The sequence below is a fragment of the Leisingera sp. ABM4_060 genome (assembly GCF_056158765.1).
On record NZ_JBSWTX010000004.1, the window covers coordinates 1 to 50,377 of the forward strand.

41 protein-coding genes are annotated in these 50,377 nt (G+C 67.7%); 15 read left to right on the top strand and 26 right to left on the bottom strand.

Annotation, left to right across the window (positions count from 1 at the left end):
* Nucleotides 1-249 precede the first annotated feature (249 nt).
* On the top strand, nucleotides 250-1,836 hold the full coding sequence (locus tag ACXAEH_RS22530) for a stealth conserved region 3 domain-containing protein (RefSeq protein ID WP_475036303.1): 1,587 nt from the start codon (nucleotides 250-252) through the stop codon (nucleotides 1,834-1,836).
* A gap of 59 nt (nucleotides 1,837-1,895) precedes the next feature.
* Here the strand turns inward: ACXAEH_RS22530 and ACXAEH_RS22535 are convergent, their stop codons facing one another.
* Together ACXAEH_RS22535 and ACXAEH_RS22540 are read right to left on the bottom strand one after the other, a co-directional pair.
* Complete coding sequence (locus ACXAEH_RS22535) at nucleotides 1,896-2,555, bottom strand: ABC transporter ATP-binding protein (protein ID WP_475036304.1); 660 nt, start codon at nucleotides 2,553-2,555, stop codon at nucleotides 1,896-1,898.
* Between the two features lie 16 nt (nucleotides 2,556-2,571).
* Entirely contained in the window at nucleotides 2,572-4,047 is a 1,476-nt protein-coding gene (locus ACXAEH_RS22540) for a KpsE/RkpR family capsule polysaccharide export protein (protein WP_475036305.1), read from the bottom strand.
* Between the two features lie 212 nt (nucleotides 4,048-4,259).
* Between ACXAEH_RS22540 and ACXAEH_RS22545 the strand changes: the two genes are divergently transcribed.
* Both ACXAEH_RS22545 and ACXAEH_RS22550 read left to right on the top strand, forming a co-directional pair.
* The gene (locus tag ACXAEH_RS22545) at nucleotides 4,260-4,988 is read left to right on the top strand and encodes an ABC transporter permease (protein ID WP_475036307.1); all 729 of its coding nucleotides are present in this window, start codon (nucleotides 4,260-4,262) and stop codon (nucleotides 4,986-4,988) included.
* 306 nt (nucleotides 4,989-5,294) lie between these two features.
* Nucleotides 5,295-6,611 carry a UDP-glucose dehydrogenase family protein gene (locus ACXAEH_RS22550; protein WP_475036309.1) on the top strand — a complete coding sequence of 439 codons (1,317 nt, stop codon included), beginning with the start codon at nucleotides 5,295-5,297 and terminating at the stop codon, nucleotides 6,609-6,611.
* Between the two features lie 172 nt (nucleotides 6,612-6,783).
* Here the strand turns inward: ACXAEH_RS22550 and ACXAEH_RS22555 are convergent, their stop codons facing one another.
* The gene (locus ACXAEH_RS22555; RefSeq protein ID WP_475036311.1) at nucleotides 6,784-7,908 is read right to left on the bottom strand and encodes a ParB/RepB/Spo0J family partition protein; all 1,125 of its coding nucleotides are present in this window, start codon (nucleotides 7,906-7,908) and stop codon (nucleotides 6,784-6,786) included.
* Between the two features lie 53 nt (nucleotides 7,909-7,961).
* The gene (locus tag ACXAEH_RS22560; RefSeq protein WP_475036313.1) at nucleotides 7,962-9,386 is read right to left on the bottom strand and encodes an AAA family ATPase; all 1,425 of its coding nucleotides are present in this window, start codon (nucleotides 9,384-9,386) and stop codon (nucleotides 7,962-7,964) included.
* Between the two features lie 472 nt (nucleotides 9,387-9,858).
* Between ACXAEH_RS22560 and ACXAEH_RS22565 the strand changes: the two genes are divergently transcribed.
* On the top strand, nucleotides 9,859-10,866 hold the full coding sequence (locus ACXAEH_RS22565; protein WP_475036314.1) for a replication initiator protein A: 1,008 nt from the start codon (nucleotides 9,859-9,861) through the stop codon (nucleotides 10,864-10,866).
* 354 nt (nucleotides 10,867-11,220) lie between these two features.
* Here ACXAEH_RS22565 and ACXAEH_RS22570 read toward each other — a convergent pair whose 3' ends face one another.
* The 6 genes from ACXAEH_RS22570 to ACXAEH_RS22595 form a co-directional block, all read right to left on the bottom strand.
* A complete protein-coding gene (locus ACXAEH_RS22570) occupies nucleotides 11,221-11,442 on the bottom strand; it encodes a hypothetical protein (RefSeq protein WP_475036315.1) in 222 nt (73 codons plus the stop codon).
* 417 nt (nucleotides 11,443-11,859) lie between these two features.
* Entirely contained in the window at nucleotides 11,860-13,281 is a 1,422-nt protein-coding gene (locus ACXAEH_RS22575) for an HlyD family type I secretion periplasmic adaptor subunit (RefSeq protein WP_475036317.1), read from the bottom strand.
* Nucleotides 13,278-15,113 (bottom strand): type I secretion system permease/ATPase, encoded by a 1,836-nt coding sequence (locus ACXAEH_RS22580; protein ID WP_475036318.1) that lies wholly within the window; start codon nucleotides 15,111-15,113, stop codon nucleotides 13,278-13,280. The genes ACXAEH_RS22575 and ACXAEH_RS22580 overlap by 4 nt, the downstream gene beginning before the upstream one ends.
* 155 nt (nucleotides 15,114-15,268) lie before the next feature.
* Nucleotides 15,269-17,617, bottom strand: coding sequence for a calcium-binding protein (locus tag ACXAEH_RS22585; protein ID WP_475036319.1), 2,349 nt, complete (start codon nucleotides 17,615-17,617; stop codon nucleotides 15,269-15,271).
* A 182-nt stretch (nucleotides 17,618-17,799) separates the two neighbouring features.
* Nucleotides 17,800-18,465: a hypothetical protein gene (locus tag ACXAEH_RS22590; protein ID WP_475036321.1), complete on the bottom strand. Its 666-nt coding sequence runs from the start codon at nucleotides 18,463-18,465 to the stop codon at nucleotides 17,800-17,802.
* Nucleotides 18,462-19,448, bottom strand: coding sequence for a helix-turn-helix transcriptional regulator (locus tag ACXAEH_RS22595; protein WP_475036358.1), 987 nt, complete (start codon nucleotides 19,446-19,448; stop codon nucleotides 18,462-18,464). Before ACXAEH_RS22595 ends, ACXAEH_RS22590 begins: the two co-directional genes overlap by 4 nt.
* 244 nt (nucleotides 19,449-19,692) lie before the next feature.
* On the opposite strand from ACXAEH_RS22595, the gene ACXAEH_RS22600 reads away from it, so the two are divergent.
* Nucleotides 19,693-20,223 carry a hypothetical protein gene (locus ACXAEH_RS22600; RefSeq protein ID WP_475036322.1) on the top strand — a complete coding sequence of 177 codons (531 nt, stop codon included), beginning with the start codon at nucleotides 19,693-19,695 and terminating at the stop codon, nucleotides 20,221-20,223.
* A gap of 54 nt (nucleotides 20,224-20,277) precedes the next feature.
* Nucleotides 20,278-20,907 carry a response regulator transcription factor gene (locus ACXAEH_RS22605; RefSeq protein ID WP_475036324.1) on the top strand — a complete coding sequence of 210 codons (630 nt, stop codon included), beginning with the start codon at nucleotides 20,278-20,280 and terminating at the stop codon, nucleotides 20,905-20,907.
* A 304-nt stretch (nucleotides 20,908-21,211) separates the two neighbouring features.
* Here ACXAEH_RS22605 and ACXAEH_RS22610 read toward each other — a convergent pair whose 3' ends face one another.
* Complete coding sequence (locus tag ACXAEH_RS22610; protein ID WP_475036325.1) at nucleotides 21,212-22,129, bottom strand: sulfotransferase domain-containing protein; 918 nt, start codon at nucleotides 22,127-22,129, stop codon at nucleotides 21,212-21,214.
* A gap of 137 nt (nucleotides 22,130-22,266) precedes the next feature.
* Nucleotides 22,267-23,508: a glycosyltransferase family 4 protein gene (locus ACXAEH_RS22615; RefSeq protein WP_475036326.1), complete on the bottom strand. Its 1,242-nt coding sequence runs from the start codon at nucleotides 23,506-23,508 to the stop codon at nucleotides 22,267-22,269.
* A 187-nt stretch (nucleotides 23,509-23,695) separates the two neighbouring features.
* Between ACXAEH_RS22615 and rfbC the strand changes: the two genes are divergently transcribed.
* The 6 genes from rfbC (at nucleotide 23,696) to ACXAEH_RS22645 (ending at nucleotide 28,995) form a co-directional block, all read left to right on the top strand.
* A complete protein-coding gene (rfbC, locus tag ACXAEH_RS22620; protein ID WP_475036328.1) occupies nucleotides 23,696-24,250 on the top strand; it encodes a dTDP-4-dehydrorhamnose 3,5-epimerase in 555 nt (184 codons plus the stop codon).
* Between the two features lie 3 nt (nucleotides 24,251-24,253).
* Nucleotides 24,254-25,306 (top strand): dTDP-glucose 4,6-dehydratase, encoded by a 1,053-nt coding sequence (gene rfbB, locus ACXAEH_RS22625; protein ID WP_475036329.1) that lies wholly within the window; start codon nucleotides 24,254-24,256, stop codon nucleotides 25,304-25,306.
* Nucleotides 25,307-25,325: 19 nt separating this feature from the next.
* A complete protein-coding gene (locus ACXAEH_RS22630) occupies nucleotides 25,326-25,814 on the top strand; it encodes a metal-dependent hydrolase (protein WP_475036330.1) in 489 nt (162 codons plus the stop codon).
* 87 nt (nucleotides 25,815-25,901) lie between these two features.
* On the top strand, nucleotides 25,902-26,750 hold the full coding sequence (rfbD, locus tag ACXAEH_RS22635; RefSeq protein ID WP_475036332.1) for a dTDP-4-dehydrorhamnose reductase: 849 nt from the start codon (nucleotides 25,902-25,904) through the stop codon (nucleotides 26,748-26,750).
* On the top strand, nucleotides 26,747-27,637 hold the full coding sequence (rfbA, locus tag ACXAEH_RS22640; protein WP_475036333.1) for a glucose-1-phosphate thymidylyltransferase RfbA: 891 nt from the start codon (nucleotides 26,747-26,749) through the stop codon (nucleotides 27,635-27,637). Before rfbD ends, rfbA begins: the two co-directional genes overlap by 4 nt.
* Before the next feature lie 458 nt (nucleotides 27,638-28,095).
* Nucleotides 28,096-28,995, top strand: a complete 900-nt coding sequence (locus ACXAEH_RS22645) for a sulfotransferase (RefSeq protein ID WP_475036334.1) — start codon at nucleotides 28,096-28,098, stop codon at nucleotides 28,993-28,995.
* Here ACXAEH_RS22645 and ACXAEH_RS22650 read toward each other — a convergent pair.
* Together ACXAEH_RS22650 and ACXAEH_RS22655 are read right to left on the bottom strand one after the other, a co-directional pair.
* Nucleotides 28,983-31,796 carry an amino acid adenylation domain-containing protein gene (locus ACXAEH_RS22650; RefSeq protein WP_475036336.1) on the bottom strand — a complete coding sequence of 938 codons (2,814 nt, stop codon included), beginning with the start codon at nucleotides 31,794-31,796 and terminating at the stop codon, nucleotides 28,983-28,985. The genes ACXAEH_RS22645 and ACXAEH_RS22650 overlap by 13 nt on opposite strands.
* A 179-nt stretch (nucleotides 31,797-31,975) precedes the next feature.
* Entirely contained in the window at nucleotides 31,976-33,091 is a 1,116-nt protein-coding gene (locus ACXAEH_RS22655) for a polysaccharide biosynthesis/export family protein (RefSeq protein ID WP_475036337.1), read from the bottom strand.
* Between the two features lie 126 nt (nucleotides 33,092-33,217).
* On the opposite strand from ACXAEH_RS22655, the gene ACXAEH_RS22660 reads away from it, so the two are divergent.
* Together ACXAEH_RS22660 and ACXAEH_RS22665 are read left to right on the top strand one after the other, a co-directional pair.
* Nucleotides 33,218-34,087 (top strand): NAD-dependent epimerase/dehydratase family protein, encoded by an 870-nt coding sequence (locus ACXAEH_RS22660; RefSeq protein WP_475036338.1) that lies wholly within the window; start codon nucleotides 33,218-33,220, stop codon nucleotides 34,085-34,087.
* Nucleotides 34,084-34,698 (top strand): sugar transferase, encoded by a 615-nt coding sequence (locus ACXAEH_RS22665; protein ID WP_475036340.1) that lies wholly within the window; start codon nucleotides 34,084-34,086, stop codon nucleotides 34,696-34,698. Before ACXAEH_RS22660 ends, ACXAEH_RS22665 begins: the two co-directional genes overlap by 4 nt.
* A gap of 20 nt (nucleotides 34,699-34,718) precedes the next feature.
* Here ACXAEH_RS22665 and ACXAEH_RS22670 read toward each other — a convergent pair whose 3' ends face one another.
* On the bottom strand, nucleotides 34,719-37,382 hold the full coding sequence (locus ACXAEH_RS22670) for a calcium-binding protein (protein WP_475036341.1): 2,664 nt from the start codon (nucleotides 37,380-37,382) through the stop codon (nucleotides 34,719-34,721).
* A 301-nt stretch (nucleotides 37,383-37,683) separates the two neighbouring features.
* On the opposite strand from ACXAEH_RS22670, the gene ACXAEH_RS22675 reads away from it, so the two are divergent.
* Nucleotides 37,684-38,877 carry a peptidase G2 autoproteolytic cleavage domain-containing protein gene (locus ACXAEH_RS22675; protein ID WP_475036342.1) on the top strand — a complete coding sequence of 398 codons (1,194 nt, stop codon included), beginning with the start codon at nucleotides 37,684-37,686 and terminating at the stop codon, nucleotides 38,875-38,877.
* A 96-nt stretch (nucleotides 38,878-38,973) separates the two neighbouring features.
* Here the strand turns inward: ACXAEH_RS22675 and ACXAEH_RS22680 are convergent, their stop codons facing one another.
* From ACXAEH_RS22680 to ACXAEH_RS22730, 11 genes are all read right to left on the bottom strand, one after another.
* A complete protein-coding gene (locus tag ACXAEH_RS22680) occupies nucleotides 38,974-39,210 on the bottom strand; it encodes a hypothetical protein (RefSeq protein ID WP_475036344.1) in 237 nt (78 codons plus the stop codon).
* A gap of 174 nt (nucleotides 39,211-39,384) precedes the next feature.
* Nucleotides 39,385-40,089, bottom strand: a complete 705-nt coding sequence (locus ACXAEH_RS22685; protein WP_475036345.1) for a YjbF family lipoprotein — start codon at nucleotides 40,087-40,089, stop codon at nucleotides 39,385-39,387.
* The gene (locus ACXAEH_RS22690; protein WP_475036346.1) at nucleotides 40,086-42,308 is read right to left on the bottom strand and encodes a YjbH domain-containing protein; all 2,223 of its coding nucleotides are present in this window, start codon (nucleotides 42,306-42,308) and stop codon (nucleotides 40,086-40,088) included. Before ACXAEH_RS22690 ends, ACXAEH_RS22685 begins: the two co-directional genes overlap by 4 nt.
* 79 nt (nucleotides 42,309-42,387) lie before the next feature.
* Nucleotides 42,388-44,262, bottom strand: a complete 1,875-nt coding sequence (locus tag ACXAEH_RS22695) for a polysaccharide biosynthesis protein (RefSeq protein ID WP_475036348.1) — start codon at nucleotides 44,260-44,262, stop codon at nucleotides 42,388-42,390.
* Entirely contained in the window at nucleotides 44,250-44,429 is a 180-nt protein-coding gene (locus ACXAEH_RS22700) for a hypothetical protein (RefSeq protein ID WP_475036349.1), read from the bottom strand. The genes ACXAEH_RS22695 and ACXAEH_RS22700 overlap by 13 nt, the downstream gene beginning before the upstream one ends.
* Nucleotides 44,430-44,584: 155 nt before the next feature.
* Nucleotides 44,585-45,403: a glycosyltransferase gene (locus ACXAEH_RS22705; protein ID WP_475036350.1), complete on the bottom strand. Its 819-nt coding sequence runs from the start codon at nucleotides 45,401-45,403 to the stop codon at nucleotides 44,585-44,587.
* Entirely contained in the window at nucleotides 45,400-46,881 is a 1,482-nt protein-coding gene (locus tag ACXAEH_RS22710; protein ID WP_475036352.1) for a stealth conserved region 3 domain-containing protein, read from the bottom strand. Before ACXAEH_RS22710 ends, ACXAEH_RS22705 begins: the two co-directional genes overlap by 4 nt.
* Nucleotides 46,878-47,747, bottom strand: a complete 870-nt coding sequence (locus ACXAEH_RS22715; RefSeq protein ID WP_475036353.1) for a glycosyltransferase family 2 protein — start codon at nucleotides 47,745-47,747, stop codon at nucleotides 46,878-46,880. The genes ACXAEH_RS22710 and ACXAEH_RS22715 overlap by 4 nt, the downstream gene beginning before the upstream one ends.
* Nucleotides 47,731-48,633: a hypothetical protein gene (locus tag ACXAEH_RS22720; RefSeq protein ID WP_475036354.1), complete on the bottom strand. Its 903-nt coding sequence runs from the start codon at nucleotides 48,631-48,633 to the stop codon at nucleotides 47,731-47,733. Before ACXAEH_RS22720 ends, ACXAEH_RS22715 begins: the two co-directional genes overlap by 17 nt.
* Before the next feature lie 54 nt (nucleotides 48,634-48,687).
* Entirely contained in the window at nucleotides 48,688-49,578 is an 891-nt protein-coding gene (locus ACXAEH_RS22725) for a sulfotransferase (protein WP_475036356.1), read from the bottom strand.
* A gap of 88 nt (nucleotides 49,579-49,666) precedes the next feature.
* Nucleotides 49,667-50,377, bottom strand: a 711-nt coding sequence (locus ACXAEH_RS22730) for a hypothetical protein (RefSeq protein WP_475036357.1), incomplete at its 5' end; no start/stop codon positions are given.

Below are 50,377 nucleotides of genomic sequence, written 5' to 3' on the forward strand. Positions count from 1 at the left end.
GACCGGCTGCAGCGTCTGAACCTTGGAATGGGTAATGATCAAACCGGCGGTGTCCTCTTTTCTTGCATCCCTGCCTTATAGCCAAAACATCACAACGAGACGACGCCCCGCCCGCAGGCTTTTGACAAAGCGCCTGCAGCATGGCATTTGGGCGTCAGCCTGCCGTTCCGGCCGCATGTGCACGGTCCTGAAGAGAGCAGGACAGGCCAAAGAAAATCACATGTAAAGAGCACACGGGTTGTCATTTTAATGCCAAAGTTCAAGCGCCGCCTCCGGGCCCTGATCCTGCCGGTTCCGCTGATTGGCCCAATGGCCCGCCGTCTCTATCACAGGCTCGCTCCTTCCCGGGCGGCCGGCTCCCGCAGGCCCGGCCATGCCGCGCCCGCCAACCCGGTGGAAGCCGCCACCGCAGTGTTCAAACGGACCCCGGCCTTTGGCGGCGATGCCGCGTTCTCCTGCCCGGATGTGGCCGCCCGGCTGACCGCCGCGGTGGACGCCGCAGCGCAGCAGATGGCGGTGATCGTGTTTCCAGCCTCCCGCGGCAACGATCTGCACCTGGGGCTGCGGACCGAGGATCTGCCCGCCTTCCAGGCGGCGCTGGAGACCTGCCTCGGCACCAGCCTGCAATGGGCCCGCTCCTCCGGCCAGCAGCGGCGGCAGGTAACCCTGCACTGGCCCGCCGGGCTGACCACCCGGATCCAGGTCAGCCTCTATTTCCAGCACCCGGAAGAACAGCGGGCCGACAGCCACAACAGCAGCAACCGTTACCTGCGCCATGTGCACGCTTCGCACAAAGCGCTCCTGCAGCGCCCCGGGCTGCACCGCTGCAGCGATATCCTCGGCGGCCGACCGGATGAGGCGCCGGGCGCGCCGGTGGATCTGGTTTACACCTGGGTGAACAACGACGATCCCGGCTGGCAGGCGATGCACGCAAAGGCCAAGGGCATTGCCCATGAGCCTGCCGAGCATGAGGCCGACGCCCGCAGCCTGGCCCGGTTCACCAACCGCGACGAACTGCGTTACTCGCTGCGCTCGGTGGAGCGCTACCTGCCCTGGATCAACCGCATTTTCGTGTTTTCCAACTGCCCGCCGCCGGAGTGGCTGAAGCCCTCGGAGCGGCTGGTCTGGGTCGACCACACGGAGGTGATCCCGGCCCATTGCCTGCCCACCTTCAACTCGCATGCGATCGAAAGCTTCCTGCACCGGATTCCCGGGCTGGAGGAGAACTTCCTGTACCTGAACGACGATTTCTTCATCAACGAGCCGCTGCCGCAGTCCTATTTCTTTGCCGCCAACGGCCAGTGCAACGCCAACCTTGAGGATTACGGCGTGGTCAACGGGGCGTTGCGCGCGGGCGACAAGGATTACCTCAACGCGGCCCGCAACGGCGCCGAACTGATGCGCCGCCGCTTCGGCCTGGTGCCCGCCCGGCTGCACAAGCACGCGCCTTATGCGCTGAAGAAATCGGTGCTGGAGGAGATGGAAGCCGCGTTCCCGGAGGCCTTCGAGCGCACCCGGCAGGCGCAGTTCCGCTCGGCCAGCGATGTCTCCACCGTCTCTTTCCTGTTCCACCATTATGCCTTTGCCACCGGCGCCGGCACCCGGACCGCCTACCGCAGCCGGCTGCTCAAGAACACCGCGCCGGACATTCAGCGCGACCTGCAGACGCTGGTGGAAGGCCGCAAGATCCGCACCTTCTGCCTCAATGACGGCGGCGACAGCCATAACGACGAAGCCTGGAACCGGGAGATCCCGCGGTTCCTGGCCAAGCGCTTTCCCACCCCGATTGCCGAGGAACGGGGCGCCGCTGCCGCAGACTGCCTGGCGGCCGAGTAGCCGCCGCCCGGCACTCCCCGTCCGGCAGCCCCGCCCGGCAGCTCGGTCCGGGGCCGGGGCTAGGTCAGCATCGCCTCATGCACGGCGATGGCCTCCTCAAGGTCCTCGAAATAGCGCATCTGGCCTTTCTCCAGCACCAGCCCGGCATCGCAGAACTCACGCACCTGCTTCATCGAGTGGGTCACCATGATGGCGCTGGAGAGCTTCATCCGGTCGGCAAAGACCTCCCGGCTCTTGCGCCGGAAGGACTTGTCGCCGACGGCCGTCACCTCGTCGATCAGATAGGTATCAAAGCGGATTCCCATCGAGGCCCCGAAGGTGAGCCGCGAGCGCATGCCGGAGGAATAACTGCGCATCGGCATGTGGAACGACTTCCCGAGCTCGGCAAAATCCTCAACAAAAGCCACCAGGTCGTCACAGTCCACCCCGTAGATGCGGGCGATGAAACGGACGTTTTCCGCCCCCGTCAGATCCTTGTGGAAGGAGGCCGACAGCCCCACCGGCCAGGACATGGTGCCGGTTGAGACCACCCGCCCCGAATCCGCGTGCAGGGTGCCCGCGATGATCTGCAGGAGCGTCGATTTCCCGGCCCCGTTGCGGCCCAGCAGGGCCAGGGATTTGCCCTCCGGCAAGGTGAGGCTCAGGTTGTCGACGACCACCTTGCGCTCCCCCTTGATCCGGAAGCTCTTGGTCAGGTTCTCGAACCGGATCTGTGCCATCGCCTGCCCCTGCCCGTCAGTTGCGGTCGCGGATCGAATAATAGATCAGCACCAGCACCGACCAGACCAGCATCAGGAACAGCCCGGTCAGCCCCGACAGCACAAAGCGGCGCGGATATTCCGAAGCCTCGGCCAGGGTCGGTTTGATGTAGGTGGCCAGATAGCGGCTCTGGCGGGCCGCATCGTCACGCGCCACCTCCAGCGCCGTCAGCGCCACCCGGTAGGCCTCCTCGGCATATTCCCGGTCCACCGTCAGCCGCTCGAATTCGGAGATCAGCGACGGGTAGTCCTCCCCCACCCCGCCGGTATCGGTATTGCTGGAGGCAAAGGTCTGCCGCTCGATGCGGATGCGGTCGCGGATCACGTCGATCTGCTGCTGCGCCTTCTTCAGCCGCACATCGCCCTCGCTGACGGTGCCCGCCAGCAGGTCGTACTGGATCAGCGCCTCGGCCAATTGCTGCTGCAGGTTGTTCATCACCCCCATGCGGCCCTGGATGTCGGCCTCCGGGTCGACGATGCGGGTGCGGGTGCGGAAGCTGGTCAGCGCCTCGCGCGCCGCCTTCAGCCGCTCCAGCGCCTCGTCGAGATCGGCCTGGGCATAGCGCATGGCATCGGCGCGGGCCTGCTCGTTGAGCGCATTGATGCGGATCTGGCTTTCCTCGACGATGGCGCGGGTCACCGCCTGCGCCATTTGCGCGTCAAAGGCCACCGCCTGCACTTCAATCAGCCCGGAGCCGCTGTCATAGGCGATCCCGACCACCCGCTGCCAGTACCAGACCAGCTCTTCCAAAGTGGCATCCGGCCAGACCGAGAAGGCCCAGTCCGCCGGCCAGTGCTGGCTGTAATGGGCGCGCAGGTTCAGCCGCGCCTCCACCGCCGCCGCCATTTCCTGGCTTTGGATGAACTCATAAAGAATATCGCTGTCGGAGGCGGCGGTATTGCCGGCAAAACTGGCGAGGCCGCCCAGCAGATCATTGGCGCCAGAGCTGTCCTGGCTGCGCACCGTAAAGCCGGCGGTGGAGGCATATTGATTCTCGGCCACCGCAAACAGGTAGAAGGCCGCCGCCGCCAGCGGCGCCAGCACAAACAGCACGAAGCTGGCCACCAGTCCCCAGTGCCGCTCCTTCATATGGGCGGAACGGGCCACCGGGAAAGCCGGGTGCTGATCCCGCACCGCCTCCAGTTCGGCCAGGGCGGCCTTGGCCTGATTGCGCCATTTGCGCAGCTTCTTCCTCTGGCGGCGGCTGCGGGCGGCGGGCGGAGACGGCGCCGCCTCTGCCCCGTCAGCCCCGTCAGTCCCGTCCTCTGCTGCCCCGTCATCGTCTGCCGCGCCGGCCCCGGTGGCCTGCGCAGGCGGCTGCGTGCCAGGATTCTCCGCCGCCTCTGCGGCCCGGCGGCGCTTGCCGCTGCCCCGCAGTTTGCGCCCGCCGCTGCGGCCTGTCTCCTCCGGTTCCTGCGGCTCTGCCGCAGGCGCCTGGCTATCCTGTGTCATTTTTTGCCTGCCCCGCATTTCTGCGGTTTGTAATTACCTGTGATTTCTTCCATAGTATCGCCTGCAGCGCAGCCGTTCACAACCACACAATCACAACCGGCCCTCATGAGCAGCTCTTCTTCCGCCGCCGCCGCGGCGCCCCCCCATCTCCGGCCCAGCCGCCCAAGGCCGCCCGCCGCCGCCTGGCAACACTGCGCACGATTTCCGCGCTGATGCTGCGCGAGATGTCGACCCGCTACGGGCGCACCCCGGGCGGCTACCTCTGGGCGGTGCTGGAACCGCTGGCGGCGATTATGTTTCTCTCCGTCGGCTTCTCGCTGGTGATCCGCAACCCGTCTCTGGGCACCAGCTTCCTGCTGTTTTATGCCACCGGCTACCTGCCCTTCAGCCTGTACCGGGAACTGGCGAATTCCATCACCCGCGCCCTCAGCTATTCCCGGCCGCTGCTGCGCTATCCTGCTGTCACCTGGACCGATGCGGTGCTGGCGCGGTTTTTCCTCAACAGCCTGACCGGCATCCTGATCACCATCCTCTTGACCAGCGGCATCCTGCTGGTGGTGGACAGCCGCACCGTGCTGGATCTGCCCGCTGCCGTCTGTGCCCTCGGGCTCGCCATGGCGATGGGCCTGGGCGTGGGCACCCTGAACTGCGTGCTGTCAGGGCTGTTCCCGTTGTGGGACGTGGCCTGGACGGTTTTCAACCGGCCGCTGCTCATTGCGTCCGCCGTGCTCTACATCTTCGAAGAGCTGCCTGCAAATGCCCAGGCGATCCTCTGGTACAACCCGCTGATCCATATCACCGGGCTGATGCGCACCGCCTTTTACCCAACCTACAATGCGGCCTATGCGAACTGGGTTTATGTCGTGATGATCAGCCTGATTCTGATGGCTTTGGGCCTGCTGCTGCTGAGCCGCTTCCACCGCAACATCCTGAACCGCTGAGCGCGCCGCGGCGGCGGGGCCGGAACGCCCCTGCCCGGCCGGACGGCCGCCTGGGCCCGCGCCGCAATTAAGGTCAGCATGGCTGACCAAATGTTTCGCGCGCGAAACATTTGGTCCGGACCGGACCTATTTCCCAGCCCTCTCTGCCTGCCCTGCCCAACCCTGCCCTGCCCACCCCTGCCCCTGCGGTAAAATTCCGGCGCCCGCCCTGTCCGGCGCGGCAGATCCTTCTACCTTCAGGTCAAACATTCGGGCCAGCGGCTGCCGCCAAGGCGGCCGGACCGGGATTGGGGAAAGGGCATTCTGATGCGCATTGCGATGATTGGCACCGGCTATGTCGGACTGGTGTCCGGCGTCTGTTTTTCGGACTTCGGCCATGACGTGGTCTGCGTCGACAAGGACAAAGGCAAGATCGCCCGGCTGCAGCAAGGCGCGGTGCCGATCTACGAGCCCGGCCTGGACCGGCTGATGGAGAAGAACGTCAAGGCGGGCCGGCTCAGCTTCACCGCGGATCTGGCGCAGGCGGTGGACGGGGCGGAGGCGGTGTTCATCGCAGTCGGCACCCCGGCCCGGCGCGGCGACGGCCATGCGGATCTGACTTACGTGATGGCGGCCGCCGATGAGATTGCCCGGGCGCTGACCGGCTACGCGGTGGTGGTGACCAAATCCACTGTCCCCGTCGGCACCAACCGGCAGGTGAAACAGGCCATTGCCAAGGCCAGCCCAAAGGCGGAATTCGACGTTGCCTCCAACCCTGAGTTCCTGCGCGAGGGCGCCGCGATCGAGGATTTCATGAAGCCCGACCGGGTGGTGGTCGGCGTCCAGAACGCGCGCGCCGCAGAGGTGATGGCGGAGATCTACCGCCCCCTCTATCTGCGCGACTTCCCGATCCTGACCACCGACCTGGAATTGGCCGAGCTGATCAAATACGCGGCCAATGCCTTTCTGGCCGCCAAGATCACCTTCATCAATGAAATCGCGGGCCTGTGCGAGCGGGTCGGCGCCGACATCAAGGAAGTGTCCCGCGGCATCGGCTTTGACGGCCGCATCGGCAACAAGTTCCTGCATGCAGGCCCCGGCTACGGCGGCTCCTGCTTTCCCAAGGACACCGAAGCCCTGGCGCGGATCGGCCAGGACCATGCCTTCCCGCTGCGCATCACCGAGACCGTGATGCGGGTGAACAGCGAGGTGAAGGCGCGCATGGTCGAAAAGCTGCGCGACGCCTGCGGCGGGTCGTTCAACGGCCAGACCATCGCGGTGCTGGGCGTCACCTTCAAACCCAACACCGACGACATGCGCGAGGCGCCCAGCCTCACCATCGTGCCCGCGCTGGTCGGCGGCGGCGCCCGGGTGCGGGTGGTGGACCCGCAGGGGCGCGCCGAGGGCGAGGCGCTGCTGCCCGGCGTCAAATGGGAAGACGACCCCTACAAGGCGGCGCAGAACGCCGGTCTGGTGGTGCTGCTGACCGAATGGAATGAATTCCGCGCCCTGGACCTGAAGAAGCTGGCCCGCAAGATGGCGGTGCCGCGGATGGCGGACCTGCGCAATATCTACTCCGCCAAAGCCGCCAAACGGGCCGGTTTCGAGAGCTATACCCCGGTCGGCCGCGGCGGCTTGAAATAGGTCCGGTCCGGACCAAATGTTTCGCGCGCGAAACATTTGGTCAATCATGCTGACCTAATTGCCAGGCCGGCTTTTGCAGATATCAGAGACTAAAAAGGGCTTTTCCAAGGAAAAGCCCTTTGCCTGCGGCGCGAGTATTTTTGGAAAGATGAAAGAGCGGCGGAGGCTCTGCTCAGAGCTTTTTCAGCCAGGCCTGCAGGGCTTCGACCAGGGCGGTGTTGACGCCGGGGCCGCTGATCTCGATCTTCTGTTCGCTGGGGGTATAGCCCAGTGCCACCCCCTTGGGCGCTGGCAGGGAGATCCGCTCGCCCGGCTGGGCAGCGTCCCGATCATAGACATCCCGCACCTGCGGGCGGCTCACCAGCGGCCCCGGCGGTGCCTTGGGCGGGGCTGTGGGGACAGGCGGGGCAGGGGGCACTTCAGGCTCTAACTTGGGCTTTTCCGCCGTTTCACCCTCAACCAGCCGGGTCAGAACCGCCAGCTCCGCCTCCGGGCTGGAACGGTCTGCCGCCTGCAGCGCTTCGATGGCGCGGGCGGCAAAGCCTGCGTCCGCCTCGATCTCGCGCACCAGCGCCAGGCCCAGTTTCTCGCTGATCGCAGTGGGGTAGAACAGCACCGCATCCAAGGCTTCCACCAGGGTGACAAAGCTGCCGATCTTGGAGCGCTTGGCGCGGGCCGCATTGCCGAACAGCGCCTGCAGCGCGTATTTGCGGCGGGTGAAGACGCCTTCCTTACAGGCGCGCACCGCAATCCGGGCGCGCTCGTAATGCGACAGGTTCACCCGGATCTCGTTTTCCTCGACCATCGCCACATAGGCCTCTTCGGCGCTGTCGGGCTTGATCACCAGCGCCTTCAAGGTGGCGAATTGCGGGTCAGACGTCTCTTCATAGAGCCTGCGAAGGGCGGTCAGACGGCGCCAGCCGGAGATCAGGCCATGGGTGCGCCCCCCGAATGTATCCTCCAGCGGCACCACCTCTGCCGGGGTCTGCTGGCCGCGGGCGCGGATTGAGTCCATGAGCGATTGCAGCTCTTCCTCATCCTGCTCGATGCGGTCGCGCACCAGGTGGTTCTCGTCGATCGCCGCCAGCGGCAGCTCTTCGATCATCAGCCCTTTGGCGCGGGCGGTTTCCAGCACCCCCGACAGCTCCTGCAGCGCCGCCTGGGCGGAGGCGTCGGAGGCCACCTGGGCAATCGGCGCCGCTCCCACGGAAGACGCGCTGCCAAGCGCGGGCCTGCCGGCGGGGGCGGCTGTCAGGTAATCCGTCTGCGCCGGAGAGAGCCGTTTGCGTTTTGCCATTGTCTGTCCTCATCACTCCGGGCGGATCATGCCGGAAAGTCCTTGTCAGGGCCTTAGCCCGCCGCGCGCTGCTCCGCCGCGTCCTGCAACGCCTCGCGGTGCCAGACCCCGATCAGGAGCTTCTTGAAGGCGGCATAGGTCTCGTCAAAGGTTTCGCGGCCGCGCGCATAGGTCTCGCGGTTGAAGTCGCGGTAATCGGCCTCGTAGATGCCGCTCACCTGCTCGCCGGCCTGGCCGATGAGCGCGGTGAAATCCTGTTTATGCGGGGAGAGCACCCGGCCCATATAGGCCTGCATCAGCGCGGCCAGCTCGCCCTGCTGGGCGCTGTCATAGCGGGTGATGACGGTGCGCACCGCATCCCATTCAAAGGCGAGGCCGGGCCGGCCAAGCGCCCGCGCCGCCAGGTTCTCGCCCTCCTCGATCGAGGCAAAGGTGGAATGCAGCATGTCAAAGAAACGCCCGGTGGAATCAAATTCCAGGAAAGACGCGCCCATCGGCACCAACAGGATGTCGGCGGCGCTGAGCCCGTTGATGGTCAGGTAGCCAAGCGCCGGGGGCGTGTCGATGAAGATCACGTCATACTGGTCCAGCACCCCGTCAGCCTCCAGCCGCTCGGTCAGCGCATCCCACAGCTTCCAGCTGCGCGCCGCCATCCGCCAGACCGGGATCTGGAATTCTGCCCAATAGAGGTTCAGCTGGGCGCCAATGAGGTCGATATTGGGCCAGTGCGTGGTCTGAATGACGTCCCCAGCCGTCATCTCCATCGCCGCATCCAGCGCCTCATCCAGCGGCTGCGGGGCATCGCCGCGGTCGAGCCGGCGCTGGTTTTCAGTGCGCAGATGCTCGCCGTAGTGGCGCGCCAGCAGCGGGAAGGCGGTCTGCCATTCATCCTCGACCCTTCCGCCGAAGATCGAGGTCATTGAGCCTTGGGAATCCAGATCAATCACCAGCACCTTGTAGCCGTCGAGTGCTGCCGACATCGCCAGATGCGCCGCGGTTGAAGTCTTGCCCACCCCGCCCTTGAAGTTCGCCACCGCCACCATCTTGGCGGGCAGCCCTTCGGGGCGGTAGGGGATGTATTCCTTGGCTTTCGATCCTTGCGCGCCGAAATGCGCCCGGAGCCGCAGCACCTCATCCAGGGTGAACCACTTGGCGCCGCCTTCGGTTTCGGAACGGCCCTGGGGCAGATCGGGATTGGCCTTCAGCACCCGGCGGAAATGGGCCTGGGCGACGGGGATCAGATAGCGGGTGATTTCCCAGGTGGAGAACAGGCGCAGCTCCTTGCGCCCCTCCTCGTTCATGCCGCGGCTGGCGAGGTCGGCGCGGCCTTGCGCGCAGGCGGCGGCGATCTCGGCAAAGCCTGCGGTGCTGGTTGGCGTGTCCAGCTCTGCCAAAGCCGCCTCCGGATCGATGCTGAAATAGGGGGGAAGGCTTGCGTTTGCCCTAGGGGTTTCTTTCCTGTGGATATCTTTGGCCATGAGGATCTGCCTGCTGTCCTTGGACCGGTTGGGTCCTGCCTGCTGTTATCTGCTTTGCAGCCCCGATGTGCCGCCTTTTTGCCAGAATACCCAAAAACAGCGCACATGAAAGGAAAATGCGCATGCCGCTTGGTTTTTCTAAGCAATCCGGACGGTTGCAGCAGGGGACAGCGGGGGGATCTCAGGGCGGTGAAAAAATTCTGCCCTGTTAATTATGAGTTATTTATTAGTTACAGGAGAGCCTCGAGTCGCGCAAAGCCCTTTTTTTATTGACGATGGGGGCGGATTTCCGGGCAGGGGCGATTCTGAAACCCCGTTCAAACAACTCCGAAACCCCGGCAAAGCGATTCCGATCCCCCGTTGCGGGGCCATGTGGATAACCCTAGGGTGAGCGTAATCAAAACCACGATAAAACGAGTCGCCAAAAGGGCCATCAGATCCCGGCGGCGCGGTGCAGACTACGGGCAGGCAGATGGCGGCAGAGCTGACAGCGGATGGGATTCCGCCGGAAGGGCAGGGGGATTTCTTCCTTTGCGATATCTTCGGGGCGATCCCCAAGAACGACCTGGCGTCGATGGAGCACCCGTTGTTTTCGCTCGGCACACGGCCGGACCGGCGCATTCTGAATTACCAGCACAATGGCGCCGAGATCACTGTGACGCCCTCGGTCAAAGGGCTGGCGACGATCCATGACAAGGACATCCTGATCTTCTGCATCAGCCAGCTGATGGCGGCGCTGAATGCCGGCCGCCAGGTCAGCCGCACCCTGCACCTGAAGGCGCATGACCTTTTGGCCGCCACCAACCGCGAGACCAGCGGTGACGCCTACCGGCGCCTGCGCGAGGCGTTTGAGCGGCTGGCGGGCACCCGCATCACCACCAATATCGTCACCGGCGGGCAAGAGGTCACCACCGGGTTCGGCCTGATCGAGAAATGGGAGATCGTGCGCAAAGCACGCGGCGGCAAGATGGTCAGCGTCGCGGTGACGCTGTCCGACTGGCTCTACCGCGCGGTGCTGTCGAAATCGGTGCTGACGCTCAGCCGCGATTACTTCCGGCTCAGGAAACCGCTGGAGCGGCGGATCTACGAGCTGGCGCGCAAGCATTGCGGGCGGCAGAACAGCTGGCAGGTCTCGGTGGAGACGCTGCTGAAGAAATCCGGCTCCGCGAGCCCGCGCCGGGTGTTCCGCAAGATGATCCGCGACATGATTCAAAGCCAGCCCTTGCCCGATTACGCGCTGGAGGAGCTGGAGGGCGACGTGATCCGCTTCAGCCAGAAGGCGGCGGTCACGGAAGCGGTGCTGAATGCGCCCTCTCTGAAACCGGACACGCTGGAGGAGGCCCGCGCGCTGATCCCGGGCTCGGACGCCTATGCACTGGAGGCGGAATGGCGCGCCATGTGGCTGCGCTCCGGCAGCCCGCGCCTCAGGGCGCCGGATGCGGCCTTCCTCGGCTGGGTCCGGAAACGCGCCGCGCAGTAGCGGGCGGCGGCGCCCCGGGCCAGCCGGGGATTTTGAGTATTTGCAACCAGAAAGACGCAGCCGGGCGGAAGGCGCCGCCCGGCTTCTTTCTGGTCTTAAATACGCCCGCCGGAGGCTCCGGCGGGAGCCGGAATAAAGGTCAGCATGATTGACCAAATGTTTCGCGCGCGAAACATTTGGTCCGGACCGGACCTATCTGCGGGATGGGGAGATCAGGCTTCCGGGAGAGAGCGGCCCCGGTCTCAGATGCCGGCGGGGAGGGGGGATGCGCGGTCTGAGGCCGGGGCGGAACCGGGCGGGGGAGGGCCGGCCGGGAATGCAGGGCGCCTGGGGGCAAGGGGGGCAGGGGCGGGATCAGCCGAAGTAGGGTTTGGGGCTGTAGTAGGGCAGGCCGGGGCGGCGGATCCTCTGGTCCTGGCGGTCGAAGAAATACTCAATGGCGCGGCTGACGGCGGCGGTGGCCAGCGGGTAGAGCAGGATCAGGGCCAGCAGCGGCGCCAGGGTGAGGACGAAGCTGCCGGCGGCAATGGCGGTCAGGGCGGTTGCGGTTGCGGTGAGGGTGCTGATCAGGGCCATGTCCTGTGTCCTTCCGGTGAGAGCTGTTGTTGTCCTCTTTCTAGCATGGGGTGCGGGGCGGCGCTGCTGCACCAAAGGATAGACGGGGGGTGCTGAGGGCTATCCCCGGCCTGCCAAGGAACAGGCCGCCTGCCCCGCGGGAGGGGCAGGCTGCGGAAAAAGAGCAGGCTGCGGAAAAAGAGCAGGCGGCGGAAAAAGGGCAGGCTGCGGCAGGGGCGGCAGAGCGGCCGGAGGGCGGGCGGGGCAAACTAACAGGCCCGCCTCAGCCCTGCGGCTGAAGCGGGCCCGGACAGGCTGCTGCCCTCCCCCCCGGGCTGCGGCCTTCCAGAGCGGCGGCTCCCCCTCAGCCGCTGCCTTTCTGCGATACCTTTCCTGGCGGCCGTCCTTCAGGGGGCGGCCCCCGTCAGGCGCCTGCCGTCAGGTGCCTTCCTTCAGGGCCTGCGACATGCTGGCCATCACCGGGCTGATCAGATAGTCGGCCAGAGTCTGGCGGCCGGTTTCGATCATCGCCTGGGCCGGCATGCCGGGCAGCGCCTTCACGTTGGGCAGGGCGGCCAGATCCCCCTCCTTGATGCGGATATGCACCGGGTAATAGGATTGGCCGGTGGCCTGGTCGAGGCTGCTGCCGGCCGCCACCATCACCACTTCGCCCTGCACCGGCGGGGTGGAGCGGAAGCTGTAGGCCGTGAGCTGCACCCGCGCCTGGCTGCCCATCGCAACCTCGTCGATATCGCCGATGGCCACCCGGGTTTCCACCAACAGGCCGGCATCCTCGGGCACCAGCTCCAGGAGCGTCTGGCCCGGCTCCACCACCTGGCCCAGGGTGTTGATCATCAGCCCCACCACCCGGCCGCCGCGCGGGGCGCGGATGGTCTGGCGCTCGGCCACGTCCAGGGTGGCATCGATGCGCTGGCGCAGGTCCAGCAGCAGCTCCTGCACCTCCTGGCTTTCGGCGGCGATCCGCGCCGCCCGGTCGCGCCCGGCCTGCAGGCGGCGCTCCTGCATCTCGCCGATCCGCTCCAGCACATTGCCGCGGTCGCTTTCCAGCGCGCCGAGGCTGCCCAGGAGGCCGCTTTGCTGCATCTGCCGCTGGCTGATGCGGGTTTTCGGCACCAGGCCCTTTTCGAACAATCCGGTCAGATCCGCCAGCTCCGCCTGCACCAGCGCCAGCTGCTCCTCGGCGGCCCGGATGCGGGCATCGCGGCCCTTGAGCTGATCGTTCAGCTGGCTGATGCGGCCCTGGATGATGTCCATCTGGCCCTGGTAGAGCGCCCGGTTGGAGGCCAGCAGGTCGCGCTGCACCGCCACCAGCTGCGCCAGTTCCGGCGCCTGGGCGGTGAGCCGCTCCAGCTCTGCCCCCGGCTGCAGCTGCGCCGCGCCGGTCAGTTCCGCGTCAAGCCGGGCCTGCTGCGCCAGGAGGCTGGCCATCTGGCCGTTCAGGATCGCCATCTGGGCCTGGATCCGGCGGCCGTCGAGCCGGGCGATGACATCGCCTTCGGCCACCCGCGCGCCCTCGGCGACATTCAGCTCGCGCAGGATTCCGCCTTCGAGGTGCTGCACCGCCAGCCGGTCGCCGGCCACGTTGAAGGCGCCGGGCGCCACCACCGCGCTGGTCAGTTCGGCGCGGCTGGCCCAGAACACCAGGCCGCCGAACAACCCGAAGCCGCAGACCAGCAGCCACAGCACCAGCCGCCGCACCCGGGTCGGCGGGCGCTGGGGCAGCGGCACATCCAAAGTGCCGCCGGCCGGCATCAGGTCGCGGAAACCGCCCTGGGCCGGGGTCCGGGCTGTGCCCTGTTCCGGTGCCGGGCTGCGGCTGTCATGTTCCACCAGGCTCATGCGCTTGCTCCTTCATTCCGGTTCGCGGGCCGGTTCGCGGGCCGGTTCGCGGGGTCGCCGCCCTCCGCGTCCTTTCCCGTGCTGCCGCCTTCCGTGCTGCCGTCCGTGCTGCGGTGGCGGAAGGGGGCGATCTTGGGATCATCCCGGGTCTGGGCCTGCGCCTGGGCCTGGGACAGCGGCTGCACCGCCGCGTCGATCACCTGGCGGGCCTCGCCAAAGCGGATGAGGCGGCCCTCCTGCAGCAGGGCTGCATGGCTGACCCGGCGCAACAGGCTGAGCCTATGGGTCACCGCCACCACCGCGGCGCCGCGGGCGCAGGCGGCTTCGATCGCGGCGGCCAGCGCCTCCTCGCCCTCGGGGTCGAGATTGGCGTTGGGCTCATCCAGCACGATCAGCTTGCGGTTGCCGAAGAAGGCGCGCGCCAGGCCAATGCGCTGGCGCTGGCCTGCGGAGAGGAACTCGCCGCGCGGGCCCGCTTCGGCATTGTAGCCGCCGGGCAGTGCCAGGATCATCTCATGCACCTGCGCCAGTTTCGCCGCCGCCACCACATCCGAGGGTTTGGCCTCCGGGTCCATCAGCGCGATGTTTTCCGCCACCGTGCCCTGGAACAGCTCGACCCGCTGCGGCAGGAAGCCGATATGCTGGCCGATCTGCGCCGGGTCCCAGTCGGTGAGCGCGGCATCGTCGATGCGGATATGGCCGCGCACCAGGGGCTGCAGCCCGGCCAGCGCATGCGCCAATGTGGTCTTGCCGGCACCGGACGGGCCGATCAGCCCCAGCGACTGGCCCGGCTTCAGCTCCAGGCTGATGTCCAGGAGCAGCGGATCGGGGCGGCCCGGCAGCGCCACGGTGGCGCCTTCCACCGACAGCCGGCCGTCGGGTGCCGGCAGCTCCAGCCGCTCCGGTTCGGCGCCGAGATGGGCCAGGAAGAGGTTCAGCCGCGCATGGGCGCCGCGCGCCTTCAGGAAGCCGCGCCAGCCGGCGATCGACTGCTCCACCGGCGCCGCCGCGCGGCCCAGGAGGATCGAGGCGGCAATCATCAGCCCCGGGGTCAGCTGGTTGTTGATCACCAGCACCACGCCGACGCCCAGCACCGCGATCTGCAGCCCCATGCGCACCGCCTTGGCCAGCGAGGTGACCAGCGCCACCCGGTCGGTGGCCAGCGTGTTGAACATCAGGGCGGAAAACGCCTTGAGCTGCCAGCGGGCAATCATCGGCCCGGTCTTGCCCATGGCGTGGATCAGCCCTGCGTTCTGCATCATTTCGCCGACCTGGGCATTGGTGGCATTGGCCTGTTTGGCGGCCTCATCCATCGGCGCGCGGGCCAGCATCTCGTTGAGCAGCGCCAGGGTGAACAGCAGCGCCAGGCCGGCCAGCGCCACCGCGCCCAGCACCGGGCTGAACAGGAAGATCAGCACCAGGAAGATCAGCGACCAGGGCGCATCCAAGAGCGCCAGGAACAGCGGGCTGGTGACAAAGCCCCTGAGCTCCTCGATGTCGCGCACCGGCTCGGCGCCGGCCAGGGAGGCCGGGCGGCGGCCGCTGATCATGCCTTCCAGCACCGCCGGGCTGAGCCGCGCCTCGAGCCGGGCGCCCAGCCGCGCCACCAGCCGCTGGCGGATCATGTCGAACAGAAAAAAGAACACCAGCGCGATGGACGCGCCGGCGGTCAAAGCAATCAGAGTGGGAATGCTGCCCGAGGCCATGACCCGGGCAAACAGTTGCAGCATGTAGAGCGGCGCTGTCAGGACAAGGAGATTTACAAAGATGCTGGCCGTGAAAATGGCGGCGAGCACGCCTCGTTGACCGTCAAATACCCGTCTTACCTTCATTGTCGTAGCCCCCCGGCTGCACGAATTGAAGTTATATAATCTGGAGAACAGCGCCCTGGTCCAAGGATGCAATCCTTGGCCGGGGACCAAATCGCTGTCCTGAACCAGGGCTGGGCGGGCCCGGGGTCAAACCCCGGGCCCGCCGTTCCTATGGCTCAGATAGCGTGACCCCAGATGTCACTGTAGCTGTCATCAAAGCCATCGTCGGATGCCAGCACCCGGATCGCCTCATAAGAGCCTGCATCGCCGGTGGTCACCGCGTTGATGCCGACACCGCCGATCGGGATCGCGTCCTGGCCCAGCGAGCTGTAGTAGCTCTCGTTGTTGGTCAGGCCGAGGATCTTCACCGTGGCGCCGCCCACTTCGATGGTGGTGTCGGTGCCGTCATCGGTGACGGTGGCATGGCCGTTCTCGTTCAGTTCCTCAAAGGCATCCTGAGCCGAGGTGCCGGTGCCGTCGCCGGTGTTGGTGACGCGGAACAGCAGCACATCGTGGTCCTGGTCAATGTCGAAATCCTTGATTTCGTCAGTGCCGTCGGCCGAGGTGAACTCGGTGCCGTCCCAGACCAGGTCGATGATGAAGACATCCTTGCCGTCGCCGCCTTTCAGGCAGTCGTCGCCTTCGCCGCCCTTCAGCCAGTCGTTGCCGTTGCCGCGGCCGCCGTTGAGCGTGTCATTGCCGCTGCCGCCGTCCAGGAAGTCATTGCCCTTGCCGCCGTCGAGGTAGTCATTGTCCTCTTCGCCGTAGAGGCAGTCCCGGCCGTTGTTGCCGTAAAGCGTGTCTTCGCCTTCGCCGCCTTCCAGAACGTCATCGCCGCCGTTGCCTTTCAGCTTGTCGTTGTCGTCATTGCCGTCCAGGAAGTCATCGCCGCTGTTGCCGTAGAGCGTGTCTTCGCCGTCATTGCCTTTGAGGACGTCGTTGTCCTCGCCGCCTTTCAGCTTGTCATCGCCGTCGTTGCCATGCAGCGTGTCTTCGCCCTTGCCGCCATACAGCCAGTCGTCATCCTCGCCGCCGTACAGCCGGTCGTCCTGATCGCCCCCTTTCAGGGTGTCGTCGCCGGTGCCGCCCTTGAGGAGGTCATCGCCGCCCTGGCCGTGCAGGCAGTCGTCATCGCCGTCGCCGTGCAGGGTGTCGTCACCGTGGCCGCCTTTGAGGATGTCGTCGCCGTCGCCGCCATGGGCCAGGTCGTTGCCGCGCTCGCCGTGGATGACGTCATTGCCGCCTTCCCCGAAGATGGTGTCGGCGCCGGAGCCGCCGCGGATGACGTCATTGCCGTCCGGGCCATCGTCATACGGCGTGTAGCAGTCCGGGCAGTCGACCTCGCGCAGGCCGTCTTCCATGGCATGCGCCGCAACAGTATCGCCATTCGGCTCTTCGTCGTCGCAGCAATCCCAGTCGATCTTGTAGAGATACTCGCCGTGCTCGGTGCCCAGGTTGTTGCCATGGTCGCCGAAGATCAGGTCGCCCTGGGCGCCGCCTTCCAGCACGTCGTTGTTGGAGCCGCCGCGCATGGTGTCCTTGCCGGCGCCGCCGTTGACGTCGTCGTCGCCGGAGCCGCCGTCCATCAGGTCGTTGCCGCGGCCGCCCTGCATCAGGTCGTTGTCGGCTTCACCGAACATGGTGTCGTCGCCGCCCTGGCCGTCCATGGTGTCATTGCCGTCGCCGCCCAGCATGCAGTCGTTGCCGTCGACCTGCTCGTCCTTGTTGCCGGTGCCGCTGTCGGCGCCGAAGTCGAGGTCGTCATTCTGCGACTGGCGTTCGTCGCCGAACATCTCGTCGTCGCCGGAGCCGCCGATCACCAGGTCGTCGCCGAGGCCGCCGGCCATCCGGTCATTGCCGCCCTGGCCGTTCATGCGGTCGTCGCCGTCGCGGCCGTACATGGTGTCGTCGCCGTCGTATTCGGTTTCGCCGGACTGGCCTTCGTCGCCCCACATCCAGTCGTCGCCGCCTTCGCCGTCCATGCAGTCGTCGCCGAGGTCGCCGTACATGTAGTCGCCGGCATCGCCGTCTTCGTAGCTGTAGTCGCCGTCAGCGTCGTCGCCGAACAGGACATCATCGCCGTTGCCGCCGAACACGCTGTCCTGATGCTCGCCGCCGAGGATGGTATCGTTGCCGTTTTCGCCTTCGATGTAATCGCAGCCTTTTTCGCCGTCCATCCAGTCGTCGCCGTCGTCGGTCTGGTTGCTGGCATCGCCGCCGAACATGGTGTCGTTGCCGGAGCCGCCTTCCATCAGGTCGTCGCCGCCCTGGCCTTCCATGTAGTCCTGGCCTTCTTCGCCATCGAGGCGGTTGTTGCGCTGGTTGCCGTAGATGGCATCATTGCCGGCTCCGGCCGAGGCGTTGTCGGCGGCGTTATGATCGTTCAGATTGATCACATTGCCGTCGGTGCCGCCCCATTCGGTGACGTCATTATTGTAATCCGGGTCGAATTTATTGTCGCTGAACCGGATGTCGCATGTCGGATCGCAGACATCCCAGTCTGGATTTCTGTCTTCAATACCCATGGTGAATTTCCTCCTCGTTAACTGTCCGGGGCTGAGCAGCGGGCTGCTGCCCGGGTCCGTGCCCCCGCCAGCGCCAATGCCGCTGGATGCGGCGGGCGCAAAAGGCGTCGCGGTGCCTTCTGGGGGTATTGCAGCGCATCCGCGCCGCTGCCGATGCCCCCAAATGGGGACAAAATGGCGCTTTACAGGGGCGGCATCTGCCAGCCGGTGCGGCTTTCAAGCGCCGCGGCGGCGGCCTGGGCGGCCGCCTGCAGCGGCCCGTGCCAATAGCTGCCCGCGGCCAGGGCCGCAGCGGCCAGCAAAAGCGCGGCCGCCGGGCCGCGCCAGCTGCGGCGCGGCGGCGGCGCGGCCCGGGCCAAAGCCTCGGAGACCGCCGCCTTGAGCACCGGTTCAAATTCGATCCTGAGCGCCCCCTCCATCCGGTTCACCGCCGCCTCCAGCTCGTCGATGCGGGCGCTGAGCGCGGCGCGGTCCTCTGCCGCCTTTTTCTCGGCGCGGGCGCCGAGCCCCTCGTTCAGGGTGGTGAACATGGCGGCGATGCGCTGGTGCAGCGCCACCAGATCCTCCTGCGCCGCCAGCGGGGTGGCCCCCTTGCGCAGCGCGGTGGCGATCTGCTCCAGCACCGCGGCGCTGAGCCGCGGCGGCGTGCCCGGCGCCTCCGGCGCCGTCTGTTCCGGCCGGGTCTGCGCGGGCCGGTTCTGGTCCGGGGTCTGGTCCGGGGCAGCGGCCTGCGCCGCGGCGGCCGGTTCTGCCTGCACGGGGTCCGCCTGCGCGGGCTCTGCCTGGGGCGGGCGGCCGGCCGGGGCGGGCGGGCCCTGCACCGGCGCGTCGAGCGTCAGCTTGTTCATGACGCCCTCCCCAGCGAGGCCTGCCAGGTCAGCCGCTGCGCCATCTCGGCGCGGCCCGCAGCCTGCAGCTTGGCCAGCACCCGCTTGGCGTAGGTGTTGAAGGTCTGCTCCTTGAGGCCGGCGATATGCGCCGCCTCGCGGTTGGAGAGGCCGAGCTGAATGAGCGCCGCCACCCGCGCCTCCGACGGCGACAGCCCCATTTTCTGGGCCAGCATCTCGATGCGGGTGCGGTCGGGCTGGCGCGGCAGGATCGCCACCACCAGCGGCGCCTCGGCGCCGGCGCAGCGGTAGCGGGTCAGCGACACCGGCAGCCGCATGCCGCTGGCGCGGTCCTCCAGGAACAGGATCAGCTCGCGGGCGCGGGTGGCATGGCCGCCGCCGCCGCCGCGGCGCGAGCGGGCGCATTCGGCCACCGCCGCATAGAAGCCCGCGGTGTCGCCCGGGCGGGCGCAGCGGAGGCGGCCGCCGCGGTCGCTGAGCAGGTCGCCGCTTTCCAGCATGTCGCGGCCCGATTCATTGCAATGCAGCAGCCGGCCCTCGCCGTCGAGCACCAGCACCGCCGAGTCGGTCTTCTTGGAGATGGTCCACAACAGCGCGCTGGTCACCGCCGCCTGGGTCTCGCCGGCCAGCTCGCGCAGCGCATCCTCGCGCAGCACCGGCCAGATCGCCTGCAGGATGTCGCCGCAATGGGCATCATGCGGGCCGTCCTCGAGCCTGAGCGCGATCAGGTCCTCGCTGCAGTCCTCGAAGCTGAAGGAAAACAGCGCCCAGCCGCGGCCCGCGGCCAGGTCGGCGGCCAGGCCGGCCGGCAGCCGGGCCGCCAGCGCCTGCGCCGCCGCCCCCCCCGGGCGGCGCGGCCGCAGGCCCTTGGCCCGGCCGGGCTGCAGCTGGCGCCGCAGCGCCGCCGCGGCGGTGTCCGGGCAGGTGTCGCCCAGGGCGCCGGCGCTGGTCAGAACCGGCGCGCTGCGCTGTCCCGGCTGCACCAGAGCCAATGATGTGAGAGAGGATATTTGCCTTTGCAGAGACTTCGAAAACAATAACTTGCCCGCTTGCGCAACGGACGCACTCAACATAACCATGTTGCCCCCCGGCATGACATTATGAATGCCCAGAAGGTAGCACGCCGGCCGCGGCGGCAAACCGGGCAGAGGGGGTACGCCAAAGGCCGGGGCAGGGCGGTGCGGCGCCGGGGCGGGGCGCGGAAAATACCACCATGGGGGTAGCCGCTTGGGGCAGGATGCGCCGAATCAAAAAACCCAGGGTTGTTTAACGGGAAAAGTAAAATATCTTAAAATTGTAAGATTGCCTTTGGAAACACTGCGTTTCCCCATTGGAGACAATGCCAAGGGGGTAAGGGAATTCCGGCAGATCGCGTGGAAAAACAGCCGCCTAGTGCCCGGGCCCCGGCGGCGGGCGGCGCGGCCCTGCCAAAAAGCACTGCTCCAGGAGGGGAAGTTTCTTAACAAAATCGGCTGGATTCGCTACGGTTTATCCACAGCAATGCGCATCAGAAGTGTTTGGACGCCCGTTTGCGCTGCCCGGTCCAGAGTGTTTTTTCCGGGTCTGTTCTGTTTTTATCACGATCCGGAAACGGCGGCGCAGAAGCGCGGCCGGGGCCACATCGGCAGCAGGCGGGTGAGTTTTGTTCCAGGGAGTGGCGGCGCATTGCCACAAGGGCAGCCTGCGGGGGTGGGCATGCCGCAAAAGCGCGCTCCCGAGGGACGGGCCGGAGCAGGATCCGGCCGTGGTTACGAGTAAAGGAGTTATTGGATGCCTGTTCACATTGTGGGGGAAAGCAGGCTTCTCAGGGACATGTTTCTGACTATCTGTGAAGCACATGATTATGAAACCGGGCACTGCTGCGGCAGCCTGGCGGATTTGCCGCCGCTGCCGGGAGAGGACCTGGTGCTGTTCTACAGCCATGACACCGGCGACGCGCTGGAGGCGGAGCTGCGCGGCTTCCGCGCCCGCAAGGGCGGCGCCCATCTGATCCTGGTCACCGGCGATGATTGCCCGCCCGCGGTGCAGGCGGCGCTGAGCGCCTATGCCGAGGCGGTGATCCCGGAGCGCAAATCGGCCGATGCGCTGATTGCGGCGCTGCAGGTGGTGCAGGACGGCTACCGCATCGTGCTGCCGGAGGCGGCGGCGGAAGGGATGGCGGTGCAGCCTTACCCGGCGCCGCGCGCGGCGCCGGTGAACGGCGCCCGCAACGGTGCGGGGGCGCAGGCGCATGGGCTGTCGGAGCGCGAGCAGCTCATCCTGGCCAAGCTGACCGAAGGCGCCACCAACAAGAGCATCGCCAATGAGCTGGGCATCTGCGAGGCCACGGTGAAAGTGCATCTGCGCACCTGCTTCCGCAAGATCGGCGCCAAGAACCGCACCCAGGCGGCGCTCTGGGCTTCCGAGCAGCTGCCGCCGGCGGCGGAGCCGCCGCGCCAGTGAGACAGCCGGCCCCGCCCGGGGCCGCAGCGCCATTAATAGAGCCGGCCCCGCCCGGGGCCGGCAGGGGCAAGAGCAAGGACGCAACAGGCGCGCCCGGCCGCAAGGGCCGGGACGCCGCTTGCCGGATGCGGGCGGGGCCGGGGCCCGCCGCATCCGGCCGGTGGCCAAAACAGCGCCCGGAAGCCTTTGGGGGCTGCCGGGGCGGTTCCAGCATCCTGACCGCTGCCGTGCAGCGGCTGCCAAAGACCGTATTTCAGGCCCGTATTTCAGGCCCGTATTCCAGGCTGGGATTTAGGCCGGGGTTTCAGGTCTGCATGCGCCCCTGATCCATCATGCCGGGCGCCGGGACAGCGCCAGGCGGCGGCGCCGGGCGGCTGGCCTGTTCAGCATAATCCGGATCAAGCCAGGCCGTTAAATCCAAACCTGCTATGGCGGCGGTTTCCTCAATGTCGGCCCGGTACAGGCCGTGCAGATACTCCAGCTCTTCCTGGGCATCACAGGAGATATGGGAATTATCCATGGACCTGATGATTTTATCCAGCGCCGGCGTGTAATCCGGAACCGCGCCCAGAAAGATGCAGAGCCTGTTGATCAGGGCTGTTTCATCCGCAAACAGCTCATCGGTGGTGCAAATGAAGACATTCTCCCTGCCAAAGCTGCTGAGCACTCTGTTGAGCTGGCCGCTGTAAAAACCTCTTTCCACATAGGACCATCTTCTATGGTGGCCTTCGGTCTTTTGCAGCCTGCGCCTGCCGGCGTCTGAAACCGCGGCGGCAAAGCTGAGCCTGTCGGCCCCGCGCGCCACTTCCATCTTCCAGTGGGACAGAGCCCGGAATGAAGGATGCCGCAGAATCACGATGATCTTTGCGCCGGGATTGTAACGCGCAATCCGTTCCATTGAATTCGGCCAGTACATGTAGACCGGCGTTGCGTCCCCGATGATGTGAGAGGCTTCGGCCTCTGCAAAGTGGCGGTGCAAAAGCCGGTAGTCCGGATTGCGCCAGTCGAGCATGTCCTGGTCGAAAAAGTGGATCTCTTTCCGGGCCTGCCTGAAAAACTGAGCGTTCGAGGTCATTTTCTCGAAAAGGGAGGTGGTGCCGCTCTTTTGAACGCCGGCTATGAAGTAGTCCAGTTTTCTGAATTGATCCGGCATCCTTGCGCCCCGCGGCACGGTCCAGGCCCGGTCCCGCAACCGGGCCTGGGCATTCAAGCACGGGAGCATAAGAGGCTGTTCTGAATTTTTTACAAACTTTGCAAACCGGGCGCCCCCGCCTGCGGCCGGATCGTTATGCGCCGTGCTTCCGGCTGGATCTTTATTCTCCGTGCCTCCGGCTAGACCTTGATCCTCCGTGCCTCCGGCTAAATCTTTATTCTCCGTGCCTCCGGCACGAGGGCATTGATCTGGGCGATATGCTCCGGCAGGCAGCGGCTCAGGAAATCGTATTTCTCCAGCACATGGGCGCGGGCGGCGGGGCCGATATGGGCGTAATCGCCGGGATTGGCCAGCACCTCCGCCACCTGGTCCGCCAGTTTTTCCGGGCTGAAGAAATCCACCAGAAGGCCGGTCTCGCCATGGCTGATCGCCTCGCGCACCGGCGCCACATCCGCCGCCACCACGGTGGCCTGCATCGCCATCGATTCCAGCAAGGACCAGCTCAGCACAAAGGGCATGGTCAGATAGATATGGCAGCGGCTCAGCTGGATGATCCGGGTGAGGTCGCCGTAAGGCACCTTGCCGAGGAAATGCACCCGGCTCCAGTCGACGCTGCCGCCCAGTTCCGCCTCCATCTCGCCGCGCAATCCGCCGGGGTGCTTGCTTTCGGCGCCGTAAGAGGTCTCGTTGCCGCCGATCATCAGGATCCGCGCCTTGGGGCGCTGCGCCTGGATCCGGGGCAGGGCGCGCATCATGATGTGGAAGCCGCGGGCGCGCTCCATGTTGCGGGCGATATAGGTGACCACCTCATCCTCGCGGCTGAGCGGTTTTTCCAGCCGCCCCAGGCCGATCGAGGCGCGCGGATCGGGGCCCAGCTTGTCGGCGCGGATGCCGTCATGGCAGAGATACATCCGGTCGTGGAAACTGGCCGGAAACCGGTCGCGCTGCCAGGCGGTGGGCACATGGCCCTGATCCACCAGCTCGATGCTGGCGTAAGGCACGGTGTTGCGCGCCTCGGCAAAGAAATAGGCCTGGTCGTTGGGCGGGTTTTCCGGGTCGAACCCCACCAGCCCGCCTTCGGTGCGGTAGAAATACTCGAAAAAGCCGATGATCGGGACGTCCGGGTAGGGGTCCTTCATATAGAGCAGCTCGCCCCAGCCGGTGTGGCCGATGATGATGTCGGGGGTAAAGCCCGCGTCGCGAAGCTGCCGCGCCGCCAGCGCCGCGCCAAGGCCGGTGCCTGCCGCCGCCTCCCAGTCCTTGGAGAGGCCGAAGGCGTCCTGTTCCGGGGTCCGGAACGGTTTGTAGGTGACCGTCTTGATGCCCTGCAGCTGCACGTCGCCGCGCTGGGTCAGGAACACGATCTCATGGCCGCCCTGGGCCGCCAGCCAGGGCGCAAGCTCGCGGTACTGGCCGGGCATATTCTGATGCACAAACAAAATCTTCATGGGCTCATGCTTGCCGCGCCGGCGCCCGGGATGCAAGCGCAGGCTGTGCCCCGCCCGCCGCCTGTTGCGGCAGGGCGGCGGTGGCGGCGCCTGGGCGGCAGCCGGGCGGCGGTGGGCTCTGGCGCCGCCGCCGCCCAGCCGCTAGGTGTGGAGGGCAAGGAAACACCCGCCAAACGGGGAGGGCAGGATGCAGATAGACGAGACGGGATTGCCGGGGCTGAAGGTGCTGACGCCGGCCCGCTTTGGCGATGCGCGCGGCTTTTTCAGCGAGAGCTGGAACAAGCGGCGGCTGGCAGAGCAGGGGATCGCTCTGGAGTTCGTGCAGGACAATCATTCGGTCTCGGCGGAGGCGGGCACGCTGCGCGGCCTGCATTTCCAGGCGCCGCCGCATGCCCAGGACAAGCTGGTGCGCTGCGGCCGCGGCGTGCTGTTTGATGTGGCGGTGGACATCCGCAGGGGCTCGCCCTCTTACGGGGCTTGGTTCGGCATTGAGCTGAGCGCCGAGAACGGCAGGCAGCTTCTGGTGCCCAAGGGCTTTCTGCACGGCTTCATCACCCGGGTGCCGGACACCGAGGTGATCTATAAATGCAGTGATTATTATGCGCCGGACTGCGACGGCGCCGTGGCCTGGGACAGCTGCGGCATCGATTGGGATTTCGAGGGCACCCCGGTGCTGTCGGAGAAGGACGCGGCAGCGGTGCGGCTGGCGGATTTCGACAGCCCCTTTGGCTGGGAAGGATAAGCGATGAAGATACTCATCACGGGCGGTGCCGGTTTCATTGGCTCGGCAGTGGTGCGGCTGGCGGTCTCCCGCGGCCATCAGGTGGTGAATCTGGATGCGCTGACCTATGCCGCCTGCCTGGACAATGTGGCGGAGGCTGCGGACAGCCCGCTGTATGCGTTTGAGCAGGCCGACATCCGCGACCGCGCCGCATTAGACACTGTTTTTGAGCGCCATGCCCCGGATGCGGTGATGCATCTGGCGGCGGAAAGCCATGTCGACCGTTCGATCGACGGGCCGGGCGATTTCATCGAGACCAATATCACCGGCACCTTCAACATGCTGGAAGCGGCGCGCAAATACTGGGTGCAGGCGGGCAGGCCGGTGGGTTTCCGGTTCCATCACATCTCGACGGATGAGGTCTACGGCTCGCTGCCTGCCGACCCTTCGGTGATGTTCACCGAAGACACCTCTTATGATCCGCGCTCGCCCTATTCCGCGAGCAAGGCGGCCAGCGACCATCTGGTGCGCGCCTGGGCGGAGACCTATGGCTTGCCGGTGGTGCTGACCAATTGCTCCAACAACTACGGGCCTTATCATTTCCCGGAAAAGCTGATCCCGGTGGTGATCCTCAATGCGCTGGCGGGCAAAGAACTGCCGATCTACGGCGACGGCTCCAATGTGCGCGACTGGCTTTATGTGGAAGACCACGCCGATGCACTCCTCCTGGTGGTGCAAAAGGGCGCGCTGGGGCGGTCCTATAATATCGGCGGCGAAAACGAGCGCAGCAACCTGGAGCTGGTGCAGACGCTCTGTGAAATCCTGGACCGCAAACGCCCGCGTGCAGACGGCAAGCCCTACAAGGACCAGATCACTTTTGTGAGTGACCGGCCGGGCCATGACGCGCGCTATGCGATCGATCCCTCCCGCATCCGGCAAGAGCTGGGCTGGCGGCCGTCGGTCACGGTCGAGGAAGGGCTGGAGAAGACCGTGCAGTGGTATCTCGACAACGAGCCCTGGTGGCGGGCGCTGCAGGGCCGCGACGGGGTTGGTGAGCGGCTGGGGACGGGCGAGTGAGCCGGCCGGGCCGGCTGCCATGCTGACTGCGCATCTGCCGTCTGGCTATGTGCTGGCGCGGCTGGCGCCTGAGGGGCAGGGCAGGTGGGGGCTGATGCCCGCCGCGCTGATTGGCGCGGTGCTGCCGGATTTTGACATGCTGTGGTTTCATTTTGTGGATCAGGGCCAGATCCACCATCACCGCTACTGGGTGCATGTACCCGCCTTCTGGGCCGCCATTGCGGCTCTGACATTGCCGGTTCTGGCGGTTTTTCACCGCCGCTGGCTGGCGCCGGCGGCGATGGTCTTTGCCGCGCTTCTGCTGCATCTGGTGCTGGACAGCATTGGCGGCGGCATCCTGTGGGGCGCCCCCTTCAGCGATCATCTTTTTACGCTGGTGGAGGTGCCCGCCAGCCAGCCCCATTGGGTGCTGTCGTTCCTGCTGCACTGGACCTTCCTGCTGGAGCTGGGCATCTGGGGCTGGGCTGCGGTTCTGTGGCGCAGGCGGCATCCGGCCAGCGGCGGCTGAAGGCTTTCCTGCTGGAAAGCCTGCCTCCGGCGGGGATATTTTGGGCCAGAAGAAGAGGCGGACTCAGGGCATGGAAAAGGAGACCAGATGATCCTTGTTTTTGGCAAGACCGGCCAGCTGGCGCGGGAGCTGGCGGCGCAGGGCGGCGTCACCTGCCTGGGCCGCGATCAGGCGGATCTGTCTGATCCCGGCGCCTGTGCCGCAGCGGTCCGGCAGGCCGCGCCTGCCGCCGTGATCAATGCCGCCGCCTATACCGCGGTGGACAAGGCGGAAAGCGAAGAGGCCCTGGCAACCGTGATCAACGGCGAGGCCCCGGCTGCGATGGCGCAGGCCTGCGCGGATTTGGGCATTCCCTTTGTCACCGTCTCTACCGATTATGTCTTTGACGGCAGCGGCGCGGCGCCCTGGCGGCCGGGCGATGCGCCCGCGCCGCTGAACGCCTATGGCCGCTCCAAGCTCAAGGGCGAAGACGCCGTGCGCGCGGCCGGCGGCGCCTGGGCCGTCCTGCGCACCTCCTGGGTGGTCTCGAGCCACGGCAGCAACTTCGTCAAGACCATGCTGCGCTTGGGCAAGGAACGCGAGCGGCTGACCGTCGTCGCCGACCAGGCGGGCGCGCCGACGCCGGCGCGGGAGATTGCGGCGGCCTGCCTGGCGATGGCACGGCAGCTGGCTGAGAGCCCGGAAAAATCCGGCACCTATCATCTGGCGGGGGCGCCAGAGGTCAGCTGGGCCGGCTTTGCCCGGGAGATTTTTGCCCAGGCCGGCGTGGACTGCGCAGTGGAGGATATTCCCACCGCTGCCTATCCAACGCCCGCGGCGCGGCCCTTGAATTCGCGCCTCGATTGCTCTGCATTAGAGACGGTATTTGGCATTCCGCAGCCGGACTGGCGGGCGGGGCTCAGGGATATTCTGAAGGATTTGGGAGAACTGGCATGACAGATGGCAAGCCCGGCTCGGGTAGAAAAGGCATCATCCTGGCAGGCGGCTCGGGCACAAGGCTCTACCCGATCACCATGGCGGTCTCCAAGCAGCTGCTGCCGCTCTATGACAAGCCGATGATCTATTACCCGCTCAGCGTGCTGATGCTGGCGGGCATCCGCGAGATCTGCGTGATCACCACGCCGCAGGATCAGGAGCAGTTCATCCGGCTCCTGGGCGACGGCAGCCAATGGGGGGTGGCGCTCACTTACGTGGTGCAGCCCAGCCCGGACGGGCTGGCGCAGGCGTTTATCCTGGCGGAAGACTTCCTGGGCGGGGCGCCCTCGGCGCTGGTCTTGGGCGACAATATCTTCTTTGGCCATGGGCTGCCGAAGCTGCTGGCGGCGGCGGACCGCCAGGCCGCGGGCGGCACCGTCTTCGGCTATCACGTGGCCGATCCGGAACGTTACGGGGTGGTGGGGTTCAACGCAGACGGCACCGCCCGCGAGATCATCGAGAAACCGCCGGTGCCGCCCTCGAACTATGCGGTCACCGGGCTTTACTTCCTGGATGGCAGCGCGCCGCTGCGGGCGCGGAAGGTGACGCCGAGCCCGCGCGGCGAGCTGGAGATCACCGATCTGTTGCAGATGTATCTGGAGGAGGGGCTCTTAAGGGTCGAGACCATGGGGCGGGGCTATGCCTGGCTCGATACCGGCACCCATGGCTCGCTGCTGGATGCGGGCAATTTCGTGCGCACCCTGCAGGAGCGGCAGGGCCTGCAGACCGGCTGCCCCGAGGAGATCGCCTATGAGCAGGGCTGGATCGATGCGGCGCAGCTGCAGGCGCGGGCGGAGAAATTCGCCAAGAACGCCTATGGCGCCTATCTGGAAGGGCTGCTCAGGTAAGCAGCCGCTTGCCGGATACGGGCCCGTCCCCGGGCCGGCCTTTCCCCGCCGGTGCCTGGAGCGGGGTGAGGTTCACCGCCTTATTGAACATAAGACAGATTACAAGCTGCCCAGGCATCGCTCACACACATCCCGCACCGGAGGCCATGTTGCGGCCGGGAAACGATGGGATGCCAAAGCAAGCATGGCTGGCTTCGCCGGGGTCCGCTTGCTTGGAGGCAATTCCCGGAAACCCTCTGTCCGGCGCGTGCATATGCCTGCACATACGGTCTTTCAAGAGCTGCCACGGGATCCGTGGAAAAGCCGCTTCCGCCTGGGGGCAGAACGGGCTGGCACGGGGCTGCATCTTTTCGTAAACGGGAAACTGCCAAACACGGAGCGGCCCCCTTCCCGGGCGGCAATTGATCCGTAAACCCTTTGCCCCTAGGGTCGCAAAACCAACTTTGAAAGAGACGACTATGGCAGCAGAAGTGCTTTATATCGGTGGCTCCGGACGGACCGGCTCCACCTTCCTGTCGATGCTGTTATCTCAGAACGGCGACACCTGTAATATCGGCCAGATCCGGGACCTGCCTGCCGCGACCCGCCGGGAGGTGGAGTGCAGCTGCCAGGCGCCGCTCAAAGACTGCCGGTTCTGGTCGCAGGTCACCGGCAAGCTGGCCGCGCCCCGGGCGCTGCCCAAGCTGGCAAAGGGCTACTCCGCCTTCAAGGAAGATGTGCGCGAAAACCAGGAATGGAACAACGCCCGGCTGCGGGCCCGGCTGCGGCAGGATCACGCCGCATATCTTGCCGGCCTTTCAGAGCTTTATGGCGCAGCATCCGAAGTGGCGGGCAAGCGGATGCTGATTGACAGCTCCAAATCCCCGGAACAGGCCTATGCGCTGAGCCTGACCGGCACCATCACACTGCATACGCTTAATCTCGTGCGCGACCCGCGCGCGGTGGCAGTCAGCTGGTCCAAGCGCCAGTCCGACATGAAACGGCTGCGCGGCCAGAGCCGGGAATGGCGGCTGCGCCAGAAACTGTTTGCCCGTATCGGTGCCGCCGCCCCGGAGCGCTTCAAACTGCTGCGCTACGAAGATCTGACCGCCGCCCCCCGCGACACCATCCGGGAGATCCTGGCCTGGGCCGGGCGGGACAGCTCAACCGCCAATTTCACCAGCGGCTTCGAGGCCCGGGTGTCCTGGGATGATCTGCATCTGTTTCCGCCGGCCAATGAAGGGGTGCTGAAAGCGCGCGCGGAAGAGATCACCATCAAAGCCGCGGACAGCTGGAAAGATGCCAGGCACGCCGATCTCCACCGCATGGCGGAGGAGATCACTTTCCCCGCGGCCGAACGCTACGGCTATACACTCTGAGCCATGATCCGGTCGGTCAGCTGGGCAGAGAATTTTGCCCGGCCCTGCCACCAGTTAACGTGGTTCTTGTCGAGGAAGTCGGCGGCCTCCAGGTCGAACGCCTGGTCATCGATGATGGTGATGCCCAGCTCGGTGCTCAGCTCCTGCAGCAGCACAGAATAGCGGTCGTATTCCTGCGCCGCCCGCTCCGCCCCGAGCCCGGGGTGATTGAGCGGGTGGATGGCCACTGCCAGCTGGTCCGACACGTCCGCCAGTGCCCGCACCCCGCGCAGCCAGGCGGCGACGGCGGTTTCGTCGACCGGCACCTGCCCCAGGAACATGTCACGGATTTCGGTGTTGCGGCGCTTCATCCAGTTGGGTTCAGCCGCCTCTTGCCGGGCCTTGCGGCGCGGGGTCAATGTGCCCCGGGTCTGCAGCGTCCAGAGGCTGTCCGCACTGTCATCGCCCGGCGCTTCAATCCGGCCCGCCAGGTAATCGCGCACGATTTCCAGGTCGCCGGCCGGCGGCAGCACGCTGAGATGCATCGGATCCAGTTCCGCCACCCCCCAGCGCAGCCGCTTCCCTGAGGCCTGCAGAGTGTCGCGGACGAATTCACAGAGCTGGGCAATGCCTTCGGTGCTCAAGGCGCCGGCGCCGGCATTGGCCGCACAGATATCCAGCCCGTGCCCGGCCGCGCGGGCTTCGATGTCCTGGCTGGAAATGGCGCGCAGGAACCCGGAGGAACCGGTGAACAGCGCCAGCGGCTTGTCCGCAGCGCGGATCAGCTCGGGGAAGGTATCGATGAAATTGATCACCCGCTGGCTGCGCTTGTGCAGATCCGCCTTCTCCTTGTCCCCGCCGCTGCCGCCCTTCCGGGCCTTGGCCGCGGTATCAGCCCCGGCCAGGCCGCGCAATTTCCGCAGCTGCTTCCGGTTGCGGCCCTTGCCCTTTTGGGCAGCCTTCAGCAGCGCCTTGTTCTGCTTGCGCCGGCGGGCCAGCAGCCGGGCGATTTTTTTCAGCGGCAGATAGGACAGATCGCTGACGCCTTGCTGGTCCAGCTCCAGCCCGAAGGCCTTTTCCAGTTCCACCGTGAAGGTGACAAAGCCGAGGCTGTCGAGCCCGGCCTCCATCAAATTGCCGGCCGACAGGATATCGTCCGCCGCAATCGCCGGGTTAATCTTTTGGATCATCGCGATCAGCTTGCGCCGGCGCTTCTCTCCCCGGCGCCGGGCCGTCTCCTGGCTGCTGCCCTGCTCCAGCGCCGCCGCCAGCTGCGCGCCGACAGCGCCGCGGTCGATCTTGCCGGAAGCGTTGCGCGGGAATTGCGCAAAGGAGATCAGCCGCGACGGGGTCATGTAGTCCGGCAGCGTTTCCGCCGCCTGGGCCAGCAGCGCCTTTTCGTCGCCGGCGTAGCCTTCTATGGCCGCCGCCAGCGCGGTGGGAACCGGCGCTTTCAGCGGCAGCGGCACGGCAATGGCGTTATGGCCATTGCTGGCCGCGCGCAGCCTGGCTTCAATCTCGCCCAGCTCGACCCTGTAGCCGCGGATCTTGATCTGGTTGTCGATCCGGTCGATGAACTGGATCTGCCCGTCCGGCGCCGCTTTCACCCGGTCGCCGGTGCGGTAGTAAAGCTTGCCGTCCGCCGGGCGCCGGACAAAGGCGGCAGCCGTCTTTTCCGGATCATTGAGGTAGCCGCCGGCAACCTGCGGGCCGCTGATCAGCAATTCACCGGCCTCGCCGGCAGGCACCGGGTTCAGGGCTTCATCCGCAATCAGGGTCTCCATGCCGGGGAAGGCCGTTCCGATGGGCACGAGGTTGAAGCGTCCGGCGGCCGCGCCGCTGGCCGGGATCCGGAAAGCGGTGCAGGAAATCGTCGCTTCGGTCGGGCCGTACCAGTTCTCGACCCGCTGGCCAGTGGCGCTGGCCCAGGCCGCCGCCAGATCGCCCGGCAGCGCCTCGCCGCAGAACAGCGACAGCCGGAGGCCGGACAGCGATCCCGGGGCCAGCGCCCCTTGCAGCAGCATCTTCTGGCCCAGCGTCGGCACCGAGAACCAGCAGGTCAGCTGGTGGCCGCGGATGTAGTCCGCAGGGTTTTCGAGATCTTCCAGGGAGGGCACCACGAGATGTGCGCCCGCCCGCCAGGCCACGAACATGTCATGCACCGACAGATCGAAGGTCAGGTCGAAATTCTGGCTGAGCCGGTCCGCCGGGCCGTAGTCCGTCATCGTGAAGACGGCGTCGAGATAGGCCTCCAGATTCGCATGCCGGATCGGCACCCCTTTGGGCACGCCGGTGCTGCCGGACGTGAACAGCATATAAGCATAAGGACTGCTGTGGCGCGGTGCGGGCAGCGGCCTGGCACTGCCGGCCGCCAGCAGGCCGGCGCCCAGCTCCAGCGCCACAGCCGCGGACCCGGAGGATGCCAGAATGCTGGCGGCATTGCTGGCATCCTCGGGCCGGTGGGCCAGGAAGGCCGCGCCGGAGCGGGTCAGAATGGCGGCATTGCGGTCGGGCGGGAATTTCGGATTGAGCGGCACATAGGCGCAGCCGCGCATCAAGGCCCCCAGAATGGCGGCATAGCTGGCAAGCCCCCGGTGGGCATAGAAGGCGGCAACCGGCTGCTGGCCTTCCGCCTCGCAAGCGGCAATTGCCGCCGCCGCCGCTTCCGCCGCCGCCCGCAGTTCCGCATAGGTATAGCTGCGGCCATCAGCCGTCAGCGCCAGCGCTTCGGGATGTTTCTCTGCCGAGTGCAGAAAATCCGTACAGGCGCGCCAGCCGGCTGTTGAGGCGGCGGGGGAAATGATGTCCGAAGCCTGGTCCATTCGAAGTCCTTTGCAAAACGGTTGGCGGCAATCCAATCAGGGATTTCCTAGCGTGCAGGTCAATGCTGAGCAACTGGTGATTGCCCTGCCCGGGCACCGGCAAACCGCCGGGTGCGGCCGGGCAGAGACCTCTTGCAAATCCCGGGTCAAGCCCCGGTTCAAGCCCCAGTCAAGCCCGGTCAGATATTGCTGGCGCGGCTGAAGACACCGAAGAAGTTGCCGAAGATATTGGAGATGGTCAGCGCGTCGTTGATCGGCAATTCGGTGGCCATCACCAGATCGCCCGGATTGATCTGGAAGTTGCGCGCCGAGAACAGCCCGTCGGCGGAGGTCAGATCCAGCGAGAACACCACCCGCTGCTGGCGCGGCCCGCGCACGCCGGGCGCCACCGCTTCGGCCGGGTATTCGCGCAGGATCAAGAGCCCCTGCGGGTCCGCCTTTCCGTCCTGAAAGCCGCCCGCGACGGACATCGCATCCATCGCCGACATCTCGTCCTTGGAGAAGATATGCAGATCCTCCTCGCCGGTGGCGCCGAAGGAGAGGAAATAGCGCGCATCCTCCTCAACGAACACCCGGTCGCCGCCCCTGAGCAGCGTGTCCAGGCGCGGGTTGTTCAACAGGGTGCCGACCGAGGTGCCATAGATTGACTGGCCGCGCACCAGGCGGATCTGCGGGTTGTTGAGGTCTGAGCTGATGCCGCCGCCGGCCGAAATCAGCCCCATCACCGTGTAGTTGCGGTCGGGCATCGGATAGGTGCCGGGCTGGGCCACGCCAGAGACCAGATCGACCGAATTGTTGCGCCCTTCGGCCATCGCCAGCTGCACCTGGGCCGACGGCACCACCGGCTCCAGCGCCTCCTGCAGTTTGCGCCGCGCCAGGTCCGGGGTCAGCCCCAGCACGTTCACATCCCCCACATAGGGCATGAAAATGCTGCCGTTGGCCGCCACTTTCATATCCTGCAGCTGCACCATCCGCTGCTCGGCCGCGGTCAAAAGCGAATTGTCGTTGCTGTCCCAGATGCTGAGCGTCAGCAGATCGCCGGGCTGGATGATCTGGGTTTTGGCGCCCTGGTGGCCGTGCAGCCAGCCCAAGCGCTCCTGCTTGCCGGTGGCGGGCCATGCGGCCACTGTGGGCAGCAGCGACCGGTTCACCTGGTAAAGTGCGAAATTGGCATCCGCCTCGCCGGCTTCTTTCAGGATCTCCTCGCTGGCGGGGGCGCCGCCGGGCAGGCGTGAACAGGCGGCGGGCAGGAGGGTCAGGGCGGCCGCGGCCAGCCAGGGAAGGAATTTCAGCATCGGGAGCCTGTCTTTGAAGCGCACAGGGAACCGCCCTGGATCATGCCCGGGGGAACCGCTTTGATTTTTGTCCGGGCAGAGGATACTGGGCTGGGCCAAAGGGTTCAACAGGAACGGGCAGCAGACATGGGGAAACCAGCCGTAATGGTTCTGGGCGCAACAGGCCGCATCGGCAGGCTGCTGCAGCTCATCCCGCCGCCGGGTCTGCAGCTGCGGCTGCAGGCCCGCCAGCCGCGGGCCGGGACCGGCAGGCGGGCGGGCGGCTGGCATATCTGCGATCCGCTGGCGGAGCCGGACGCGCTGGCGCGCGCCGCGCAGGGCTGCGGCAGCATTCTCTGCCTGGCCGGGGTGGTGAATGGGCGGCCGGAGGGCCGGATGGAGGACAACATCCGCCTGGGCGAAGCGGCCGTGCGGGCCGGCGCCGCGGCGGGCGCCCGGGTGCTTCTGGCCTCCTCGGCGGCGGTCTATGGCGCCCAGGCGGGCCTTTTGAGCGAGCAGGCCCCTGTGCAGCCCGCCAATGCCTATGGCGCTGCCAAAGCGGAAATGGAGCGGCGCAGCGCCGCCTTGGGCGCCAGGCTCGGCGTGCCGGTCTGCGCCCTGCGAATCGGCAATACCGCCGGTTTCGACGCAATCCTCGGCGGCTGGCGCCCGGGGTTCTCGCTGGACCGTTTCCCGGACGGGCGCAGCCCGCGGCGCAGCTATATTGGCGTGCAGGCCCTGGCCCGGGCGCTGGGGGCGCTGCTGCAGCTGCCGGAGCTGCCGCCCGCCCTGAACATCGCCCAGCCCGGCCCGGTGGAGATGGCGGCGCTGCTGCGGGCCGCCGGGCGCCCCTTTGACTGGGCGCCGGCGCCGGAGACCGCGATCGCGGAGGTGGCGCTGGACACCGGCCTGCTGCAGGCGCTGCTGCCCGCCGCCCTGGCGCAGGCCGCGCCTGCGCAGATGGCAGCCGAATGGGCTGCATTAGAGGCGCATTTCACCAAGGAGCAAAGCCGATGACCTGGCGCAAACGGATGTTCGATCTTTTCTTTGCCAGCCTGCTGGCCGTGCTGCTGGGGCCCATCCTGCTGCTGCTGATGGGCTGGCTCCTGTGGAAGGAGGGGCGGCCGCTGTTTTACGCCGGGGAGCGGATGAAGGGGGTGGATCAGCCGTTCGCCTTATGGAAGCTGCGGACGATGACGGTGGCAGAGCAGGACACCGGCGTGTCCGGCGGCGACAAATCGGCCCGTATCACCCGCACCGGCGCCTGGCTGCGCAGCAAACGCCTGGATGAGGTCCCGCAACTGTGGAACATCCTCAAGGGCGACATCTCCTTTGTCGGCCCGCGCCCGCCCCTGCGCCAGTATGTGGAGGCGCATCCCGAACTCTATGCAAAAGTGCTGAAGTCGCGCCCGGGGGTCACCGGGCTGGCCTCGATCGCGTTTCACCGCCACGAGGCGGCGCTTTTGGCGCGCTGCCGGACAGCGGAGGAGACGGATGCGGTTTATTCCCGGCTCTGCGTGCCCAGGAAAGCGCGGCTCGATCTGATCTACCAGCGCCATCAGAGCATGTGCCTGGACTTCGATCTGGTGTTCCAGACCATCGGCAACATGTTCCGCCGCGGCGCGTAAGGCGCCTGGCCGGCCGCCGCTCAGAACAGGAAGTCATCCGCATCCAGCTGGCCGGGGCGCAGATTTTCCAGAAACAGGCTGCCGCTGCCGCTGCTGATCAGCGTGCCGCCATCCTGGCGGCTGATCCCGAGCTCCGCAAAGCTGCCCGCACCGGTGCCGGCCAGGCTGATCCGGTCCGCCCCCGCCGCAAAATCCGCAATCGTGTCATCGCCGCTGGCAAAGACAAAGACGTCAGCGCCGGCGCCGCCCAGCAGCAGATCATCGCCGCCCTGCCCCAGCAGCACATCTTCCCCGCTGCCGCCGCGCAGCAGGTCCGCCGCCGCACCGCCTTTCAGCACATCGCCGCCGCCGCCGCCCTGCAGCGTATCGCGGCCCGCGCCGCCCTCCAGCCGGTCATTGCCCTCGCCGCCCTCCAGCCGGTCGCGGCCTTCGCCGCCGTCCAGCCTGTCGCGGCCCGCGCCGCCCTCCAGGCTGTCTTCGCCCTCACCGCCCTCCAGCAGATCGCCCTCGCTGCCGCCCGCCAGCAGATCATCGCCGCCCTGCCCCAGCAGCACATCCTTGCCGCTGCCGCCGCGCAGCAGGTCCGCCGCCGCACCGCCTTTCAGCACATCGCCGCCGCCGCCGCCCTGCAGCGTGTCGCTGCCTGCGCCGCCCTCCAGCCGGTCATTGCCCTCGCCGCCCTCCAGCCGGTCGCGGCCTTCGCCGCCGTCCAGCCTGTCGCGGCCCGCGCCGCCCTCCAGGCTGTCTTCGCCCTCACCGCCCTCCAGCAGATCGCCCTCGCTGCCGCCCGCCAGCAGATCATCGCCGCCCTGCCCCAGCAGCACATCCTTGCCGCTGCCGCCGCGCAGCAGGTCCGCCGCCGCACCGCCTTTCAGCACATCGCCGCCGCCGCCGCCCTGCAGCGTGTCGCTGCCCGCGCCGCCCTCCAGCCGGTCATCGCCCTCGCCGCCTTCCAGCCGGTCGCGGCCTTCGCCGCCGTCCAGCCGGTCGCGGCCCGCGCCGCCTGCCAGGCTGTCGCCGCCGTTACCGCCCCACAGCCTGTCGCCTCCCTTCAGGCCCTCCAGACGATCGCTGCCGCCCAGCCCGTAAAGCGCATCGCGGCCGCTGGTGCCCTCCAGCCGGTCGCGCCCGCCGCTGCCGTAATAGCCGCCGCCGGGCAGGGTCACCCCCGGCGCCTGGCGCCCGGGAAAGGAGAACCGCAGGCTGGGGCCGAAGACATCCTCCAGCGCCAGCCGGCTGCCATCGGCGCTGTTCAGGTAGATCACCATGTCCTCCCACAGCAGCCGGATGCCCTGGCTGCGCCCCTTCACCTGCAGCTGGGCGGGGCTGTAGAGACCCTCGAACAGCGACAGGTCCAGCAGATCCTCGCCTGGGGTGAAATCCTGCACAAAGGCCTGCGATGCGGCGGGATCGAGGACAAAGATATCGGCGCCGCTGCCGCCGGTGAGGGCGCCGCCGCCGGGCCCTGCCACCAGCACGTCATCGCCGCCGAAGCCGTAAAGATCCGCACCGCTGCTGCCCGCCTCCAGCACATCGCCGGCGCTGCCGCCCTCCAGCCGGCTGTCCTGCGCTGCCGCGATGCCGCGCGCTCCCAGCTCCGCCAGCGGCAGGGTAAAGCGGCTGATGCCGGCTTCGGTTCCGGAGGCGGCAAACACCTGCAGCTGCCCGTCCGCCGCCACCGCCTCCAGCGCGGTGGCATTCTGCAGCCCCATGCCGGGCTGATGCTCCAGGCTCTGCAGGTGGATCAGCTCGCCGCCCGGGGTCAGGGTGAACAGGCTCAGGCCGCCGTCATTGCCCGCCGCCAGCACCAGCACATGGCCCTCTGCCTCGACCACCTCCAGCGCGCTGATGCCGCCAAAGCGGGTCATCGCGGTGTCCTGCAGCTGGGCGGCAAACTGCAGCTCCCCGTCCGCCGCCACCCGGATCAGGGTGAGCGAGCTGCTGCCCGCCGCCGCCAGCAGCGCCCAGCCCTGGCCGTCCGCGGCAAAGGTTTCCAGCGCGCTGAGGGTGGAGACCGACAGCCCCTGCCCGGCGCCCAGGCTGCCGCCCGGGCTGAGCGCGCCGCTGGCGGCATCGGCGCGGAAGCCGTGCACCCCCTGGCTGTCCGCCGCCAGCAGCACCGGCCCGCCGGGGGTCTCCACCGCGGCCAGCAGGGCGCCGGGCTCCAGGCTGTAGGCGCTGCTGCTGCCGCCCGCGGCGGCCTGGCCCTGCACCGCGCCGTCCGCATCCAGCCGCCAGCCCTGCAGCCGGCCGCTGGCGCCGCCGATTGCGTAAAACGCCGCCTGGCCGCCCGCCAGCTCCAGCATCGCCACCGCGCCGAAACCGCCGGCCCCGGCGCCGGCCAGGCTGTCCTGCTGCTGGCTGCCCAGCCCGCCGCCCGCCTGCAGCTGGTAGAAGGTCAGGCTGCTCTGGCTGGTGCCGCCCTGCAGCAGCCGCAGCTGGCCGCCCGCCTGCGCCAGTTCGAAATCGCCGGTGCGCAGCCCGGCCTGGCCATGCAGCTGCTGGCCGGCCAGCTGCGGCGTGCTGCCGTCCGCCTGCAGCTGCCAGCGGCTGAAGCCGCCGTTCAGGCCGGTGGCCGCATAAAGCGTGGCCTCACCGCCCTGCACGGCGATTTCCAGATCGCGCAGATCGGTGCCGAAAATCAGATCCTCTGTCCCGAACCGTTCCGTGAATGCCAGCGCCATGATCCGCTCCTTTTGCGTTTTGCCGGGGGGAAGACTGGCCGGGCAGGCAGGCGCGAAACGGGCATCAAAGCGGGCAAAGCCGGGGCTTTTGTTTACGAATTGACGACAATTGCCGGAACGGAGCGGAAACGGGAGGGCAACAAGAGGGCAACAGGATTTTCCGCAACCCCTTGGGCGGACAGCCGGTTTCCGGCGCTGACGGGGTGTTGCGCAGGCAGCGCACGCCCCGTTAGCGCAGGTTTGACCGGGCTCTGCCACACTGGCGCCGATCCCGTTTCCAGCCGCTGCAGGAGCCCTGCCCATGACCCAGACTTCACCGATTCTCGCGCTGCCCTATCTGATGCCGGGCCAGGCGCAGAAACATGTGACCCACAATGAGGCGCTGCAGCTGCTGGATGCGCTGGTGCAGCTCAGCGTCGAAGGCTTTGACGCCGCCACGCCGCCCGCCAGCCCGGCCCTGGGCGAGGCCCATGCGCTGGGGGCCAGCCCCGCCGCCGCCTGGGCCGGCCATGCCCATGCCATTGCCGTCTGGCAGGGCGAGGGCTGGCTGTTTGCCGCCCCCCTGCCCGGCTGGCGCGCCTGGAGCCGGGCCGACAGCGCGCTCAGGGTCTGGGACGGCAGCGCCTGGGTGCTGCCGCCCGCCGACACCCAGAACCTCGGGCCGCTGGGCATCGCCACCAGCGCCGATGCGGCCAATCCGCTGTCGGTGGCCGGGCCGGCCAGCCTGTTCACCCATGCCGGCAGCGGCCATCAGCTGAAGCTGAACAAGGCCGCCGCGGGTGACACCGCCTCGCTGCTGCTGCAGTCCAATTGGAGCGGCCGCGCCGAGATCGGCCTCGCCGGCAATGACGATGTCTCGGTCAAGGTCTCGGAGGATGGCAGCAGCTGGAGCACGGCGCTGCGCATCGAGGCGGCCAGCGGCCGCACCGGCCTCGGCCCGGCGGCGCCGGCCAGCCCGGCGGCGCTGCTGGAGATTGCCGGCAGCGGCGGCGACTACCTGCTGGCGGGCGATGGCAGCGCCGATTTCCGGCTGGGTTCGGACGGCAACGGCAGCTGTGCCGGCGCCTGGTCCGGCGGCGGCGCCGATTACGCGGAATGGTTCGAATGGGCCGACGGCAACCCGCAGGGCGAAGACCGCCGCGGCCTGGCGGTGGTGCTGGAAGGAGAGAAGATCCGCCCGGCGCAGCCCGGCGAAGAGCCCATCGGGGTGATCAGCGGCAACCCGGCGGTGGTGGGCGATGGCGACATGGATGAATGGAAACACCGCTGGCAGCGCGACGCCTACGGCAGCCTGCGGCGCGATGCGGCGGGGGCGGCCCTGGAAAACCCCGCCTATGATGCGGCGCGCGCCTATCTGCCGCGGGCGGAGCGGCCGGAATGGGCGCTGGCCGGGCTTTTGGGCAAGCTGCGGCTGCGCAAGGGCCAGCCGGCGGGCGCGGGCTGGATCCGGATGCGGGCGGTGTCGCCGCTGGTGGAGGAATGGCTGGTCCGCTAGGGCACGCAATCAAGCCCCCGGACACAAAAACGGGCCTTTGCAGGCCCGTTTCGCGGTCGCTGATCCAAGGTCCGGGCCGCAAGGCCCGCAACCGGATCAGTTGGTGGTGGTGGTGGTGGTGGTGGTGGTGGTGTCATCGTCGTCGTTGGCGACAACACCGATCACGACCAGGCCTGCCACAACGCCGGCAACCGCAGCTGCGCTCAGGCCGCCTGCAGCGCCGATGCCGCCGGCCGAGGATTCACCGCCGGCCGGTGCCGGAGCGGTTTGAGCGGAAACGGCGGTGGCCGAAGCCAGGGCTGCCAGGGTCACGGCGGTCAGAAGATTTTTCATGTTCAAACTCCTTTGGAGAACGGTTGCAAGGTGCGTTGAGGCGACCTTAGGGGAGGCGGGTTTTCATTTCAACGTATGGAATAGCTGCAAAACTCTTGAAATCCGGTTTCCGCCGGGATTTTTTTCCGCCCGTTGCCGCAAAGCCGCGGGCAATGGGCGGAATCCGGCCCGGTGTCACAGCCGCAGCTGGCGGATCCGCACATATCCGGTCTCCGGACCGGCCCATTGCCGCGATTGCCAGACCCGGGCGCGGCCCGGGCGGGAATCAACCCAGTAGTCATTGACCACCACGCCGCCGCCGCCCTCGCAGCGCTCCTGCAGGTGGCGGGCGGGGTGCACCGTCTCGACGATTTCCACCGGCGCCGGGCCCAGATCCTGCAGGCTGCAGGCCATCTCCAGGATGGTGTGCCCGTTGCCCTTGTCGCGCACCGCATAGCGCCGGGCGCCGCCGCGGGCGGGGCCCGCCACGCCCTCCGCGGCCGGCACCTGCGCCGACAGCAGCCCGCCGCCAAGGCCGCGGGTGGCAATCACCATGCCGGCCCGCAGCGAAACCGAGACGCTGTCCTGGGTGCGCCAGACCTCGATGGCGCCGGGGCTGCTGTCGCGCCGGTCCAGGGCGCGGGTCAGATAGGCCTTGGCATCGCGGTTCTCGATCACCACCTCGATATAGGCCTGGGTCTGCTCATCCAAAAGCGCCCGGGTCAGCTTGACCGGCTCCGGCGGCGGGTTGCGGCGGCGGCTGAACTGATCGGCCACCGCCTGCAGCACCTCCAGCTCGGCCTGGGTCTTCTCCGGCCCGCGGCTGCAGCCGGCCAGCAGCAGCGCCGCCGCCGCCGCTGCCAGCACGGCGATCCGGCCGCTGCGCATTTTCCTGCTCATTCCCAGAACCTCGCGCGCTGTTCTTTCAGACTTTTGCGGTGGGCCTCGCGCACCGGCCCGTACAGCCGGTCCGGCACCCCGACCCGCTGGCCGCCGTCGCGCTGGGTCGGGCGGATGGTGAGGCCGAAGCCGGACCGCGACGGTTTGCCCAGCAGCCAGTCGACCGGAATCCGGAACCGGAAGCCCTTGTCAAAGGAGCCCTCGCCGAAATCCTCGGCCGAGACATCGGTCAGGGTGAAGAAGGCGCCGACCAGGAAGCCGTTGTTGAATTCGCGGTTGAGGCTGAAGGTGCCGCCGTAATCGCCCGCCAGGTAGCGGCCGGCGTCGATCTGCATCAGATAGCCCTTGTCCAGCTCGTAATAGGCCGAGGCATGGCCGGTGAAGGTGCGGTAGTCGCGGAAGCGGAAGCGCTGGTCGAACGCGCGCTGCACCACGTAATTGGCCTCCAGCCCGAGGCCGAGGCGGCTGTGCACCGGCTTCCACAGCACCTCGCCCGAGACGCCGCCGTACATCGCCTCGAACAGGCCGCCGGTGGCGCGGGCATAAAGGTTCTGGCCGGGCTTCCACAGGCGGCTGACATAGAGGTTTTCCAGGGTGGTGCCGAACTGGGCGTATTCCACCTGGTCGGTGCGCACCCGCGGCAGCCGCGAGTTGGAGGAGCGGCCGCCCGCCACATTGCCCCAGAACCGCTGCCGGATGGTGCCGGCGATGCGCCAGCCGGGGGCGGGCGCATAAGAGGCGCTGAAATCAAGCCCGGCATCCAGCCGGAACGGCTGCTCTGGGTCGAAATAGGCCGGCACGGTATAGGGGCTGATCGCGGTGGCAAAGGCGGGATAGAGCTCGCCCGAAAAGATCGCCTCGCCGCTCAGCGGCCCGGCATCACGGACCCCGGCGGCGGCATAAAGCGCATCCGCGGCGTCCGGATCGAACTCCAGCGCCTCCAGGTCGGAGCGGCGCACCTCGATGGCCGCCAGGCCGATGCCGCGGCGCACCGGCACCAGGCGGAAGGTCTCCACCGAGGGCGGCAGGGTCTGGGCCAGGGCGCGGGCGGCGCGGCCCGCCGCCTGCGCCTGCGAGCGGTAGCGGTTGTTGCGGTAGCGCAGCTCGGCCTCGGTGCCGCCGAGGGTGATCGCCTCCAGCACCAGCCCGTCCGCCTTCAGCGCCTCGGCAGCCAGGTCGCGCACCTTCTGCGTCTTGCTGGTGCTGGCGGCCCAGTCCTGGCGCCAGTGGCTGTCTTCGGTGGCCCATTGCACCCGCGGCACGATCGGGTGCGGCGCGGGCACCGCCAGCGGCGTGGGCGGCTGGTTCGGATTGAGCTGGATCTGGGCGGAAAAGCCGATTTCCGAGCCGTAAAGGTAATAGGCGCCAAGGCGCAGCCGGTCGGAATACTGGTATTCGATGCCGTAGTTCAGCGACGAGCGGCGGTCGAACACATCGGCGTTCACGGTCTCCGTCACATAGGCGTCGGAGGAATATTCCGCCTTCAGGCTCCAGCGTTCGTCCGGCTGCCATTCAAAGCCGCCGAACGGCGCCACCGGGCCGCGGAACCACTGGTCGTAGGACAGTTTGCCGCCGGTGGAGCCGGCGCTGAAATCCGGGCGGCTGCCGCCCAGGCTGCCGATCGCCCCCTGGGAGCCCAGCCGCCCCCAGCCCAGGCCCGCGGTGACCTTGAGGCGGCCGGGCAGGCCGCGCGCGCCCAAGCCCGGGGTGGCGAAGCGCTTGGTGGCGGCGAGATATTCCGCCGCATAGATGCCGGTGCCGGCGAAATCCTGCAGCCCGAGGGTGATCTCCGGGCGCCAGCCTTTCTCGCGCCAGAGCCGGGCGCGCACATCGAAGCCGCGGTCGTAATAGGTGGAGAAGCCGCCCTGGTTCCAATTGCCGATGCCGTTGTAGCGGAAGGAGGCGCTGAGCCAGGGCAGCGCCTGGAAGGTGATGTTGTAGCGGGCCTGGTTGCCGAACCAGGAATAGGCGACCGCATACTGGCCGTCCGGCAGCATCTCGGCGCTTGGCATGTCGATGATGCCGGGGCTGCCGAAGAAATTGAGGCTGGGGGCGGGCAGCGGCCGCAGCCGCGGCGCCGCCGCCTCGGTTCCGGGCCTGGCGCCGGGCACCGCCCGGGTCAGCTCGGGCCCCAGCGCCGCGGCGGGCAGCGGCGCCAGCGCCAGCAGGGCGGCGGCAAGGGGGCGGGCCCGGGGCGGGAGGGTCTTGAATGCGGTCACGGAATTGGAACTGCCTGTTGAACTGCTGCGCCCGGCCGCGGCCGGATGCAGCGGTTAGAGCATGGAAGGGGGGGCGGGATCAATTGCCGGCTGCGGCCGCAGCCGGCTGGTGGTAGCCTTCGACCCAGCGCTGGATCACCAGCCGGGCCGCCGCCTCGTCGCCGGCCGCCACCGCCTGGCGCAAGCGGCGCAGGAAGCCCGCGACCTCGATCTCCGACAGCACGGTTTCGCGGGCGCAGAAGATCTTCTGGTGGCGGGTGCGGATCAGCTCCTCGGTGAGGGTCAGCTCTTCCTCCATCTTCTCGCCGGGGCGCAGCCCGATGATCTCGATGGCGATATCGCCGTCCGGGTGATCGCCGTCGCGCACCGTGCGGCCGGTGCTTTCGATCACCTGGCGGGCGAGCTGCAGGATCGGCACCGGCGCGCCCATGTCGAGCACGAAGACCTCGCCGCCCTGGGCCATGTCGCCGGCCTGCAGCACCAGCTGCACCGCCTCGCTGATGGTCATGAAGAAGCGTTTCACATTCGGGTCGGTCACCGTGACCGGGCCGCCGCGGCTGATCTGCTCCTGGAACAAGGGCACCACCGAGCCCGACGAGCCCAGCACATTGCCAAAGCGCACCATGGTGAACACGGTGCGGCTGTGGCGGGTGGCCAGGTCCTGCACGATGAGCTCTGCCAGCCGCTTGGAGGCGCCCATCACATTGGCCGGGTTCACCGCCTTGTCCGAGGAGATCAGGATGAAGCGCTCGACGCCGGCGCGGGCGGCGGCACGGGCCAGGGTCTGGGTGCCGAAGACATTGTTGGCCAGCCCCGGCAGCGGGTTGGCCTCGACCAGCGGCACATGTTTGTAGGCGGCGGCATGCAGCACCACCTGCACCTGATGGGCCTGCAGCACCATGCGCATCTGGCGCGGGTCGGTGACCGAGCCCAGCACCGGCACCAGCTCGATGCCGGCATCGCAGGCCAGCGGCCCCAGTTCCTGATGCACATTGTAAAGCGCCAGCTCGCTCAGTTCGAACAGCACCAGCCGGGCGGGGCCGCAGGCCAGCACCTGGCGGCACAGCTCCGAGCCGATCGAGCCGCCGGCGCCGGAGACCAGCACCGATTTGCCCTGGTAAGAGCCTGCCGCCTCCTGCAGCGGCACGTCGCGGGCGGCGCGGCCGAGGAAAGCCTGCGGCGCCACCGGGGTCAGCTTGTCGACCAGGGCTTCCTCGCCGATCAATTGGGCGAATGAGGGCAGCGCCTGCACTTCCAGCCCCAGTTTCTGCAGCCGCCGGGTGATCTGCGCCTGGCGCGGCTGGCCCTGCGAGGGCATCGCCAAGAGCACCCGGCTGATCTGGCGCGCCTGCACGATTTCGGCAATCCGCGACGGCGCGATCACCGGCAGCCCGACCAGGCTGAGCCCCTGCAGCGAGGAGTTGTCATCAGCAAAGACCACCGGATCGATGCCGTCATGCGCCTTCAGCGCCTGGGCCAGCTGGGTGCCGGTATTGCCGGCCCCGTAGATCAGCACCCGGCAGCGCGGCCGGGCGCGGCGGTAGACCGCCAGCACCACCTGCAGCATCGCCGCGCGCGCCACCACCATGAACAGGAAATAGCAGATCGCAAACACCACATGGGTGCCGGGGGCCAGCGCCGGGCCGAAGGCCGCGGCCAAGAGCGCCAGCGCCAGCGCGCTGGCGCCGGCCAAAAGCGCGCTTTGCGCCGCCGCATGGCGTTCATAGGCAATCAGCTGCACATGCGGCAGCCCCAGCCACAGCGACAGCGCCGCGGCGGCGGCCATCACATAGGGCAGCACCGGCAGCAGCGACGCCAGGGTGGAGAGCGCGGGGTCGGGCAGCGGCTGCACCTCCAGGGTGAACAGCAGCGCCAGCGGCAGCAGCAGCAGGTCGGCGGCCAGGAAGACATAGGACTTCTGCCTGCGCGACAATGCACTGATCAGATTAAACATGCTTGCCTGCCCTCGAATGCCATCTGCCAATCCTGCCTCTTGCTCTTGTATACGGCAGTGCCTCTATGCTCTGCCGAAAGCAATTCTGAAAACAACTTCTTTATAAAATGATGCGCTCTGGGGCCATCCTGCAATGCCGCAGCCCCGGCGGCCAGCTTTTTAAACATAAATCCTATCATAACTTGTAGCAGCGGCACTGCCAAAAGCCCTCTGGGCGGAAAACCGCCGGCCAAGGAGGCGCCGCGGCCTCTCCCCTCCCGGTTGCGGGCGTGAAACTGCCCCATACCCGAAGATGCGCAGGCCGCCAAGACCGCCGCCGCTCTCAGCGCGGCAGGCGGCGGTTCAGCACGAAATCCAGCCCGTTGCGCCAGGCGCCGATGCGGCGGCGGTGGCGCAGGGCAAAGATCAGCCGCAGCAGCGGCGCCCAGAGGCCGAACACCCGGGCAAACAGCGCCACCCGCACCGCCAGCGCCGCCCGGTCCAGCGCCATGCCGGAGCTTTCGGCCGGGTGATGGCCGAGGCTGACCGGCACATGGCAGCCCTGCAGCCCGGCGGCCAGGCAGTCGGAGGCAAACACGAATTCATCCCCCGCCGGGCAGGCGCTGCCGGCGCCGAAACGGGGGTCGAACAGCACTCCTGCGGCGCGCAGCGGCGCCAGCCGCAGGGCCAGCTCGGGGGTGCCCAGCTTGAGGCAGTTGAGCCGCGCCGCCGGGCGGATCCGCTCCGGCCCGTAGGGTTTGCGCCAGGCCCCTTCCGGGGTGCGCAGCCGGGCGCAGAGGAAATCCAGCTGCGGCCGGGCGGCAAACAGCGCGCGCAGTTCGGCCCAGCCCGCGGGGTCGAAACCCTGGTCGTCATCGGCAAACAGCAGCAGCGGCGTCTGTGCCGCGGCAATGGCGGCATTGCGGCTGCGGGCGGCGCCGCGGCTGCGCTCCAGGGTCAGCAGCCGGATATCGGGGCGCGCCGCGAACTGCTGCAGATGCGCCGCCAGCGCGGCCGGCTCCGGGTCCCGGTCCGGCTCCGGCAGCTGCAGGACAATCAGGAAGCGCACGCCGGGGGCCTGCGGCAGCTGCCCGGGCGCCAGCTGCAGGATCCGGGCGCCGATGGTGGCGATGGCGACGGTCAGCTCCGGCAAGGCAGTCATGGGCGCTCCCAGGGGGCGGGATGGGGAAACATCTCTTGCAGGCAGCGGCGGCCGTGGCGGTGCCAGTCGCGCCCGGGCGGGCGGCTGCCGCCTTCGTTCAGGCACAGCACGTCGCAGCCGCGCCGCCGCGCGGTCTCCAGCTGCTGGCGCCAGCGCAGGTCGCTGGAGCGGGCAAAGACGGCCTCCAGGCGGCCCTCCTGCGCGGCGCCTGTCTGCAGCGCGTAATGGTGGTAGAGAAAGCTGGTCATGCTGACATCGCCGGGGCTGCGGAAGCGGCTGGCGCGGGTGCGGGCCAGGGCGGCGGGGAAACGCTCCGCGATCTCCTTCAGCAGCGGCCGGCGCAGCGCATAGGGCACATGCTGGTGCAGCCGCAGCGGGCGGCTGCCGAAGACCTCTTGCAGCAGCCCGGCCGAGACCCGGGCGGCATTGAGGTAATCCGGCGCCGCCGCATCCGGGCTGCCGCAGGCCATCGCAGCGGGCTCCAGGAAGGCCAGCGAGGCGCCGGTGGCGGCAAAGAACTGCGCCTTGGCCAGCGGGCGGCAGAAGAACATGTCGTCATTGGCATAGATGAAATGCGGGCTGAGGCCCGGGATCCGGTGCAGCCCGGCTTCGATCGCATGCGAGTTGAAGGTCGGCAGGCAGTCCGGATCCAGCACCGCGCCGTGATCCACCCAGGCGGTGCCGGGGTGATCCGTCTCCAGCCAGTCCGGCGGCGCGCAGTTGCTGACCACATGGATGCGGCGCAGCCAGGGCAGGTTCCAGGCCGCCGAGCGCAGCAGGAAGCGCAGCTCGTCATTGCTGTGGAAGCGGGTCAGGGCGGCGGCATCGCCCTGGCCCCGGTAGCTGCCGGCATGGGCGGCATAAAGCTGCTGCCAGCCGGGATCGGCATGGTTGACCCAGGTGCAGACCAGATCCACCGGCAGCCGGTCGCGCAGCTGGTCCGGCGAGACCCCGCCGGCCAGCGCCGCCGCCTCCATCAGCCCGGGCTGCTCCAGGCCGTTGCTGAACAGGGCGCGGGCCACGGTATTGGCAGGGTTGGCAGAGACCCAATGGCCGGGGCCGCGCGGCTCATAGCGCTCCAGGTCGATCAGCGCGGCGCCGGCCCCGCCGCCCAGCCGCAGCCGCAGCGCCCCGGCCTTGACGGCCTGCGCTTTGGTCAGCCTGCCGGCCCGGTCCAAAGGGTGCAGGGTGGTGCCGGGAACCGCCTCTTGCAGCGCCTGCAGGGCGGGCGCGAAACCGGCGGCCTGGACGCCGAGCCACTGGCGCCAGCTGTCATCGGCCAGCCGCAGCACGCCCATATGGGCGGCCAGCGCCTCCGCCAGGGCGCGGCTGCTGCCGCCGGCCGCCTCCAGGCCGGGCGGCTTGCCCGCAGCGCCGCCGCCGCGGCGCCGCGCCAGCAGCTTGCCCGCGGCGTCCCGCGCCAGCGCCGGGTTGCCAAGCGCGGCCAGCAGGTGGTTTTTCAGCGCCGCCCGGTTCATCCCGGGCGCCCCGGGGCGGGCGGCAGGCCGTCAGGCTGGGTTTCAGGCTGGGTTTCGGGCAGGGTTTCGGGCAGGCTATCGGGCGGCAGGGTCAGGCGGCGGCGCGGCAGCAGATGCCGCGACAGATGCCGCAGCAGGCACCACAGCGCCAGCGGCCAGGCCAGGTTTTCCTGCGCGCGGTAGACCTGCAGGGTGCCGCGGGCGCCTTTCAGGATGTTGGAGGACAGGCTGGCGCGGCCCTTTTCGCGCCAGTAGCAGGCCAGCGGCTGATCCAGCCCATAGGCCCGCGGCACCCGCCGCAGCAGCTGCAGCCAAAGCGCGAAATCCTGGCGGCGGCGGAACGGCGGCATGGTGAAATCGCCCAGCATATGGCGGTCGCAGACCGCGGTCAGGCAGCCGATCACATTGCCGCGCAGCAGCTGGCGGCGGGTGACGCTGGCGGGCGCCCGCCGCAGGCTCCAGCTTTTGCCGTCGCCGCGCAGGTAGCTGGTATAGCTGAAGGCGATGCCCCCGGCCTGCATCCAGGAGATCTGCCGCTCCAGCTTCTGCGGCAGCCAGCTGTCATCGGCATCGAGAAAGGCGATATAGCGGCCGCGCGCATGCGCCAGCGCATGGTTGCGCGCCGCCGCCGCGCCGCGGTTTTCCGGCAGCGGCAGCACCCGGATGCGCGGATCGCGCGCGGCTTCGGCCCGGGCCAGCCCGCCGGTGCCGTCGCCGGAGCCGTCATCGGCGATCAGCAGCTCCCAGTCCGCCAGCGTCTGCGCCTGCACCGAGGCCACCGCCCGGCCCAGCACCGCGGCGGCGTTATAGGCGGGCATCACCACCGACACCAGCGGCGGCGCGGCGGGGTCAGTCCTGCTGGACAAGGGCGTTGTATTCATCCTCGTAGCGCGCCTTCAGCTCACTCTTCTGCTGTTCGCTCATCAGCAGCGGCCGCGGTTCGGTCCGGTTTGAGAAATGCTCCTGCAGGAAGCGGCGCACCACGCCGGTCTCGCCGGGGCGCAGCAGCGGGTTCATCCGCAGCGCCATCTGCAGGCCGCGGTCGGAGATCGAGGCGTTGTGCACCTGATCGTACTCCAGGTCCGGCACCACCTCTTCGGGCAGGTTGCGGCGGATGAACTCCTTCAGGAACACCTCCTGGCCCTGGCGGATCAGGCCGAAGTCCATCACCGTCACGTTGTCCTTGCCGAAGGTCTCGTACAGCCGCTCGATGATCGGGGTCCAGGACAGTTTGGTCAGGTCAAGATCGCCGATATACTGATTGAAGGTCTGGAAGTAGCCCTGATGCACCATCTGCAGATAGTAGGATTCCAGGAATTCCCAGGGCGGGCGGATCGAATAGACGATGCGCGGGCTGAAGCCTTCCAGCGCGGCCGGCAGGCCGCCGATCACCTTGGCATGATCGGGATAGAGGCCCGGACGGGTCTTGAACGGCTTGCCAAGCGCGTTTTCGTTGGACAGCAGCAGGGTGCTGCCGGGCGCGGTGGCGGCTTTCTCGTGCAGGAAGCCGTTCAGCTTGCCGGGGTTCTCCAGGATCTGGTCGCCCCAGGAGATATAGGGGCTGGCCTCGCCGCGGGTCAGCGCCAGCACATTCTGCTTCAGGTAGTACTTCTTCTTGGCCTTGAAATATTTCTGCACCAGCGACGTCGCTGTTTTGTGGGCCCCCAGATGGGCCACCAGCGGCACCTGGCTGCTGCTGGAACCGCCCTGAGTGGCAGCGCGCAGGAAATTGAGGCGGGGTCGGTCTGTCATCTTGGGTCTCGTCCTAAGCCGCAGCGCCGGCGCGCGCGGGAAATGCAGGGGCCATCAGGCGTGGGGCCAGATGGCGCGGATATGGTCCTCTCCGAACCGGGTCATGGCAGCCTGGTAGGTGGCATCGTAATAGGCGCGTACCTTGGCAATGCTGCCGCTGTCCAGATCGGCGGTGCGCGGGGAGGCATTCACCTGCGCCTCGAAATCCGGGTCGATATGCTCCAGCCCCAGGAAGCTGGTGATCCGGCGCACTTCGGCATCGGTGAACAGGGTCTCGTAGAACCCGTAAAGCACATCCTCGGGCGCAAAGGCCTGGTCCAGGGCGGCAAAGGTATGCTCATAGCGGGTGCGCATTTCCACATCGCCCCAGGCAAAACGCTTGTTGAAAAAGGCCACCGGCTCCTTGCCCTGCTTGGCGGGCTTGCCCTGCTGGTCGCGGATCCGCATCCTGGTGGCGGAATAGATCCGCTCGACCGGGTCGCGCATCAGGAAGACCACCTTCACATGAAAGCCGCGCCGCTCCAGCATTTCGCGGATGGCGGTGAGCTTCTCCGCCGGCAGCCCGTTGTAGGAAGGGGTGATGTCGCCGACCAGCTGCAGCTCCGGCCGGGAGCTGTGCAGCCAGTCGAAATACTCGGCATAGTTTTCCGGGTCGGTATAAAAGGAGACATGCTGCAGCGCCTTTGCCAGCTGCAGCGCCTCCCGGCCGCTGCGCTCCACCGTTTCGCGGCCCTGGCGCTTGGCCTGGCGCCGGGCCCGGCGGGCCAGATCGGCCAGCGCGCCGCGGTAGAACTTGCCGGTTTTGGCGCCCCGGATCCAGAGCGCGTCGAAAATATGGTATTCCTTGCGGAACCCGAAGTCACAGGCCGGATGCGCACTCAGATAGCGATGCAGCCAAGTGGTGCCGCCCTTCTGGCAGCCCACACCCAAAAGAAACGTCTTCACCTTATGTCCCCGCGGTTGAGCCGTGCGGTGCTTCTCTTCCAGATTCCGCGCGCCCTGTCAAACCGCCGCCGCCCGCAGGCCCGGGGCCTCAGCCGGACACCCGCTGGAAGCGCTCCATCGAGGTGAAGCTGTACAGCCCCGCCGCCGCCACCGGCAGCAGCCGCCCGGCCAGCGCCCGCTGCAGCGCCCGGCCCAGCGTCTCCAGCAGCTCCGGCGCCTGCTCCGCCAGCGTCCGGCTGGCAAAATAGCCCAGCGTCATATGCGCCTTATACGGAGACGGCGCCAGCCCGGTCTTCTCCTCCAGGCGCTGCTGCAGGCCGCTGCGCCAGTCCAGCATCCGCGCCAGCATCTGCGCATCCTCCGGCCCGGCCGGCTCCAGCCGGATCACCAGCGCCCGCCGGTTGAGTGCCTCCAGGCCGCCATACCGGAAACGAATCGGGAACTCCGCATTGGCGCCGCCGGTCAGCCCCAGCTTGGCCAGGAACGGCGGCAGCGCCTGCGGGTCCGTGGCCGCCTTGGCCACCGTCTTGGCCGCCTTGCGGGCGGCCCGCAAGGCGACCTTCTTGCGGTTGCCGGCATTGATCAGGTCGACGGCGGTGACATGGTAGCTGTGCTGCGGCAGCAGGCACAGCAGCAGCTGCCGCATCAGCGCCTCTTCGCCGATGCTGCGCAGCGCCGCGGCGGCAGCGGCAAAGAAGGCCAGGGAGTCGGCATCATCAGCAAAGGTGGCGGCAGGCGGCGCCGCACCGGGCTGCGACAAATTCTCGAAAATCAGCGAATAGCCGCAGAATTCAGCCCA

Excerpts from the sequence above, each read along its gene's own strand:
- ACXAEH_RS22660 (WP_475036338.1), top strand. The coding sequence starts at position 33,218 with ATGGGGAAACCAGCCGTAATGGTTCTGGGCGCAACAGGCCGCATCGGC.
- ACXAEH_RS22675 (WP_475036342.1), top strand. The coding sequence starts at position 37,684 with ATGACCCAGACTTCACCGATTCTCGCGCTGCCCTATCTGATGCCGGGC.
- ACXAEH_RS22565 (WP_475036314.1), top strand. The coding sequence starts at position 9,859 with ATGGCGGCAGAGCTGACAGCGGATGGGATTCCGCCGGAAGGGCAGGGG.
- ACXAEH_RS22590 (WP_475036321.1), bottom strand. The coding sequence starts at position 18,465 with ATGAACAAGCTGACGCTCGACGCGCCGGTGCAGGGCCCGCCCGCCCCG.
- ACXAEH_RS22550 (WP_475036309.1), top strand. The coding sequence starts at position 5,295 with ATGCGCATTGCGATGATTGGCACCGGCTATGTCGGACTGGTGTCCGGC.
- ACXAEH_RS22670 (WP_475036341.1), bottom strand. The coding sequence starts at position 37,382 with ATGGCGCTGGCATTCACGGAACGGTTCGGGACAGAGGATCTGATTTTC.
- ACXAEH_RS22710 (WP_475036352.1), bottom strand. The coding sequence starts at position 46,881 with ATGAACCGGGCGGCGCTGAAAAACCACCTGCTGGCCGCGCTTGGCAAC.
- ACXAEH_RS22630 (WP_475036330.1), top strand. The coding sequence starts at position 25,326 with ATGCTGACTGCGCATCTGCCGTCTGGCTATGTGCTGGCGCGGCTGGCG.
- ACXAEH_RS22705 (WP_475036350.1), bottom strand. The coding sequence starts at position 45,403 with ATGACTGCCTTGCCGGAGCTGACCGTCGCCATCGCCACCATCGGCGCC.
- ACXAEH_RS22540 (WP_475036305.1), bottom strand. The coding sequence starts at position 4,047 with ATGACACAGGATAGCCAGGCGCCTGCGGCAGAGCCGCAGGAACCGGAG.
- ACXAEH_RS22605 (WP_475036324.1), top strand. The coding sequence starts at position 20,278 with ATGTTTCTGACTATCTGTGAAGCACATGATTATGAAACCGGGCACTGC.
- rfbB (WP_475036329.1), top strand. The coding sequence starts at position 24,254 with ATGAAGATACTCATCACGGGCGGTGCCGGTTTCATTGGCTCGGCAGTG.
- ACXAEH_RS22545 (WP_475036307.1), top strand. The coding sequence starts at position 4,260 with ATGCTGCGCGAGATGTCGACCCGCTACGGGCGCACCCCGGGCGGCTAC.
- rfbC (WP_475036328.1), top strand. The coding sequence starts at position 23,696 with ATGCAGATAGACGAGACGGGATTGCCGGGGCTGAAGGTGCTGACGCCG.
- ACXAEH_RS22535 (WP_475036304.1), bottom strand. The coding sequence starts at position 2,555 with ATGGCACAGATCCGGTTCGAGAACCTGACCAAGAGCTTCCGGATCAAG.
- rfbA (WP_475036333.1), top strand. The coding sequence starts at position 26,747 with ATGACAGATGGCAAGCCCGGCTCGGGTAGAAAAGGCATCATCCTGGCA.
- ACXAEH_RS22720 (WP_475036354.1), bottom strand. The coding sequence starts at position 48,633 with ATGACAGACCGACCCCGCCTCAATTTCCTGCGCGCTGCCACTCAGGGC.
- ACXAEH_RS22555 (WP_475036311.1), bottom strand. The coding sequence starts at position 7,908 with ATGGCAAAACGCAAACGGCTCTCTCCGGCGCAGACGGATTACCTGACA.
- ACXAEH_RS22685 (WP_475036345.1), bottom strand. The coding sequence starts at position 40,089 with ATGAGCAGGAAAATGCGCAGCGGCCGGATCGCCGTGCTGGCAGCGGCG.
- ACXAEH_RS22585 (WP_475036319.1), bottom strand. The coding sequence starts at position 17,617 with ATGGGTATTGAAGACAGAAATCCAGACTGGGATGTCTGCGATCCGACA.
- ACXAEH_RS22560 (WP_475036313.1), bottom strand. The coding sequence starts at position 9,386 with ATGGCCAAAGATATCCACAGGAAAGAAACCCCTAGGGCAAACGCAAGC.
- ACXAEH_RS22655 (WP_475036337.1), bottom strand. The coding sequence starts at position 33,091 with ATGCTGAAATTCCTTCCCTGGCTGGCCGCGGCCGCCCTGACCCTCCTG.
- ACXAEH_RS22650 (WP_475036336.1), bottom strand. The coding sequence starts at position 31,796 with ATGGACCAGGCTTCGGACATCATTTCCCCCGCCGCCTCAACAGCCGGC.
- ACXAEH_RS22615 (WP_475036326.1), bottom strand. The coding sequence starts at position 23,508 with ATGAAGATTTTGTTTGTGCATCAGAATATGCCCGGCCAGTACCGCGAG.
- ACXAEH_RS22680 (WP_475036344.1), bottom strand. The coding sequence starts at position 39,210 with ATGAAAAATCTTCTGACCGCCGTGACCCTGGCAGCCCTGGCTTCGGCC.
- ACXAEH_RS22530 (WP_475036303.1), top strand. The coding sequence starts at position 250 with ATGCCAAAGTTCAAGCGCCGCCTCCGGGCCCTGATCCTGCCGGTTCCG.
- ACXAEH_RS22700 (WP_475036349.1), bottom strand. The coding sequence starts at position 44,429 with ATGTTTAAAAAGCTGGCCGCCGGGGCTGCGGCATTGCAGGATGGCCCC.
- ACXAEH_RS22575 (WP_475036317.1), bottom strand. The coding sequence starts at position 13,281 with ATGAGCCTGGTGGAACATGACAGCCGCAGCCCGGCACCGGAACAGGGC.
- ACXAEH_RS22580 (WP_475036318.1), bottom strand. The coding sequence starts at position 15,113 with ATGAAGGTAAGACGGGTATTTGACGGTCAACGAGGCGTGCTCGCCGCC.
- ACXAEH_RS22570 (WP_475036315.1), bottom strand. The coding sequence starts at position 11,442 with ATGGCCCTGATCAGCACCCTCACCGCAACCGCAACCGCCCTGACCGCC.
- ACXAEH_RS22695 (WP_475036348.1), bottom strand. The coding sequence starts at position 44,262 with ATGTTTAATCTGATCAGTGCATTGTCGCGCAGGCAGAAGTCCTATGTC.
- rfbD (WP_475036332.1), top strand. The coding sequence starts at position 25,902 with ATGATCCTTGTTTTTGGCAAGACCGGCCAGCTGGCGCGGGAGCTGGCG.
- ACXAEH_RS22665 (WP_475036340.1), top strand. The coding sequence starts at position 34,084 with ATGACCTGGCGCAAACGGATGTTCGATCTTTTCTTTGCCAGCCTGCTG.
- ACXAEH_RS22645 (WP_475036334.1), top strand. The coding sequence starts at position 28,096 with ATGGCAGCAGAAGTGCTTTATATCGGTGGCTCCGGACGGACCGGCTCC.
- ACXAEH_RS22610 (WP_475036325.1), bottom strand. The coding sequence starts at position 22,129 with ATGCTCCCGTGCTTGAATGCCCAGGCCCGGTTGCGGGACCGGGCCTGG.